The following is a 57311-nucleotide window of genomic DNA, read 5'->3' on the forward strand; positions in this document are numbered from 1 at the left end:
CGCCCACCACCCGGGCGCCCACCACCCCGGCCCCCGACGCATCGGCGTCCAGGAGCCCGGCGCCCGGCGGCCCGGTGCCCAGCGGCCAGTCGCCCAGCAGGCCGGTGCCCGCTCCTCCGGTGTCACCGAGCCCCTGAGCGGCCACCGGGTCGTGGGCCACCATCACCACCGTCCGCCCCTAGCCGTCTCCGGGCTCCTCCCGGCGGGGGCGCCGCCGGGTCGGGGGCTGCCGCGGGACGACCTTCGCCGCGACCATGGTCGCCTCCGGCACCTCGACGAGCTCGCCGTCGCGGCGGCGCACCGCGAGCGACCCGCCGGACCATGATTCGAGGACGCCCACGACGTCGCTGTACTCTCCCGTTGGCAGACGGCGGCGCAGCGAGATCCGCTGGCCCACGTCCGCGCCACTGATGGCCACCACCAGGCGTGCGGCGAAGCGGCCGGACATGTAGGGACCCCCATGTCGAATCGACGGCGGCGGGGTGGCCATACTATTCACAGCGAGCTTGCGGTGAGCCGTGACGTGCGGCGGGGCCGGAAATCCGAGAGGAGTCACTGACGTGACCTACGTCATTGCACAGCCCTGCGTGGACCTGCTCGACAAGGCATGCATCGAGGAGTGCCCGGTCGACTGCATCTACGAGGGCAAGCGCATGCTCTACATCCACCCGGACGAGTGCGTCGACTGCGGTGCGTGCGAGCCGGTGTGCCCGGTCGAGGCGATCTACTACGAGGACGACACGCCTGACCAGTGGAAGGACTTCTACAAGGCCAACGTGGAGTTCTTCGACGACCTCGGCTCGCCCGGCGGCGCGTCCAAGGTCGGGAAGATCGACAAGGACCACCCGATCGTCGCCGCGCTGCCCCCGCAGAGCCAGGACGACTGATCTCAGGCGGGTCTGGAGCGCTCCGTGCGGGCGCGCTCCGGGGCCCGCCCGTGCCGGGAACCGGGCCGTGGTCGGGGACGACCGCGGCCCGGCGGGTTTCTCCAAGGAGGTATGGGCGTTGTTCACGCTGCCGGACTTTCCGTGGGATCGGCTCGCGCCGTACAAGGAGCGGGCGCTGGCGCACGCGGACGGCATCGTCGACCTCTCGGTCGGAACGCCCGTGGATCCGACGCCCGAGCCGATCCGGCAGGCCCTGGCCGCCGCGTCCGACGCGCCCGGCTACCCGCAGACCTACGGGACGCCGGAACTGCGCGAGGCGGTCGCGGGATGGCTGCGGCGCCGCGCCGGCGTGACGGGCGCCGACCCGGACGCGGTGCTCCCCGTCATCGGCACCAAGGAGCTCGTCGCCTGGCTGCCGACGCTGCTCGGCGCCGGCCCCGGCGACAAGGTCGTCTTCCCCGCGCTGGCCTACCCGACCTACGACGTGGGCGCCCGGCTCGCCGGGGCCGACCCCGTCGCGACGGACGGCCTGCTCTCCCTCGGCCCCGTCGCCCCGAAGATCGTGTGGGTGAACTCCCCGTCCAACCCGACCGGCAAGGTGCTGCCCGCCGAGCACCTGCGCAAGGTCGTGGCGTGGGCGCGCGGGCGCGGCGCGGTCGTCGTCAGCGACGAGTGCTACCTGGAGTTCGGCTGGGACGAGCGGAACCCGCCGATCTCGATCCTGCACCCGGACGTCTGCGAGGGCTCCCACGAGGGGCTGCTCGCGCTGAACTCGCTGTCCAAGCGCTCCAACATGGCGGGCTACCGCGCCGGGTTCGTCACCGGAGACCTCGCGCTGGTGAGGCGGCTGCTGGAGGTCCGCAAGCACGCCGGGATGATCGTCCCGGCTCCGGTGCAGGCCGCGATGACCGTGGCCTACGGCGACGACGCCCACGTCGACGAGCAGCGGGCCCGGTACGCGCGGCGCCGCGCCGCCCTGCGCGAGGCGTTCGAGAGGCACGGCTTCCGCATCGAGCACTCCGAGGCGTCCCTGTACCTGTGGGCCACGCGCGACGAGCCCTGCTGGGACACCGTCGCCCACCTGGCGTCCCTCGGCGTCCTGGTCGGCCCCGGCGAGTTCTACGGGCCGGGCGGCGCCCGCCACGTCCGCATCGCCTTCACCGCCACCGACGCCCGCGTAGCCGCCGCCACCACCCGGCTCTGACCCGCTCCTGCGAGCTCGGGCCCGGCCGGTTCTGGTCGGGGTGTCGGCCGGGAAGTCCGGTGTTCTCGGACGAAACCGCATCTTCCTTTGATACGTCTGATCGCGGTATGGGCTTGACAGGCCACAGTCGGTAGGATCCGCAGGTCTGCCCCCCTGAAACGGACGAAACGATGGAGGTGCCGTGGGCAAAGCGGCGATAGTGATCCTGCTGGCACTGATCCTGATCGCCCTGGTCGTGGTCATCGTCGTCCTGCTGCGGCGCCGTTCGGGAACGCAGGCGCCCGCGCCCGCCCCGGCCGTCCCGCGCGACCCGTTCGCCGCCGAGGACCAGGTGGCCGGCGACCCGCGCGCCCTCAAGGCCGGCGACATGGTGGAGTACCTCGGCGCCCGCTACTTCGTCCGCGGCTCGCTGCGGCTGAAGGAGGGCGGCTTCACCTGGAGCGAGCACCTCCTGGACGCCGACACGATCGAGGGCACCAAGGTGTGGATCTCCGTCGAGGAGGATCCCGACCTCGAAGTCGTCTGGTGGACCGAGTACGAGATCGGCGACCTGCGGCCCGGGGAGAAGAGCGTCGTCGTGGACGGCGTCGAGTACCGGCGCGACGAGCACGGCACCGCCGACTACACCAGCGAGGGCACGACGGGCGTCGGCGTGCAGGGCCGCGTCGAGTACGTCGACTACGAGGGCCCGCGCGGCAGGTACCTGTCGTTCGAGCAGTACGGCGGCGGCCGTTGGGAGGCGGGTCTCGGCGAGCGCGTCCCGACGGGGTCGATGACGATCTACCCGGGCGGTAGCTGATCTTGCTGGCCACCCTCGAGACCCCCTACGAGGACGCACGGGCCGACGGGCTGTCGTTCGCGCTCGGCCTGCCGCCGATGGACGCCCTCGCCGTCCTGCCGGTGGAGCGCGCGGGCCTGACCGTGGAGCTGCGCCTGCTCGGCGCGTCCCACCAGGTCCTCGCCGGGCCGCTGAGCGAGACGGTGGCGTGCCTGCCCGGACGCGCCGAGCCGCTGCCGGGCCACGCGACGACGAGCGTGCCCGGCTGGGCCTACGACTTCGCCGCGACGACCGCGGCGCACAGCGACGAGACGGCGTTCGCCCGCGCCGTCGAGGCCGTGTGCGCCCGGCTCGCGGACCGCGGTGACGCGCTGACCGGGGCGTTCCCCGGTTCCCCGCACGCCGTCACCGTCCTTGCCTTGGAGGAAACGGCGGGGCAGGAGGGCGCGCTCGGATGGCGCACCTGGCACGCCTACCCGCAGACCCGGGAGATCGTGATGACGCGGAGCCGGCTGGTGAGACCCTCATGAACAGCAGATACCGGGTGGCGGGCGCAGTGGTCGCCGCCACCCTGACCGCCACGGCGCTCGGCGGCTGCGGGAAGTCGCAGTCGTCCTGGATCGCCGGCAAGTACACCAAGATCGGGGCGGACACCTACCGGTCGCCGAAGGCCCCCCGGACGGTCGCCTCGGAGATCGGCCGCAAGTTCAAGCCGATCGACCGGGTGGACGACATGGTCACCATGGGCGCCAACGGCGGGATCTTCATGCGGTACCCGAAGCTGGTCGTCGGCGTCCTGCCGAACGGCACGGGCAGCCGGATCACGGTCGACGGCGCGCGCCGCGGCTACAGCCGCCACTACTCGCACGTGAGCGGGCGCTGGAGCAGTCCGGGCAGCAACGGATGGACGAGCAGGGGCGCCGCGTCGTTCCGCGGCGGCGGACCCGGGTCGGGCAAATGACGCGGTCGGGGACGCGGTCGAACAGATGACGTGGTCGGGCAGATGAGGAGCGACACTTGAACGACGACATCCTTCACGAGATCGGGGCGACCTTCGCCTACGGCGCGGTCGGCATCGCCCTGATGGCGCTCGGCTATCTGGTCGTGGAGGTGACGACGCCCGGCAAGCTCGGCAGGCAGATCTGGACCGAGGGCAACCGGGGCGCCGCGCTCCTGCTGGCCGCCAAGCTGCTCGGCGTCGCCGCGATCGTCACCACCGCGATCGTGACCAGTGACAGCGACCTGACCGACGGCCTGGTCGACACCGCCGTGTTCGGCGGGATCGGCATCGTGCTGATGATCGTGGCGTTCTTCCTGCTGGACGTGCTCACCCCCGGCAAGCTCGGCGCGACGCTCGTGGACGCGGGCGGAGCGGGCGGCGCGATCCACCCGGCGGGCTGGGTCGTCGCCGCCGCCGACCTCGGGGTCGCCGCGATCGTGGCCGGGGCGGTCTCCTGACGTCCCGCGACCTGGACCAGGCCGTCCGGCCGTCCGGCGATCCCTCCCCGGAGCCGTCCCGTCCCGAGCGGGACGGCCCGGGGAGGCCGCGCGTCCCGGCGCGGGCGGCGCGCGCGCTGGTCCTCGCGGCCGTGTTCGCGTGCGCCGCGTGCGGCCTGGTGTACGAGCTGGCCCTGGTCGCGCTCGGCAGCTACCTCGTCGGGAACTCCGTCACGCAGGCGTCGATCGTCCTGTCGGTGATGGTGTTCGCGATGGGCGTCGGCTCCCTGGCCGCCAAGCCGCTGCAGGGCCGCGCCGTGGTGGCGTTCGCGGTCGTGGAGGGCCTGCTCGCCCTGATCGGCGGCGTGTCGGTGCTCCTGCTGTACGCGGCGTTCGCGTGGCTCGACCTGTACGTCCCGGCGCTGGTGGTGGTGGCGTTCGCGGTCGGGGCGCTGATCGGTGCGGAGATCCCGCTGCTGATGACGCTGCTCCAGCGGATCCGCAGGCAGGACGCCGGGTCTGCGGTGGCCGACCTGTTCGCGGCCGACTACGTGGGCGCGCTGGTCGGCGGCCTGGCCTTCCCGTTCCTGCTGCTGCCCACGTTCGGCCACATCAAGGGCGCGCTGCTCGTCGGCGTCGTGAACGCCGTCGCCGGGATGGCGGTCGTGATGTGGCTGTTCCGCCGCGAGGTCGGCCGCGTCGCCCGGATCGCGCTCGCCCTCGGCATGGTCGCCGTCCTCGCCGTCCTCGGCGGGACCTACACGCTCGCCGACGGGTTCGAGGTGTCGGCGCGGCAGGCGCTGTACGAGGCCCCGATCGCGGTGGCGGAGCGGACGCGGTACCAGGAGATCGTCATCACCCGGCGGGCCGGGCTCGGCCCCTCCGACCTGCGGCTGTTCCTGAACGGCGACCTCCAGTTCTCCTCGGTGGACGAGTACCGGTACCACGAGTCGCTCGTCCACCCGCTGATGTCGGGCCCGCACGGGCGGGTGCTGATCCTCGGCGGCGGGGACGGCCTGGCGCTGCGCGAGGTGCTGCGCTACCGGGACGTCCAGAGCGCGACGCTGGTCGAGCTGGACCCCGAGATGATCCGTCTGGCCCGGACGTACCGGCCGCTGGAGTCGCTCAACCGCCGCGCCTTCGAGGACCCGCGCGCCCGGATCGTCAACGCGGACGCGTTCTCCTGGCTTCGCGGCCTGGACGAGCAGTTCGACGCGGTCGTCGTGGACATGCCCGACCCTGACGACGTGTCCACCGCGAAACTGTACTCGGTCGAGTTCTACGGCATGGTGAAGCGGGCCCTGGCGCCGGGCGGTCGGATGGTCGTGCAGTCCGGGTCGCCCTACTTCGCGCCCAAGTCGTTCTGGAGCATCCAGAAGTCGGTCGCCGCCGCCGGCCTCGCGACCACCCCGTACCACGTGGACGTGCCGAGCTTCGGCGACTGGGGGTTCGTCCTGGCGGCCCCCGGGAAGCGGCCCCCCGCGCTGGGGCTGCCGCGCGACGTCCCGGACCTGCGCTTCCTCGACGGGCCGGTGCTCCAGGCGGCGGCGGTCTTCCCCAAGGACCGCCGGGGCCGCGACGTGGACGTCAACACCCTCGTCCACCCGCGCCTGGTCGAGTACGAGGGCCAGGAGTGGAAGAACTCCTAGCCGGGCCGCCTCCGGTGCCCCCGGCGCCCGGGAGGCGGCGGCGCGCGCGTTACGCTGACGTGCATCAGTAGGCACTTACCTGGAGCACGCGCGAGTGAGGGAGACCGGCCGATGGGACGCGACATCTACACCGAGGAGCACGAGGCCTTCCGCGACATGGTGCGCTCCTTCATCGCCAAGGAGGTCGCGCCCCACCACGAGCAGTGGGAGAAGGACGGGATCGTCTCGCGCGAGGTCTGGCTGGCGGCGGGGCGCGCGGGCCTGCTCGGCATCGACATGCCGGAGGAGTTCGGGGGCGGCGGCGACCCCGACTACCGCTACTACGTGATCCTCAACGAGGAGCTGGCGAAGGCCGGCGTGCACGGGCCCGGCTTCGCCGTCCACAACGACATCAACGGCGGGTACCTGCGGCAGCTGTGCGGCCCGGAGCAGCAGCGGCGCTGGTTCCCCGGCTACTGCTCCGGCGAGATCGTCACCGCGATCGCGATGACCGAGCCCGCCGCCGGGTCCGACCTGCAGGGCATCAAGACCACGGCGGTGAAGGACGGCGACCACTACGTCCTGAACGGGTCGAAGACGTTCATCTCCAACGGCATCCTCGCCGACCTGGTCATCGTCGTCGCCAAGACCGACCCGTCCGCCGGGGCCAAGGGCGTCAGCCTCCTCGCCGTCGAGCGCGGCATGGAGGGCTTCGAGCGCGGCCGCAACCTCGACAAGGTCGGCATGCACGCGCAGGACACCGCCGAGCTGTTCTTCGACAACGTCCGCGTCCCGAAGGAGAACCTCCTCGGCGAGGAGGGCATGGGCTTCGTCTACCTCATGCAGAACCTCGCCCGCGAGCGGCTGTCCATCGGCGCCACCGCGCAGGCCGCCGCCGAGACCGCCTTCGAGCAGACCCTGGAGTACTGCAAGACCCGCGAGGCGTTCGGCCGTCCCATCGGCAAGTTCCAGCACAACCGGTTCACGCTCGCCGAGATGAAGACCGAGCTGACCGTCACGCGCGCCTTCACCGACGAGTGCATCGTCAAGGAGAGCAGGGGGGAGCTGACCCCCGACGAGGCCGCGATGCTCAAGTGGTGGAACACCGAGCTGCTCAAGCGGGTCGTGGACCGCTGCGTCCAGCTGTACGGCGGCTACGGCTACATGACCGAGTACCCGATCGGCAAGGCCTACCAGGACGTCCGCATCCAGACCATCTTCGGCGGCACCACCGAGATCATGAAAGAGATCATCGGCCGCGGCCTCGGCGTCTGACCTCCAGCGCCGGCGGAACGCCCCACCTGGGACGTTCCGCCGGGTCGGCTGTTCGATGACGACGCCGTGGTCTCTGGCCGACCCGGCCAAGCCGTTAGCGCCTGCGGGCGGGGATCATCGGGCCGGGACGAGGCACAGGGTGATCGGGCCCTTCCCCTTGCGCTCGGGCAGCACGAGGACCTTGTTGCTGCTGGCACAGGCCGTCTCCCACTCGTAACGGTAGGTGACGAGGTAACCGTTCGCCCCCGGTGGCGTCGAGCAGGGATGCGTTCGCCATCCGCCGAGCCCGTCGAGGTCCAGACCGTTCGGGTGGACGCACTCATCGGGCTTGGCGTCGTACGCGGTGCCGCCGTAGGCCCGGATGTAGCCGATCCCCAGAAGCAGCGGGATCGCGAGTACCGAAGCAACGGTCAGGGCCACCACGCGTCGACGGCTCCTGACGAAGACGAGCCACCACCGTTTCCCGGGCTCGTCGCGGTCCGGCCGCCGGGTCGCGGTCACCTCCCGCCGAGGAGCCGGCGCCGGGCCGATCAGCTCCAGGGCCTCGGCGGCGGTGGGACGCGTCCCGGGGTCCTTGTCGAGCAGCCGGACGATCAACCGCGCGAGGCCCCCGGCGTGCCTCGGCGGCGGCGGCTCGTCCCGCAGCAGCGCCGTGACCGTCTCGGCCGGGGTGTCGCGGTGGAACGGCGACACGCCCTCCACGCACCGGTAGAGGGTCACGCCGAGGGAGAACAGGTCACCGGCCGTGCCGTTGTTCCTGCCGCGCAACCGCTCGGGCGCGAGGTAGGCCATCGAGCCGATGAGCGCGCCGGACGCCGTCATCGCCGTGTCCGTCTGGTGCACCGCGATGCCGAAGTCGGTGAGCAGGACCTCCCCGCTTCGGGCCAGCATCACGTTCGCCGGCTTGACGTCGCGGTGCACGACCCCGGCCCTGTGCGCCGCGTCCAGCGCTTCGAGCAGCGCCGCCGCGATCCCGGCGGCCTCGCCGGCGGGGACGCGCCGGTCCTTCTCGAGCCGGTCTTCGAGGGAGTGCCCGTCGATGAGGCGCATGACGATCCACGGCACGCCGCCCTCGATCACCACGTCGTGGACCGGGACGATGCCGGGATGGTCGCGCAGCCGGGCGGCGTTGCGCGCCTCCCGCTTCGCCCGGGTCAGGAACTCCTCGCGCTCCTCCTCGGACGCGGTCGGCTGCAGCCGTACCTCCTTGACGGCGACGTCCACGCCGAGCGTCTCGTCATGAGCCCGCCACACCCGTCCGAACCCACCCGAACCCAGTACCTCCACGAGCCGGTAACGCCCGCCGATCCGCTCCAGGTGCGCCTCCTGGGCCACGCGCCCCTCCGCTATTCGACACCGTCTCGAAGAAGCAGACTATCCCCCACAAGATCGCCCGGCGGCGGTTCGGCCAGGAGGTTCGGGGGCGGCGACCCCCAGTGCCGCCGCCAGTTCCAGAGCGCGGCGCGGGGTGGTGCACCGCTTGGCCAGGACGCCCGGGTCGAGCCGTCCGCCACGGGCCTGGAACAGCACGGGCGCGGCCGGATGCCTTCGCATCTCGTCCGTGGTCAGCACCCCCGCGACCCGGTGCGCCGCGTCGACCAGAGTGGGGATCGAAGCCCGCACATCCCCGGCCCACTCCTCGACCGCCCGAAGCCATTCCTGCGAAGCCGCGTCGGACGTGCCGGAGAACCGCGCGACCTTCTCGCCCAACTCCGACCAGGTGAAGTCGCCCCACGCCTTCTCCCTCAGCACCGGCAACTGCCATCGGCGCTTGGCGACCGACCAATGGTCGGCGTGCGCCTCCACCGAGTGGACCGTGAAGCCGGGGATGCACAGCGCGGTGAGGTTCCAGCCGTGGCAGGCGCCGGTGTCGAGCCCGAAGACCCTGCCGTCCCGGATCAACGGCTCCCGCCCGGTGACGTGGTGACCGAACACGACCGGCTTGCCGTCGGTGTAGCGGTCGTGCCAGTGGCCGTCCGGGAACAGCGCCGCCAGCCCCCGTTCCCCGCTGGTGGAGCCGCAGAGGACTTCCTCCCTCTGGTCGGCGAGCGGAACGCCGGGGATCAGCGCGGCATGGACGACCCGCACATGCTCGTCCTCGAAGAAGTACGGAAGCGTCCGCATCCAGTCGACCGCTCCCGCGTACGCGTCCCCCATCTGCAGCCGCGTGATCTCCTGCGCATAGGAGAAGACCCCGCGCACGTGCTTGCGCTCGTGGTTGCCCATGACCACGACCGAGTTCGGACGCTCGCGGAAGAACCCGACGACCTCACCGGGCGCGGGCCCCCGGTCGACCAGATCGCCCACACTGACCAGGAGGTCGTCCGGCTGAAGCTCGACCTTCTCCAGCAGCTCGACCAGCTCGTCGAAGCAGCCGTGAATGTCACCCACGATGACGGTACGTCCCACTCGCGGCAGCCTAGGCAGGCGCGCATTTCACCTGCAAAGCAATATCTAGCCCTGCGCCACGAGCTGCTGGACGCTCCAGCCGTTGCCGTCCGGGTCCTGGAAGTAGACGAACCGGCCCCAGGGGAACTCCTGCACCTCGCTGACCTCGACCCCCCGCCCCGCGAGCTCCGCCCGGGCGGCATCGGCGTCCGACACGACCAGTTGGAGCCCCTGGGCGGAGCCGGGCGCCGTGTCGACGAGCCCCTCGCCGATGGCGATCGAGCACGCCGACCCGGACGGCGTCAGCTGCACGAACCGGATCTCCTCGCTCACCCGATGATCATGGTCCAGAACGAACCCGGCCTTCTCGGTATAGAACGCCAACGCGCGGTCCACGTCCGAAACGGGCACCGCGACCAACTCCAGCTTGAAGTCCATGCCGCCTCAGTACCACCGCAGGCCCGTTCCTCACCACTGGGCGATCGACCCTTTCAGGCCGGACCCACGCGCCGGCCGTAGAGGTGGGCGGTCTGGTGAGGCTCCGCCAGGCATCGGCGGGGGGTACCGACCCCTTCGGCTCCTCCGGCAGCGGATCGGCGAGTGGAGGGGGCGGCGTGACCCGGTCCGGCTACGGGGTCCAGATCATCGTCTGCTGGTGCATCCGCCGGCCGCCGTACCTGAAGCCGGGGACGAGAGGAGTCGGGCCGTGCTCGACGAAACCCATGCGCTTAAAGAAGCGCACGGCCCGGGTGTTCTCGACCAGGGTCTGCAGGTGGCATCCGGGCGAGCCGGTCTCTCTGAGCCGGTCGAGCCAACGGTCCATCAGCGCGTCGGCGGCGCCCGTGCCCCGTGCCTCCGGCGCCAGGTTGATGTGCAGGTGCGCCGGCCGCCGGGCGTCGCGGAAGTCGCGCGCGGTGGGCTCCCGCCGGAGCACGACCGACGCCGCGTCAAGTGCCGCGCGCGCGAAGAAGCGGGCATTCCTGGGTTGGAGGACCAGCCGGTACTTCCGGATGGCCCGACCGACGCGCTCGCTCTCACTGGGGAACTTCGCACTGTCGAGGCATCCCGTCAGGTAACCGACCAGGGCTCCGTCGTGCACGGCGACGAAGAGCGAGTCCGGTGCCAGGTCCATGTACGGGTTCAGGTAGATGGCCGCCTGGGAGTCCTCGTGGCCCCACAGGGCGGCGCTCGGGGACGCTTCGCCCGCGCGCCGGAACAGCCCGCGCAGTTCCGCGCGGTCGGTCTCCGCATAGGAGCGCACCTTGATCATGATCACCCCGTTCCGGTGTCTGGCGGCCTGCTTCCGGCCCCGAGCCGTGTCGGCGGCCGATCGGGCGGCCTGCTGGTCGTCTCGGGCTACGCCCGCACGGGTCAGGTGCTCGCGCAGGCGATGCAGGTGCGGGCGGCGGGCCGCGCGGCCAGGCGCTCCGCCCCGACCGGGCCGCCGCAGCGTTCGCAGGCGCCGTAGGTGCCGTCGCGGAGCCGGCCCAGTGCGCCGTCGATGTCGGCCAGATGCGTGCGGGCCCGGCTCAAGGACGCGTCGATCCGGGCGCGTTCGTAAGCGATGGTGGCGCCCTCCGGGTCGTGCTCGTCGTCCACCCCCGTCTGCGCCGACGCCTCGACGACCCCCTCCCAGTCCCCGGTCAGCGACGCCATGAGCTTCAGCGTGCCGACGCGATCCGCGATCAACCGTTCCTCCGCCGTGGTCACTTCACCTACAACGCTCCCCGCGTGGCACCCGATTCCGCAGCGTCGCCCACACCGCAGGCAGACGCCGTGACCGGCCGACGGACGCGGCGGAGTCCACCAGCCCGTAGGGGCGTGGGGGCCGACCGCAGGCCGGACCCCCACCATCTTCGTCAGTCTTCCGGGCGTCCGATTTCGAGACGTGGCCAGTCGGCGAGGTCTCTCAGCAGTTGCCGGTCGTGGGTGGCGACGACGACGGTGGCGCCGGTGTCGCGGATCGCGTCGGTCAGCTCGTCGACCAGCGCCGACGACAGGTGGTTGGTCGGCTCGTCGAGCAGGATCAGGCCGGGTCGCCCGGCCAGCGCGAGGGCCAGGTCGAGGCGCCGCCGCTGGCCCTGCGACATCCGCGCGGTCGGCGTGCGCATCGCAGCGGAGTCCAGGAGTCCGAGCGCTCCGAGCGGGACGATGTCGGCGTCGCGCAGCGCCGCGCGGGCCACCAGCCGCCCCGCGTGCCGGGTGTACACCTCGCGGGCGGTGAGTTCGGGGTCGTGCTCGGTGGTCTCCTGCGTGATCAGGGCGACCCGGGCGCCGTTCGCCCTCCAGAGGCGTCCGCTCGTGGGGTGCAGAGAACCGGCCAGCACCGCGAGCAGCGTGGATTTTCCGGCCCCGTTGGGTCCGGTGACGAGCAGCCGGTCGCCGCCGTCAAGGGTGAGGTCGATCGGGCCGGCCAGTCGCCCGTCGACGGTGACGCCATGGGCCCGCAGCTGCGGTGTCCGCGATCGGATGCGCAGGTCGGGCCATCGCAGGGTCGGCGGCGGCTCCGGCACATCGATGCGGTGCGCCTGGAGTTGGTCCTGCCGCCGGTTCAGGGCCTGCACGACGCCCGGCGCGCGGGACTGGCGCTGGTGCTTGCCGGTGCCCTTGTCCGGACGCCAGCCGGTGGACAGCCGGTCGCGGGCCTTGGACACCGCGTCCTGCAGCCGCCGGTGCTCGGCCTGCTGCTGCTCGTAGTCCTGTTCCCAGTGTTCCCGCTCGCTGCGCCGTGCGTCCTGCCAGGCGTCATATCCGCCCGCGTACAGCCGCGGCCTGCCGTCGCGGCTGGGGTCGAGGTCGAGGAACCGGTCGGCGACGTCGCGCAGCAGCGCGCGGTCGTGGCTGACGACGGCGAGGCCGCCGTCGTGCTCGCGGAGCCGGCGGGTCAGGAAGTCCAGCCCGCCCGCGTCGAGGTGGTTGGTCGGCTCGTCCAGCAGCAGGACGTCGTGCCGGGCGGCGAGCAGGCACGCGAGCCGCACCCGGTACCGCTGTCCGACCGACAGCGTCGCCAACCGGCGGTCGCGGTCCGTGCACGCGCCGAGGGCGTCGAGGGCGACGTCGAGACGGCGTTCGGCGTCCCATGCGTCGAGCCGGGTGGCGGCCTCCAGCGCCGCGGCGTAGCGGTCGTCGGCGGCCGGATCACCGGCGGTCAGGGCCGCGGTCGCCTCGTGCAGCGCGGCGAGGGCCGCAAGCGGGGCGGCCAGCGCCGCGGACGTCAGGGTGCCGACGGTCTCACCGTCGCGCGCCGCCAGCTCCTGGCGAACCAGGCCGATCGTGCCGGCGCGTTGCACGGTGCCCTCATCGGGCGTGATCAGACCGGCGAGGACGTGCAGCAGCGTCGTCTTACCGCGGCCGTTCTCGCCGACGACGGCGATACGGGACCGGGCCGAGACGGTCACCGACACGTCGTGCAGGACCCGCCGCGACCCGCGGGTGACCGCGACGTCCTGGGCGCGGATGTGCGCGCTGCCGCCCGCCGGGACGGCCAGGGACATGCTCTCGGGAAAAGGGGTGAGGCTCAAAAGGTGCTCCGCAGCTCGCAATGGAGCCGGGCAGAATCACAAGACCGCCCGGCAGGACCGGGACGGCGAACGCGGATTCAGAGAAGGGAGAAGGCGCCGCCGTCAGCGGGCGCTGCGAACCTTCTGCGACCAGATACCTCGTGCCATGCCGCCCAAGCTACCCGCCCACGCCCCGCGGCTTCCACCGAATAAGCACCGCTGCGAGGGAATCGGCGCCGTGCAGCCACACAATGCGGGACGTAGACGGGCCCGGTCGGTCTCTCGTCGTCACCTTCTGCAGCCGCACTCCTGCCGAGGGAAGGCGGCGACAGCAGCGGTCAGATCCAGCGCCGGACGCGGCAACTGCTGCTCGATCAGGGCGCCCGCGAACTCGGGGGCGGACCGGTGGGGCGTCATGTCCACGCCGTCGAACAGGTCCGCCAGCAAGCTGAGCAGCGCGCCGACCCGGCCCGGGATCGGTGAGTCGCTTCCGGAGAAGGCGACTGCGAGAGAAGAGCCGATGTTGGCGGCCTTCCATGAGCCGTCTCGTTCTTCGGTGATGCCGAGCCAATGCTCGATCGTGCCCGTGAGGCGGAGCGCGCCGGCGAACGCCGAACCCGTCTCGCGCGTGCATTCGGCCAGCGCGGCGAGAGCCGCATCGTCCTGGCAGCGCCTCTGCCTGAGCTTGTTGGCGTCATCGGTCGGCATGGCGGCGTCCTCGTCCCACAGCACGACATGGGGGATGCCGAACAGCGAGAGCGTGCTCGACGCCCGGTGCAGTTCGAACTTCCCGAACGCGTCCAGTACGCCGACGTTGGGGCCGAGCCCCGTGAGACGGCCTTGTCTGGCGAGCCAGTCGAAGAACAGCACGTCGCTGGGCCCCTCGACCACGATCACCCGGTCGGCGAAGAAGGCGGCCGCGCGCCGGGCGTCCAGGTCGTACAGGACGCGCTGCCGTTCTTCCTCCGGCGAGGTGAGCCGGGGCCGCCTGAAACAGGAGCGCGAACCCAGTGCGTAGGCCGAGCGCGTGTGGATCCGTGCAAGGGCGGCCTCCACCTTCACGGGCGTGGGGGAGACGGCATCGATCTGATGCACCGGGCGCTGCACCCGGACGATCCCTTCCGGCGAGGCCTCCGCCGCCGCCAGCATCGTCGGGTCGTGCGTCGAGATCGTCACCGCGGCGTCGCCGGACCCGACCAGTTCGCGCAGGTCGTGCGCGAGCCGGGTCACCTGCGCCGGATGCAGGAAGGATTCAGGCTCCTCGAAGAGGATCCACCGGAACGCGTTCTTCTCGCCGGTCGAGCGGATCTTCGCGGCCGCCTGGATCAGCGCGGCGATCAGGGCCCGCTGCACCCCGGACCCCTGGGTCTCCAGCGGGCGCGTGGTCCCGCCCTGCTGAACGTGCAGTTCGATGAGGTGCCGCAGGATCAGCTCGTTGGTCAGCTCGCCGACGTCCACCTTGACCGACAACCCCCAAGGGGACAGGGCGTCGTCGAGGTCGCTCTCCAGCGTGGTGATGGGGCCCTGCGCCAGCGCGTCCCCCAGCGCGCTCAGTCCCCTTCGGGCACTCAGCAGTGCACCGTCGAAGAACCGGTCGGAGAACGCCAGGAGCAGGATGTCCCGTAAGGGCGAGGAGGGACCTGACGTAGAGGTCTGCTCGCTCATCTGCGCCAGGGTCGGCACGTAGACGCACTGGCCGAGCTTGTCCGCCGAGCTCCAGCCGGTCGGTTCGGGGTCACCCCCGCCTGGCGGCATCAGGTAGAACATCCCCGCCTTGCCACCCGCGCCGTCGGTGAGATAGCGGCGGATTTGCAGGACCTGCGCCTCCTCGGGCTCCTGGAAGATCTCCTTGGCCTCGTCCGCGCCGACCTCGAAGTCGATCTCGACCCAGGATTCGCCGTCGATCCCGTCGTCCCATGGACGATCACGGTCGCCGTCCCATTCCAGGGCGCCGTAGAAGAGCCGGACGGCGTCCAGGAGCGTGGTCTTCCCCGCGTTGTTCGGGCCGATGAGGGCGGTGAAGGCCCGGAGATGGATTTCCACGTCCACGGCACCACGAACGTTGTGCACGGCGACGCGTTGGGGGCGCATGGAAGGGGCTCCTCCAGATCGGCGTGGTCAGCGCGGCAGGAACGGGCTCGGGGGCCCGGAGTGGGACACGTACAGGCGGTCGCGGGCGCGGGTGCAGGCGACGTAGAGGACGCACCGCTCCCGCTGAAGGCTCTCCCGGTGGGACGCTTTGTCGACCTCCGGCGGCACGAGCGCCTTGGGGTGCGGGACGAGCCCTTCCTCGACGCCGACGACTGCGACACACTGGAATTCGAGTCCTTTCAGGCTGTGCATCGACCCGACCCGCACGTGCCGGCCATGGCCGGTGGGATTTTCCGTCTGGATGCCCAACGCCTCGAACCGGGACCGGACGTCGTTCGCCCTGGCATTGACACGGGCCGCCACCGCGATCGCGCCCGGCTCCACGCCGTCCGCCAGCCACGACCGGACCTGGGTGACGACGGCCTCGCACTCCTCGTTCCAGCTCTTGAACCTCCGCACGATCGGCCGGCGTCCGTGCATCGGGGACTCGTAGCCGTCCAGGCTGTCCGGCCAGCCGTCCAGCTCGTCGGCGGGGGCCAGGCCGAGCACCCGCACCGCCCAGTCCAGGATCTCCTGGGTGGTGCGGTAGCTGACCGTGAGCCGCTGCGTCCGCCCGACGATGTTGACGCCGGTGTCCCGCATCGACACGCGGTGCTGCTTGATCCGCTGGTGCGGGTCGCCGACGAGGAACAAATCGTCCGGGCCGGTCGGGACCGCCGCGCGCAGCAGCCGCCACTGCGCCGGATGGAGGTCTTGCGCCTCGTCCACAATGATGTGGCGGTAGGGCGTTTCTCCGGTCTCCCGCAGGATTCTGGCGGCCTCGTCGGCGGTCTGGAGGTACGAGCGCTGGTCCTCGGCACGAAGCCGTTCGATCAGCGTCTTGATCGCCGCCCACACCGCCGGCCGTTTGGACGTGGGGAGTGACACGCCTCTCCCCGTGCGCTTCGCGTTCTCGTAGTCGGGGTAGTCGGTGATGTCCTGGGCGAGCAGGACCCCCTCCCACTCGTCCACGAGGAACTCGCCGGAATAGTCAGGATGCAACCGCAGGCCGTCCGCGAAGTCGCGGAGAGGCCGGTCGTCCATCGTCTCGCCGGAGCGGCCGAGGCGCTCGCGCAGGATTCGCGCCGCGAGCTGATCGGTGGTGAGGATCTCGATGCGCCCGCGTTCGCCCGGATCCTCGATGAGCTGGTCGAGCTGGCGGCCCAGCTCGGACGCCAGGGGGCGGCCGTATGTGGTCATCAGGATCGGGAGGCCGTCGCCGTACCGCCGGGCGAGATGCGCCGCCCGGTGCAGCGCCGTGACGGTCTTCCCGGTCCCCGCACCCCCGGTGATCATGACCGAGCCGGGGTAGGTGTCGCGGTAGGCGATGCGGCGCTGCGCCGGGTGCAGGAAGATGCGCCACAGCGCGAACGGCGGCCGCAGGATCTTGGCCAGCTCCTCCGGGCCGTCGACCAGCGTGACCTGGGCGGGGGTCCGCTCGATCGCGGCGGGCAGGTCCTCCGGCTCGACCGATTCCGGACGCTCGGCGTCGACGAGGTTCTTGGCGATCTCCTCCCAGGCCTCTTCGGGGCTCATCCCGGACGCGAGGGCCACGAGCGCGTCGTACTGGAGTTCCGGAAGGAGGTGCTGGAGCGCGTCCAGGTGCGCCTCGCGTACGAGTAACCGGACGATCGGCAGCACCTGGTCGTCGATGCCGAGCCAGCGGAGCTGGGAGTCCTTCACATGGTCGAACAGCCGGGGGCTCCGTATGGCTCCGGCCGCCATCTCCAGTGTCTCCGACATGGTCCGGAGCTGCTTCTCGTCGCGAACCTCCAGCACGCCGAGCACCTGGTTGACGGTGAACCGGCGGCTCGTCGCATAGGCGATCGCGTCGTCGTGGGGGAGCACCCGCAGCAGGCAGTAGATGTCGCCGGACTCGGGCGCGAGGACGACACCGCGCCAGAACCGGTCGATCCGGATCGTCCGGATGCGGGGGTCGGCGCCGCCGTGCAGCTTCTCCAGGTGCAGGCCGGCGTGCGTGTGGTGGGCGAACTTGTCGATCGCCTCCTGGACGGCCCGCCTGACGGGCTTCTCCAGGTTCGCGAACTCGGCGAGGAACTCCTTCGCGATAGCCAACTGCGGCACGGACGCTCCTCCGACGGACCATGCGGGATCTTCATGCTAGGCCCCACCGGGCGTCCGCGCAGGGCTGTATGTTTGTCGCTCTCGAAGCCGCACGATGAGTTGGGGGCCCCGTCCGTGGCGAAGCTGACATTGCCGCAGCTGGAAGCGCATCTGTTCGGGGCGGCCGACATCCTGCGCGGCAAGATGGACGCTTCGGAGTTCAAGGAGTACATCTTCGGGATGCTGTTCCTGAAGCGGTGCTCCGACCAGTTCGACACCATCCGGGAACGGATCGTCGAGGAGCAGCTCGCCGCCGGCCGGACGCGCATGCAGGCCGAAGAACTGGCAGACAACCCGCTCTTCTACAGCGGCGGCGACTTCTTCGTCCCGAAGACGGCCCGCTGGAAGCACATCGTTGACGAGTCGGGTAAGAAAGCTGTCGCCGATCTGCTGAACAAGGCTCTCGCGGCACTCGAAGAAGCCAACGGCGAGGCATTGCAGGGTGTGGTCGGGCACATCGACTTCAGCCGCAAGGTCGGCAAAACCACGCTGTCGAACCAGAGCCTCCAAAAGCTGGTCCGACACTTCAACCGGCACGGGTACCGGCTGCGCAATGACGACTTCGAGTTTCCCGACCTGCTCGGCGCGGCCTACGAGTACCTCATCGGCGAGTTCGCCGACTCGGCGGGCAAGAAGGGCGGCGAGTTCTACACGCCGCGCGGGGTCGTTCGCATGATGGCGCGGCTCGTCGACCCGCACGAGGGCATGAGGATCTATGACCCCTGCGCGGGCTCCGGGGGAATGCTCATCATGGCGAAGGAGTACGTCGCCGAGAACGGGGAGGACGCCAGCGACCTGTCGCTCTACGGGCAGGAGGCCAATGGCGGCACCTGGGCGATCTCCAAGATGAACATGATCCTGCACGGGATCGTCAACGCCGAGCTGGAGAACGACGACACCCTCGCCAATCCCATGCACGAGGAGAACGGACGGCTCCTCACCTACGACCGCGTCCTCACCAACCCGCCGTTCTCTCAGAACTATGAGAGAGCCGGAATGAAGCATGAGGATCGGTTCGAGTACGGCTGGGCGCCGGAGACCGGTAAGAAAGCGGACTGGATGTTCGCCCAGCATGTTCTTGCCGTGCTCCGCCGCGACGGTGTCGGAGCGACGGTCATGCCGCACGGCGTGCTCTTCCGGGGCGGCGAGGAAGGGAAGATCCGGAAGGCGGTCATCGAAGCCGACCGCCTCGAAGCCGTCATCGGTCTCGCGCCGAATCTTTTTTATGGAACCGGCATCCCGGCCTGCATCCTGATCCTGCGCGGCACCGCGCCCCGGCCCGCGTCGCATCAGGGCAAGGTGCTGTTCATCAATGCGGACCGCGAATACACGTCCGGCCGCGCGCAGAACTATCTCGACCCCGAGCACGCCCAGAAGATCGTCGCCGCCCATCGAGCATTTCTTGCTGACGAGACCATGGAGATTCCAGGTTTCGCCCGTGTGGTCTCGCTCGATGAGCTGGCGGAGAACGACTTCAACCTCAACATCCGCCGCTACGTCGACAACACCCCGCCTCCCGAGCCGCAGGACGTCCGCGCCCACCTTCACGGCGGGGTTCCAAGGACGGAGGGGGAGGCGCACGAAGCGGCCTTCCGCGCCTTCGGCGTGGACGTCCACACCCTGTTCACGCCCCGGGATGACGACTACTACGACTTCCCGGCTGAAGGCTGGCAGTCGGTGGTGGACCGGATCCCGGAGCTGACCGCGCCCGCCGAGGAGCGCCTCCGCGAAGCGTTCGACGAATGGTGGGACAGCCACGCCAAGCGCCTCCGCGAGCTGCCCGGCACCCGCCGCGTCATGGACACCCGCGCCGAGCTGCTCGAAAGCTTCGTCGCCGAACTCACGCCCATAGGTGTACTCGACCGCTTCCAGCTCGCCGGCGCGGTCGCCTCCTGGTGGGGCGGAGTCCAGGCCGACATCCGCACTCTGGCATATAACCAGTTCAGCGGCGTGGTGCAGGGCTGGCTGACGAGCATCCAGACCGCCTTCGACGACGAGGGCTCCGCTGCCGTCCTCAATGCTCAGCGTCGTGCCGCCGCGAAACGCAAGGCCAAGGATCACCCGTTGGTTCCGTTCGTCCTCGCCGACTACCTCACGGAACTTGAGGAGGCCGAGAACCTTCGGGCCGAACTCGATGCCAAGGTCAAGGCCGCCACCGCCACCCCGGACGAGGACGCGGAAGACGCGGAGCCGGTCGACCCGGTCGTCCTCAAGCGCCTCAAGGCTCAGCTCACCGCCGCCAAGGCGAAGGTGAAGAAGCTCGAAGCCGCCTTCGTCGACAAGCTCGCGGCAGGCGTCCGCCAGATCCAGAACGCCGAGACTGAGCCGGACCTCGTCATGCACATTCTCAAGGCGGACCTCAGCCGCCGCCTGGACGCCCGCATGGCCACCCGCCGCAGAGCTCTGGCCGGCCGCTACAAGACCTGGGCGGAGAAATACGCCGTCACCCTTCCCGAACTAGAAGCCCAACGCGCCGCCGCATCCGCTCGCGTCAACGAGATCCTGCGGGAGCTCGGCTATGAGTGACCTCCCCTCTGGCTGGACGTTTCGCCGCCTCACTGAGTTGGTCGACTTTCCAGAAGGGCAGGTTGATCCAACAAGACAGCCCTACGCAGATTGGACGCTAGTCGCGCCCGACCATGTGGAGTCTGGGTACGGGAGGCTGGTTGAAAAACAGTCTGCTGCGGAGCAGGGAGCCGTGAGCGGCAAGTACGTGGTCAAGCCTGGTGACGTCATTTATAGCAAGATTCGACCCGCTTTGCGTAAAGCCGTACTTGTAGACTTCCCAGGTCTATGCTCCGCGGACATGTACCCGCTCAGGGTGCGCAAAGATCTGGATACGCGGTTTCTGTTGGCAATTCTTCTCGGTGAGCGGTTCTCTCGATTTGCTGAAGCCGTCTCTGGGAGAAGTGGCATCCCGAAGGTCAACAGGCGTGAGCTTGCGGAGCATAAGTTGCCCGTCCCTCCGCTCTGGGAGCAGCGGCGGATCGCGGAGATCCTCGAAGCGCTCGATGGAGAGGTCAAGGTCACACGGCAGTTGGCAAGTAAGGCGAGGGCTACTCGGAGGGCACTTCTTGAGGCTGAACTGAAGATCATTGAAAATAATGCAGAGGATTTCCCGCTGCGAGAACTCAGCCTGGAGGGCGGGGAGTACGGCAGTAACTCTCCTTCAGTTCCATATACTGAGGGGCTTCCGCGCTATGTGCGCATTACTGATATCGACGAGTATGGGCGCCTTCGGGATGACTCGATAGTAGGCCACCCGGTAGTTGGATCTGCGCCTTATATGCTCCGAGATGGAGATCTACTAATAGCTCGCACGGGTTTTACTACAGGAAAGACACTGCTGTTTCAGCAGAAGTATGGCAGGTGTGTCTTTGCAGGATATCTTGTGCGCTTTCGTCTTGACCCTTCCTTGGTAGATCCACGATACGTATTCTTGTGGACGTGCGGTAATGCTTTTTCAAGGTGGGTAAATCGCACCTTCCGTGAAGTTGGGCAGCGGAATATAAGTGCGATGGAGTATGGTGTACATCGTCTTCCCGTGCCATCGCTTGAGGTGCAACGCCGCTTGGTTGATCGCATAGAAGCTCTTGATGGGTTGACTGAGAATTATCAAGGTAGATGGCATCGGCTGCTGGAAGTCAAGAACGGTCTGGCGGAGGATTTGTTGACGGGGCGGGTTCGGGTCTGAGTTTTCACGCGGGCATTTTTGCCCAGACAACTTTGCCTTCGCCGGTGGCGGAGGGGCGGGTGCCGGTTTGCTTCGCGTAGGCGGAGATGATGGCCAGGCCGCGGCCGTTTTCGGCCATGGGAGTCGGCGTGTTGGGGGTTGGGAGTTCGGGGGACGGGTCCCAGCACTCCAGGAGTGGTGTCCCCTCGTAGAGGGCACAGCGGAGGCGGAGTTGCCGGCCGCGCGCAGCCTTGACGGCGTTGGTGACCATCTCGCTCATGACAAGGGTCGAGTCGTTGATCACTTCGCGGTCGAAGCCCCAGTTCGTCAGTGCGTAGCGGACGAGTTCGCGGGCCAGGACCACGGTTGAGGGTGCGGCGAGCAGGGTGAGGCGTATCTCGGGGACCCCGGGCGCCGGTGTGACCAGTTCAAGATCATTCATTGAGGGCCATCCTCCATTTGCGGATTGTGCCCTCACTCTGAGTGTGCGCGTTTTAACCTGAAGTGATTTCGGGGTGGCGCGATACACCTACGGGGGAACGATGAGTGTTCGAGAGTCGATCGACCCGGCGTCCTCACTGTGGGCCTGGCTGGCCTTTGACCTGTGGTTTCACCGCACGCAGCGTGGTCTGTCGCTCGCGCAGACCGGCATGATCGTCCATGTGACTCGGGCGACGGTATCCAACTGGGAAGCCGGTCGCCTCCGGCCGCGCGATACATACATGAGGCGTCTCGACCAGGCATGGGACACCGGTGGGCATTTCGAGCGGCTGCACATGTTCGCCTGCAACGGGCATGATCCGGACTGGTTCAAGCAGTACATCCAGTACGAGGAAGCCGCGGACGTCCTCAAGATGTACCACGGCAAGACCGTGCCAGCGCTGGCGCAGACCAAGACGTATGCAGAGGCGCTACTGAAGGCCGCTGGCCGCGCCGACGAGGCCGAGACAGAAGCCAAGTCCCGCATGAAGCGCCAGGATGTGCTGCGGCGTAAGCAGCCGCCCTACCTCTGGATTCTCATCGATCAAGAGGTGCTCGAGAACGTCGTGGGTGGTCGGGAGGTGATGGCGGAGCAGTTGTGCTACCTCCTTGAACTCGCGGCGGCGGAGCGTGTCTGCGTTCGCGTCGTCCCGCGCGCCTCGGGTTGGCATCCAGGGCATGACGGCCACTTTCAGGTGATGACCATAAATGGGCGGGGTGTTTCCTACGCCGTCGCCCAGGTCGCCGGCCGGTTGATCGAAGCTGGTGACGAGTCCACCCTTCTGGAAGTACGTTTTGATCAGATCGGGGCGCTTGCCCTGCCTCGGTCTGATTCGCGAATCCTGATGGAACAGACGTTAAGGACGTACGAGTGATCAACTGGCGCAAGAGCTCCCGCAGTGGCGGCGGCAACGACGATGCGTGCGTGGAGTTGGCCGAGATGGGGGGCCGGGTGTGGGTGCGGGACTCCAAGGATCCGGACGGGGAGCGGTTGGCGTTCGGGCGGGAGGCGTTCAGCGGGTTGCTGGAGCGGGTGAAGCGCGGGGAGCTTGGCCGGTAGTGGTAAATGTCCACATAGCTGGGAATTTCGTGGCCGGTGAAGGGCGTGTGGCGGAATGATTGGGATCACGGTGACCATGCGCTGACGTGAACGGGGGACGCTGGTGTCCGGGCCCGAATATCTCCAGGTCGAAGCTCCGCTGCTGAGGCAGCTCCGCGATATGGGCTGGGATCATCTGGCCGGCGCGCCGCCGGAGGTGTTCGCGCCGACGGATCCGGCGGTCTCCGGGCGCGGCTCGTTCGGCGAGGTGCTGCTCGAAGCCCGATTGCGGAAGGCGATCCGCGAGATCAACCCCGGTCCGGACGGGGACCCGTGGCTGGACGAGGCCCGCGTCTCCCAGGCGGTGGCCGAGCTGGCGCGGATCGGCGCGGCCGGCCTCCTGGAGGCCAACGAACACGCGACCGAGTTGCTCCTCTCCGGTGTGACCGTGCCCGGCCTGGACGGCTGGGACGGCGGCCGGGACCAGCGCGTCCACTTCATCGACTGGCGGAACTGGCAGCACAACGACTTCGCGGTCGTCTCACAGTTCCGGGTGGACGTCCCCGGCACGCAGGGACGCAACTTCATCGTCCCCGACGAAGTGCTGTTCGTGAACGGCATCCCCCTGGTCGTCGTGGAGTGCAAGAAGCCGAGCCGGGGCGACGCGATCTCCGAGGCCGTGACGCAGATCCGCAAGTACGCCGAGCAGAACAGCACGCGGACGCCCGAGGGCAATCGCAAGCTGTTCCACACCGTCCAGCTGACGGTGGCGACCTGCGGTGAGCGGGCGCGGCTCGGGACGTTCACCGGCGAGACCGAGCACTACATGCCGTGGCGGGACCCGTATCCCCGGACGGACGCGCAGATCGCGTCGGGGCTCGGGTGCGACGAGCGGTCCGTGACCGAGCAGAACCGGCTGGCCGCCGTGGTGCTGAATCCTGAACGGCTGCTGGAGATCGTCCACGACTACGTCACGTTCATGACGCTCGACGACGGCCGCCGGATCAAGGCGGCCCCGCGCTACCAGCAGTACCGCGCCGTCGAACTCGCCCTCCGTCGCCTCCTGGAGGGCGAGACGAAACCGGAGAACGGTGAGCAGGACCGGCGCGGCGGCGTCATCTGGCACACCCAGGGCTCGGGCAAGAGCCTCACGATGACGTTCCTCGTCCGGCGGATGCGGTCGATCGACGAACTCGCCGATGCCAAGGTCGTCCTGATCACCGACCGGACGCAGTTGCAGCAGCAGCTCTCCAAGACGCTGAGGCTGACCGGCGAGGAGGTCCAGGAGGCCACGAGCGTCAAGAAGGCCAAGCGGCTCCTTGGGGAGCACGGGCCGGGCATCGTCGCCGTGATGATCCAGAAGCAGCAGGATGTGGCCGCCCGGAAGTCCGACGGGGAGCTGAGCGAGGCGGCGCCCTCGCTCGGCGAGCTGAACACCGACGAGTCGGTCATCGTGCTGATCGACGAGGCGCACCGGTCGCACGGCTCGCGCCTGCACATGAACCTCCTCGAAGCGCTGCCCAACTGCGCCCGGATCGGCTTCACCGGAACGCCGATCATCATGGGGAAGCGGAAGAAGACCAGCCAGATCTTCGGCCCCATCATCGACCGCTACCTGCTCGCCGACGCCGAGAAGGACGGCGCCGTCGTCCGCATCTTCTACGAGGGCAACACGGTGAAGGGCGCCGTCCGCGACGGCCGCGACCTGGACGAGGTCTTCGAGGACATGTTCGCCGAGCAGAGCGAGCAGGAGCGCGAGCTGCTCCAGCGTCGCTACGCCACCAAGGGCGACGTCCTCGAAGCGGAGGAGCTGATCGAGGCCAAGGCCCGGCACATGCTGCGCCACTACGTCGCCGGGGTGCTGCCCAACAAGTTCAAGGCGCAGATCGTCGCCAACAGCCGGGAGGCGACGATCCGCTACCGCGAGGCCCTGATCAAGGCCCGGGACCGGCTGGTCGCCGAGGCTGAGACGGTCCCGTCCCACCTGCTCGACAGTTCACTGGACGAGCTGACCCCGCGCCAGGTCGTCCTGGTGCAGGCCCACAAGAAGCTCGCCCTGCTCCGCGCCATGGACTTCGTTCCGGTCATCTCCCCGGGCACGGACGACGACGAGGCCCGCTTCGCCGAGTGGACCGACAAGCGCAGCCAGGAAGACCGCATCGAGGCGTTCAAGAAGCCCTTCCCGGAAGACCCCGGCCAGGGCGACAAGCCGATCGGCTTCCTGATCGTGAAGTCGATGCTGCTCACCGGCTTCGACGCGCCGATCGAGCAGGTCCTCTACATCGACCGCTCCCTGAAGGAGGCGGAGCTGCTCCAGGCCGTCGCCCGCGTCAACCGTCCGGCCGAGGGCAAGAAGTGCGGCTACGTCGTCGACTACTACGGTGTCGCCAACCACCTCGCCGAAGCGCTGAAGGCGTATGCGGCCGAGGATGTCGACGGCGTCCTGTACGACCTGCGGGAAGAGGCCGCCAAGCTCGACCCGATGCGCCGCCGGCTCCGCGCGATCTTCACGGAGAAGGGCGTCGTCCCGTCCGGCGGCACCCTGGAGGACTGCGTGCTGTCGCTAGAGGAGGGAGCGCGGTTCGACCGGTTCGAGGCCGAGCTCAAGCGGTTCCTCAGCACGATCGACGTCATCCTCCCCGAGCCGGTCGTCAGCCCGTACCTGCCCGACGCCACGCTCTACGCGGAGATCGCGATGCGGGCCCGGCGCCGCTACCGCGTCGACGGCGGTGGCTTCGACCCCGCCGTCTACGGCGCGAAGGTGCGCCAGCTCATCGACGAGCATCTGCGGTCGCTCGGCATCGAGGAGAAGCTGCCGCCGGTGTCGCTGACCGCCGACGACTTCGAGGAGAAGGTCGCGGCACTCTCGGACGCGCGGACCCGCGCCTCCGAGATGGAGCACGCCGTCCGCGACCACATCGAGGTCAACCGGGGCCGGGACCCGCGCCGCTACCGGATGCTCAGCGAACGCCTCGAAGAGATCCTGCGCGACTACGCCGACAACTGGGAGCAGCAGGCCGCTCTGCTGGCCGACCTCGTGGCGGACCTGCGCGCCGACCGTCCCGAGCAGGACGACGACCCGCTGAGCCCGCCCGAACGGGCCCTTTACGGGGTGCTGCTGGAGGAGACGGCCCGGGACGGTGTCGTCCAGCCCGAGACCGACCGGTGGCTGTGCGACATCGTTGCAGGGGTTTTCGAGCTGGCGGTGCGAATGACGCATCGCCGCGACTTCTGGCGCAAGCCCGTCGACCGCGAGGATTTCCGCCTGCGCGTCGCGCAGACCCTTGCCGCCAAGGACGTGGACATCGATCTCGTCTCGGGGCTGGCGGACCAGCTCGTCGATGTGATCTCGCACTGGCGGGCGGACATCCCGCGCCCCTGATGGTGCGCCGGTGTCGGGAACGTCGGCGTCCGATGGCAAGCTTGGGCCGTGGACGGTCCGGTGGCCGTCGAGATCGTCAAGGTCGGCGATCTCGACGTACAGGTGAGGGTGAGCGAGCGTCGCCGCCATGTCCGCCTGACGGTCGAGCGTGACGCGGCCGTCACTGCGGTCGTGCCGCCCGGGGTCGACCGGGCCGAGCTGGTGAAGATCGTCAAGAGCCGTCGGCGCTGGCTGTACGGCAAGCTCGCGGAGCGTCAGGCCCTGGGGGAGGGCAGGCCGGAGCGCGAGTACGTCTCCGGAGAGGGCTTTCCTTACCTCGGACGCAGCCACCGGCTTCTGATCGTGGACAGCGCTCCGTCTTCTGTCCGGCTGTTGCGTGGTCGTCTGGAGTTGCGCCGGGATGCTCTCGACGATGCGGCCGGCGCGCTCATCGGTTGGTATTCGCGGCGGGGGAAAGCGTGGCTACCCGCCCGTCTCCACCCCTGGGCCGAACGTATGCAGGCTCCTCGCGCCCCGCTGAAGGTTCTTCCCCTGGGCTACCGGTGGGGGTCGTGCTCCCCGGATGGGCGTCTCAACGTCCACTGGGCGACGATGCAGCTGCCCCCCGACCTGATCGACTACGTGCTGGCGCACGAGGTCGCCCACCTCCACGAACGCGATCACAGCGAGCGGTTCTGGCGGCGCCTGGAGCGGGCCATGCCCGACTACCCCGCCCGCCGGGCCCGGCTCAAACGCCTCGGGCCTGACCTCTGGCTTCCTTAGAGCGAGCCCTTACTTCTGCTAGTTCGAGATCCGCGACGTTCCGCGGGCTGGACGAGGGCGTCTGGGGCACACCGTTCAGGGGCGTTCGTAAAACAGTCGTCAGGCGTGGGCGTCGCCGATAGCGTCGCTTGGTCATGGAGCGCTTCGGTCAGTTTCTCAACGTGGTCGATGTGGAGGCGACCTGTTGGGACGGGCCGCCGCCGCCCGGACAGGCCAGCGAGATCATTGAGATCGGGCTGTGCGTCGTGGACGTGGAGTCGCGGACGCGCGTGGCCAAGCACCGGTTCCTGGTCCGTCCTGTCCGGTCTGTGGTCAGTGCGTTCTGTACCGAGCTGACCGGGCTGACACAGGCGGAAGTTGAGAGCGGCGTCGAGTTCCGGGAGGCGTGCGCCCTCCTGGAACAGGAACATCGGTCGCGGTCCCGCGCTTGGGCGAGCTGGGGCGACTACGACCGCAAGCAGTTCGAGCGTCAGTGTTCGGCCGGCCGGGTCTCCTATCCGTTCAGCTCGCGGCACACCAATGCCAAACAAGCCTTCACCGACTGCTTCGGCCTCCAGCGGAGGCTTGGCATGAGCGCGGCGCTGGACCACGCCGGCCTCGCCCTGGAGGGCCGTCACCACAGCGGAGCCGACGACGCCTGGAACATCGCCGCACTGATTCTCGAGATCATGTCCCGTGAGGGATGGCGGACCGGCGCGTTCTGATCGGCCCGCCGGGCTTGGCGGAGTTCGGCCACGCGGCGCCGAGTTGCGGTGGTGCGCTGCGGAACGGTGACAGGGGTCAGGTCAGCGCTGCGATGGCGGTGTCCGCGTCGGCTTCTGTCGTGTAGAGGTGGAAGGCCAGGCGTGCCGCGCCGCTGCGCACGGATGCCCGGATGCCCGCCGCCGCGAGCCGCTCGGCCGCGTCCGGGCGGGCGACGATGGCGATCGCGCTGTCGCCGGGCGGCGGACCGAGGCCGGTCCGGAATCGGTTGGCCATCCGTAGGTCGTGGTCGTGGATCTGGCCGATGCCGACCTCCAGTAGCAGTTCCAGCGTGGGGGCGGCAATCCGAGGGCGCGGACGTGTTCGCGGCGATCCGGGAGGAGCCCGGCAACGTCCAGGCCCGCAAGCTGCGGCCGATCAGGTTCTGCGCGAGATGACCATGATGTATTCGCAGGGGGCGTTCGTTCGGTTGGCGAAGCCGTGGTCCGCGTCGGCCTGGAAGAACAGGGAGTCGCCTGTGTTCAGGGTCTGGCTGATCCCGCCGATCGCGACGGTGAGGATACCTTCGAGCACCACGAGTTGTTTCTCCGTACCCGGCGGATAGGCGGGCAGCAGCCCGGTAGAGACCTGCGCGGGGAGGTGGTGGACGACCATCTCGGCTCCTCCCGCGCCCGGGGCCGCTGACACCATGTGCCGCTCGAAGCCGGTTTCCGGGTCACGGAAAACGGGGCGATCGTTCTTGCGCATGACAACGGCCACACCGGACGCGGCGGCAGCCGGCGCACCGATCAGTTCCGAGAGCGACGCGTCGAGCGCGTGGGCGATCCTGGACGCGACGCCGATCGTCGGGCTCTTCTCACCGCGTTCGACCTTCGACAGCATCGCCCGGCTGACCGACGACCGTGTGGACAGCTGCTCCAGGGTCAGGCCCGCCTCCTCGCGGCGTCGCCGCACGTTACCGCCGAACGCGCCGGCCAGGTCGTCACCATGCTGTGGCTCGGCTGCGTTCGCGTCTTGCTCGACCACCGTGCTCCTCGATCGATGGGTACCTGACTGTCCACAGTGTAGAGTTCTTCTAAAGAAGATGTGTGCTCTTCTATCGGAGACACGCGATGTGTGCCCAACACGACGGAGGTTCCATGCGTTTGATCTCGAGTGGCCAGCACCATGCCAGGTTCGAATTCGGCGATCTGCAGGTGATCTCGTTGCGAGACGGGTACATCGACATGCCGCCGACACGGCTCCGCGACGAGGATGGGCACACGCTCGATGAGCTGCCGGCCGCCGTCCCGCTGGCCGGCGACAACTTGCGGCTGTCGGTCAACGCCTTCTTCGTCACTGACGGCACGCGATCGGTTCTCATCGACACCGGCGCGTCCAACGTCTGGCACGACCCCACCATGGGATTGATCTACCACGCGCTCGACGAAGCGGGAATCGACCGCGCGCAGGTCACCGATGTAGCCATCACCCACAAGCACGAAGACCACGTGAGCGGCCTGATCGCGCCAGACGGTTCACAGGCGTTCACCAGACTCCAGCGCGTGTGGATCGGCGCGGGCGACACCTCGGTGTTCACCGGGCGGCTCGAGCCGATCCGCGACCGGGTCGTACCCGTGTCGGAGAAGGTCGCGATCAACGACTGGACCACCGCGATCCCGACACCGGGCCACACACCCGGTCACACCGTCTACGACGTCAGGAGCGGCACCGGCCACCTTCTCGCCTGGGGCGACACCGTTCACGTTCCCACCCTCCAATTCGATCAGCCGAACGTGTCCTGGGAGCTCGACGGCGACCAGTCCCAGGCCCGCGCCGCGCGAGCGGCCCTCCTCGAACAACTGACCCAACCACACCACTTCGTGGCCGGCGCCCACCTCGACTCACCCGGCATCGCCCGCGTAACCCCCTCCGGCGACGGTTACGCACTGGAATACCTCGCACCACCGATCGGCTGACCGAGCCCGTCTGCTCCAGGCCGCGCTCGCGATGGCGGCCAAGCCGACACCCAGCCGGGCCACCTACCAGCGCAAACAACGGCCACCACATAGCACTTTCAAGGCCACCTGACAGCCCTTCCAGATGGCCACCGGCAGTCGGGGACGACGACGCGCGAGCCGGGTGGCAGCGAGGCCGCGACCGGGGCCAGTACCTGCGAGGCGGAGGCGCCCACGGCCACGTCCTCGGACGCGGCGCCGCCCAGCCTTCCCCCGATCCCAATGTGACAGCTGTTCACCTTTTGTCGGTTCGAGATCTACGATGTGCCGCATGCCGGGCGAGGGCGGGGTGCGGAGTCGGTCGCGGCGGCGGGGGTTTCTGGTAGCGGCAGTGCTGGTCCTCGCCCTTGGCGCGCTGGTCGCTTCGCAGGTCGGGAGCTTGCTCGGCGTTCAGGCCGCGCCCGCTGCGGTGCCCCTGGAGAACGGGGCGGCCGCCGAGGCCGGGTCGGTCGCCGCGCCGCCGCGGCTCTCGTCCGTCTCGTTGCCGACGAGCGGGACGGACGTCGAGCGGCGGCGGGAGCGGCTTGCCGCTGAGGCCGTGGCTTCGGCGCTTGGCGGGCGGGGGCTGCCGAAGCCGCGCATCGGCTCGGGGGATGCGCGGGGTGGAGGTGTTCTGCGGGTCGCGCGGGTCGCGCGGGTGGCGTCGGTGGCGTCGCCGGGCGCCTCGGCGGGACGGGCGCACCAGGCATTCCGGCTCCGCCAGAGGGGGAGTGGACTACTCCTTGAGGCGGCGACGGCCGAGGGCGCTGCCAACGGGCTCTATGCGGTCGCCGACCGCATCCGGTCCGGTGCCGAAGTGCTTCCCGAAAAGGACGACGGCCGGGTCGTCGCGCCCGTGTTGCCGTTGCGGTTGACCGACCACGGTTCGGTCGGGCTGACGGCGGACAAGGCGGCCTTCGCGGTGGGGGACGACTACGGGCTCAACACCGACGCCGTCGGACCGGCGTTGTCGGGGCGAGCCCCCTGGGTGGACGAGTCGGCAGTCGCGACCATCGCGGCGCAGTTCCGGCAGTTCGTGGACCATGCGCTCGCGAACGGCTACAACGGCGTCGTCGTGCCCGGTTTCCTGGAATATGTCACGTTCAGTGGGGTCGGCGACGGTCATGCCGTCTACGGGGCCGGTGATTCGCATATCGCGCGCGCTCTGGCGATGCGCGAGGCGTTCGGGCCGAGTTGGAAGTACGCCCACGAGATGGGCATGAAGGTCTACTTCCAGACGGACATGCTGGCGCTGTCACCGCCGCTGGAGAAGTACCTCGGTGACCTCGACACCTCCAGCCCCCGGCTCTGGTCGGTCTACCGGGCCGGGCTGCACGAACTGTTCACCGCCTTGCCCTACGTGGACGGCCTGGTCGTGCGCGTAGGGGAGGGCGGCGAGGACTACGGGCTCGCCGGGTGGGACTACCGCTCCGAGATCAAGGTGACCTCGGTCGAGCAGGTGCGGGCGATGCTCAGGGCCTTCCTGCGACAGGCGGACGCCGACGACCGCGACATCGTGTTCCGGACGTGGAGCGTCGGCGTCGGCGCGGTCGGCGACATGCACACCGATCCGGCGTCCTACCACCGGGTTCTCGACGGCATCGAGAACGAGCACCTGATCGTTTCGACCAAGTACACGCTGGGCGACTTCTACAGCCATCTGCCGCTCAACACGACGCTGCTGACCGGACGGCAGAAACGGATCGTCGAGTTCCAGTCGCGGCGGGAGTTCGAGGGGTTCGGGGCGCTGCCGAACGATCTCGGCGGCCTTCACCAGCAGGCCCTGCGGACGTTCCTCGCCACGAACCCGAACATCGTCGGCATCTGGAACTGGACGCAGGACGGCGGCCCGCTGCGGGCCGGGCCCATGACGCTCTACCTGCGCACCGGGTTCTGGCAGATGTGGGACGTCAACGTGTACCTGACCGCGCGCCTGGCCTGGGACCCGGAGTTGGATGTCGCCGCCGCCACCCATGACTGGATCAGGCAGACGTTCTCCGCCGATCCCGCCACCGTGTCCGCGATCGCCCAGGTCATGGCGCTGTCGCGAAGCGCGCTCGGCAAGGGCCTCTACATCGGCCCGTATGCCGGCACGTCGGTCAGGGCGCTCGGGCTGGAACCGCCGCCGATGATGTGGATCTTCGAGTGGGACATCGTCACCGGCGACAGCGCCGCGCTCGACACGATCTACCGGGTCGCGAGATCCGGGCTGGACGGGGCGATCGCCGAGGGCGACGAGGCGGTGGCCCTCGCGCGCAGGATGCAGGCTCTGGTCGACGGCACGGCCCCCGCGTCCTGGCACGACCCGGCGCTGAGGCGGCAGTTCGCGGACGCGCTGGCCTACCAGGTCGACCTGTTCGGCACGCTCGCCGCCTACCGGACGATGGTGCTGCGGCACGCGCAGTGGCTCGACAGCGGCTCGGGGTCCGCCAGGACGGCATGGCGCGCAGCGGAGAAGCGCTTCCGGACGGCCGCCGCCGCCCACGAGCGGCGCTACGGCCAGGACACCGCCCTTCCGGCCTACAACTTCACCGCGGCCGAGATCGGGATGAAGCACGCCGATCGGGACGAGGCCATGGCCTGGTTCGCGCGCAGCCTGCTGCTGGTCCTCATCCTCGTCTTGCTGCTCGGCGTGCCCAGATCGGCTGCGCTGCGGGCTCTGTGGGTCGGTATGACCCGGCCATGGCGAGTCGCGTCGGTCGAGCCGTCCGGGAACGTCGACCGGACGCTCGTCTGGGCACTGCCCGCTCTCGTGCTCGTGCTGAGCCGGGCCGTCCACACCTGGTTCGCGGCACCCGCCCATCTCGTGCTGGTGCTCGGTGCCTGGCTGGTCTTCGCGTTGACGCTGCGGTGGCTGACGCGGGGCCGCGACCGGTTCGCGATCGGCGCCGCGATCGGCGGGGTCGCGCTGGTGCGCAGTGTGATCCTGCTGGTCGCGCTGGCAGGGCGGGGTCCCGGCCGGTACTGGTACGACTTCTGGACGGAACCCGGGTTGCGCTTCCTCTACATCACGGTCGCGTTCGGCGCGTTCTGCTGGACGTTCGCGGTCGCCTACCTCGTCCTGCGCGGCGGCTATGGCCTGTCGAAGCGCCATGCGACGGGCGCAACGCTGGTCGGAACGGGCGTCCCGCTGGCGGCTCTCGGCTCCCTCGTCGCCGCGATCGGGCTGGAACGCGCCCTGACGATCTGGAACGACCAGATGGCGCTGCTGCCCTGGGGGCTCTCCCGCATCCTCGGCATCACGACCTATCTCGGCATCCCGTCCGCGATTCCGATGGTCGCCGCCGGAGCCGGTGGGGCCTTGGCGGCGGCCGGGGCGCTGCTCTCCTTCCGCGCGCCGGAGGCGAGGCCGGATCCGGTCTCGCCGTTCCACTGACCGACCGGGCGGTATGTAATGCGCACCATGCGCCTCCGCCCCCTGGCCGTTCTCTCCGCTCTCGCCATCTCCGTGCTCGTCCCGGCGGGTGCGGCCCGCGCTGATCGAGTTCCCGACGACCAGCCGCTCCCCGGATACACCATCGACAATCCGCCGCTCGCGCCCGTCCAGGTGGACGGAGAACCGTCGCGGGTGCTCCAGGGCGTCCACCGCCATGCGGCCTACGACATCGAGGTGCCGCCGCAGTGGAACGGCAGGCTGGCGCTCTGGGCCCACGGCTATGCAGGCCAGGGTCACGTCCTGACGGTGGAGCCGCCGCAGTACGGCCTGCGGCAACGCCTTCTCGACCAGGGCTACGCGTGGGCCTCGTCGTCCTACTACGACAACGGCTACGACGTCCGCGCAGGCGTGCTGAGCACACGTGACGTGGCCGATCTGTTCGCCCGTGTAGTGGGCCGCCCCGAGCAGCGCGTCATCACCGGCGTTTCCATGGGCGGGCACATCATCGGACGCTCGCTGGAGCAATTCCCCGGGTATTACGACGGCGCGCTTCCCATGTGCGGGGTCCTCGGCGACAACGAGTTGTTCGACTACTTCCTCGACTACAACCTCGTCGCCCAGGCCCTGTCCGGCGTCCGCGAGTACCCGGTCACCGAGCAGTACGCGACGGTGACCGTCCCGAAGATCGAGGCGGCGCTCGGGCTGACCGCGCTGCGGCCGGGCGGGCCGGACACCACGAACGAGCGCGGAAAGCAGTTCCGCTCGATCGTCATCGACCGGACGGGCGGGACGCGTCCCGGCGCCGTGCCGTCGTTCGCGTTGTGGAAGGACTTCCCGTTCACTCTGGCCGAGCCGCCCGCCCCGGACGCCACCCTCGCCGAGGATCCGGGCCAGGTAGGGACCAACCTTCTCACCCGGTACGAGCCGAACAGGCCGGTGGACGTGAACAGGACGGTCCAGCGGGTGCGGGTCGCGAACCTGCCGGCGCGGCTGTCGAACCGGCTCTCCCAGGTGCCGCGCGTCAACGGGCGTCCGGACGTCCCGGTGCTGAGCCTGCACGGGCTGGGGGACCTGTTCGTCCCGTTCTCCATGGAGCAGATGTACGCGAGGGACGTCGCGCGGAACCACCGGTCGCGGCTGCTCGTCCAGCGGGCCGTCCGCACGACCCAGCACTGCGAGTTCTCGAACGCGGAAGCGGGCACGGCCTGGGACGATCTCGTCCGCTGGATCGGCGGGGGCGTTCGGCCCGCGGGTGATGTGACCACGCGGCCGTCAGTGGTGGCGCGTCCGGACTACGGCTGCCGGTTCAGCGACCCCGCCGCCTACGCGGCCGGGACGGGGACGCGGCGGCTGTTCCCCGCCTGCGCGTAGAGGGGTTCCGGCCACGCGCGCCCGTGGCCGGATCCCGGCGGATCGTCACAGGTCGGTGGCGATGATCTTCTCGATGTTCCGCTCGGCGAGGGCGGTGATGGTGACGAACGGGTTCACGCTGGTGTTGCCCGGGATGAGCGAGCCGTCGATGGCGTAGAGGCCCGGGTAGCCGCGCAGCCGGCCGTAGTTGTCGGTGGCCTTGTTCAGGACGGCGCCGCCGAGCGGGTGGTAGGTGAGGTGGTCGCCCCAGATCTTGTAGGTGCCGAAGAGGTCGGTCCGGTAGATCGTCCCCTCCTTGCTGTTGATCTTGTCGAAGATCGACTTGGCCATGTCGATGCTGGACTGCTTCCAGGCGGTCTGCCAGTTGAGATCGACCCGTCCGGCGGAGGCGTTCCAGGAGAACTCGGCCCGGTGCGGGGTGTTGGTGATCGACAGGTAGAACGAGGCGTACGTCTCGATCCCGGTCGGCAGCGGCGCGACCTCGGCGAACGCGCCGCCGGCGTCCCAGTTGTCGATGCCGCCCGTCGGCATGCCCGACTGGAGGCTGCCGGTCGGGTCCCACAGGTGGTTGGCGCGGCCGACCATGACGTTGCCGTTGTCGCCCCAGCCCTTCCCGACCTCGCCGCTCAGGTTGGGCAGCGCGCCGGTCGCCCGGAGCTTGACCAGCAGCTTGCTGGTGCCGACGCTGCCGGCGGCGAAGAACACCCGGCCGGCGGTCACCGTCTTGGTCGCCACGACGGCGCCGGTCGTGTCGATCTGCTCGATGGCGACCGTGTACCCGCCGCCGGACGCGGGCGACACCGAGGTCACCCGGTGCTGCGCCGAGATCGCGACCCGGCCCGTGGCCTTGGCCTGCGCCAGGTAGGTCTTCTGGAGCGACTTCTTGCCGTAGTTGTTGCCGTAGAGGATCTCGGCGTTGAGCGCCGACTTCGGCACGGCGCCGGCCGCCTCCTGCTTCATGTAGTTGAAGTCGTAGACGTTCGGGACGTAGACGAACTCGAACCCCGAGCGCTGGGCGTGCTTCCGGCCGACCCGCGCGTACTGGTAGCAGTCGGTGGTGTCGAACCAGGCCCGGTCGATCTCGTTGACGCCCAGCCCGGCGTTGGCGCGCGGATAGTAGACGTTGTACATCTCGTCGGCGTTCACCGAGGGCAGGACGGCGCTGAACCGCGACCGCTTCGGCGTGACCGCCATCCCGCCGTTGACCAGGGAGCCGCCGCCGACGCCGCGACCCTGGTAGACGAGGATGCCGCCGAAGTCCTCGGCGTCCAGGATCCCGGTGTACTTGGGGACGTCCTTGTCGATCGGGAAGCCGAGGAAGTTGCTGAGGGGCTGCTTGGTCCGCGTCCGGAGCCAGTAGGCGCGGTAGTCCGGCGACCTCATGCCCGAGAAGATCTTGCCGTCCGAGCCCGGGGTGTCCCAGGTCATGCCCATCTCGACCATGTGGACGTCGACGCCCGCCTGGGCGAGGCGCAGCGCGGCGACCGAGCCGCCGTACCCGGTGCCGATGACGAGGACGGGAACGCGGGCGCCGTTGGCGATCGGCGCCGGGACCGGGGCCGCCGCGGCGCCGGTCCGGCCGAGCATGCCCAGCCCGACGATAGAACCGGTTCCAACGATGAAACCACGACGTGACACGCTAAGGGACGGGGTGGAGTCCCGCATGTGACCTCCCTCACTCGTGAAGTTAGAACGTGTTCTATATGTAAATGTGAGTCACGTCACGAGCTACCTGGAAGTATCTCGTGTCCACATGTGGACTACCAAGTGCTTGCTTGGGACCTGGTACATTCCGCGCATGATCTCCGTGGTCGTCTGGGGTACCGGCAACATGGGACGGCTGGCCGTCCGCTCCGTCGAGGCGCATCCGGCGCTCCGGCTGACCGGCGTGATCGTCCACGATCCCGCCAAGGTCGGACGGGACGCGGGCGACCTCGCCGGCCTCGGCCGCGACCTGGGCGTCGCGGCGACCGCCGACGCCGGCGCCGTGCTCGCCGCCCGCCCGCAGGCCGTCGTGTACGCGGCGTCGGGCGACATCCGGCCGGACGAGGCGCTCGCCGACGTCCTCAGGGCGGTCCGCGCCGGGGCCGTCGTCGTCACCCCCGCCCTCTACGCCCTCTACGACCAGGGCGGCGCGCCGCCGGAAATGCGCGCGGAGGTGCAGGACGCGATCGCCGAGGGCGGCGGCTCCCTGTTCGCCTCCGGCGTCGACCCCGGGTGGGGCAACGACGTCCTGCCGCTGCTGGTCAGCGGCCTCGGCGGCACGATCGACGTCGTCCGCTGCCAGGAGATCTTCGACTACTCCACCTACGACCAGCCCGACTCCGTCCGGTACCTGGTCGGCATGGGCCAGCCGATGGACTACGAGCCGCCGATGCTCGCCGCGACCGTCCCGACCATGGTGTGGGGCGGCCAGGTCAGGCTGATGGCCCGGGCCCTCGGCGCCGAGCTGGACGAGATCCGCGAGACCGTTGACCGGCGCCCGCTCGACGCCACGATCACCACCGAGTCCATGGGCGAGTTCGAGAAGGGCACGCAGGGCGCGGTGCGTTTCGAGGTCCAGGGCATCGTGGCGGGCGAGCCCCGCATCGTCATCGAGCACGTCACGCGCATCCACCCGTCCTGCGCGCCTGACTGGCCCGTGCCCCCGGACGGCGACGGCGCCCACCGCGTGGTCATCGAGGGCGTCCCGCGCATCGAGGTCACGGTCGAGGCCACCGACGAGCACGGCAACCGCGCCGCCGGGGGGAACGCCACCGCCGCCGGGCGCCTGGTGAACGCCATCGACTGGCTCGTGGACGCCGAACCGGGGCTCTACGACGCGCTCGACGTTCCCGTCCGTCCCGCCGTGGGCAAACTCGGCAGGACGGCGTCATGAGAAGGGCAGGGCCGTGAACATCGAGATCCCCGAGGGCAAGGACCCGATCCAGTACGTGTGGGGCGAGATGGTGCCGGGCATCGGCCCCGCCGCCTCGAACCTCTCCCTCGCCGTCTACGCGCACACCACCCTCGGGCTCCGCGAGTTCGAGGCGGCCCGGCTGCGCGTCGCCCAGCTCAACGGCTGCCTGTTCTGCCTCGACTGGCGGACGGAACGCGACGGAGAGAAGGTCGAGGACGGGTTCGCCGACGCGGTGACCGAATGGCGCACCACCGGTGCCTTCGACGACCGCACCCGCCTGGCCGCCGAGTACGCCGAGCGCTACGTCCTCGACCACCACGGTCTGGACGAGGATTTCTGGACCCGGATGTCCGCCTGCTACACCCAGGCGGAGATCGTGGAGCTGAGCATGTGCATCGGCTCCTGGCTGGCCTTCGGGCGCCTCAACCGCGTCCTCGGCCTCGACGCCATGTGCGTCCTGCCGCATCCCTGAGGCTCGGCCGCCCCCGGAAGAGCCGGGCCCGGTGCCACCCCGCACCGGGCCCGGTCTCCGGGCGGAACCGCGAACCCCTTCGGACCCGACATCAGCGAATCACGCCCGTCCCCCGAAAGTCAACTATTCCGACTGGCTTAATAGGAAATAGGATGCGGGTGTCGGGAACGGCGCGGTGCCCGGAGGGCCCGGTCGAGGGGGTGCATCCGGCCGCCGTGCCGCGGTCGGCTGGAGTGCGATACCGGGTCTGGGAAGTGCCGGCCCCCTCGCGACTGCGAGAGGGCCGGCGAATGTGCTGCGCCTCACAGGATGAGGACAGGTCGGGGCCTAGCGGGCCGCCTCAGGTTGCCGGCGTCGCACCCGGCTCGGTGGCCTCGGGGGCCTCGGTGGCCTCAGGGTAGGTCCACCCCTCTTTGCCGTTGGGGTCCTCGTTCCACACGGGCCCGGGGGCCTCGGGGTGGGTCCACCCCTCTTTGCCGTTGGGGTCCTCGTTCCACACGGGCTTGGGGGTGCTTGCCGGTGTTCCGCTCATTTCTTGTTCCTTCCAGGGCATTTTATTTGTCGGTGTCGCGTTCGGGATACTAGAGCGTCCGGGGAGTGATTGTAAAATGCCCAGATATGTCAAATGAATGGCCTGCCCGTGGCGCGCGTTCAGCCGGAAACCGCGCCGTCCATTGCCGAGTGGTGCGGGGTCAGTCGTCCTCGTCGATGTGGGTCAGCTTGTCGGGGTTGGTGACGGCGTAGACGCCGCGGACGCGGTGGTCGTCGGGGTCCAGGTCGAGGACCATGACGGCGAACGGCGCGTCCTTGTCGAACAGCACCGCGGACGGGTCGCCGTTGACGGCGCGGTAGGAGATGTCCAGCTCCGCGGGCCTGCGCGCGGTCGTCCCGGCGATGACGCGCGCCACCCGGCCGGCCCCCTGGACGGGACGCAGCGCCGCCGTGCCCCTGGACTTGCCGCCGCCGTCCGTCCACAGCGTCACGTCCGGCGCGAGGATGTCCATCAGCGCGTCCAGGTCCCCGCCGAGAGCGGCCTGGAGGAACCGCTCCGTCGCCTGCCGCTGCACCTTCGGGTCCGCCTGGTAGCGGGGGCGGCGGGCGTGCACGTGCTCCCGGGCGCGGTGCGCGAGCTGCCGGATCGCCGCCGGGCTGCGGTCGAGGATCGGCGCTATCTCGGTGTGCGCGTACCCGAAGACCTCGTGCAGGACGAACACCGCCCGCTCCAGCGGCGTGAGCGTCTCCAGGACGACCAGCAGCGCCATCGAGACCGCCTCGGTGCGCTCGGTGGACTCGTCCACGTCGTCCCGGGTCACCAGCGGCTCGGGCAGCCACGGCCCCACGTACGTCTCACGGCGGCGGCTGATCGCGGCCTGCCGCGACAGCGCCGTGTTGACCGCGATCCGCACCAGGTAGGCGCGCGGGTTCTCGATCTCCCCGGGGGCCCCGGCGGCGCTGCGGGACGCCCACGCCAGCCACGTGTCCTGCAGGACGTCCTCGGTGTCGGCGACGCTCCCGAGCATGTTGTAGACCACCGAGAACAACAGCTCCCGGTGACCGGCGAACACCCGTGTCGCGGTGTCGTCGGCGGTGCCCTCGGACATGGCTCGACCTCCTGTGCGCTCCCCCCTCAGAGCGGGACCGGACCCCGGAGTGTGACATCGGCGGCCGAAGTGTGACCTGGACCTCATCGGCGGCCCGCCGCGTCACACTCCCGCCTCCCGATCCGCTCATGGGTCGCGGAACGAACAAGCCAGGGGAACCCGAAGGGCCCTCTGCGCACCCCGTACCCGGCGCTCGCCGGAGCGGGTCCACCGACCGGAGGTCTCCATGACCGAATCCCCTCCGTCCTTCCTCGCGACGGGACGCGGCAAGCTCACCCTGACCCTGCTGTGCGCCATCGCGTTCCTGGACTTCATCGACGCCTCGATCGTCAACGTGGCGCTGCCCGCGATCCGCGCCGACCTGGACTTCTCCGTCCAGGACCTGCAGTGGGTGCCGTCGGGCTACCTGCTCACCTACGGCGGGTTCATGCTGCTCGGCGGACGCCTCGCCGACCTGCTCGGACGCCGCCGGGTCGTCGTCGCGGGCACCGTGCTGTTCTCGCTGTCCTCGATCGCCGGCGGCCTCGCCACCACGTCCGGGACGCTCATCGCGGCGCGGCTCGCCCAGGGCGCGGGCGCCGCGCTGATGCTGCCGGGCACGCTGTCGATCCTGACGACCAGCTTCAAGGAGGGCGGCGACCGCGGCAAGGCGCTCGGCGTGTGGGGCGGCGTCGGCGGCGGCGCCTCGGCCGCCGGGGTCCTGTTCGGCGGGCTGCTCACCGACGGGCCCGGCTGGCGCTGGGTGATGCTCGTGAACGTCCCGGTCTGCGTGCTCGTCGTCGCCGGGCTCTTCCTGCTCGTCGAGGGCGACCGGCGCACCGCCCGGCTCGCGGGCTTCGACGCGCTCGGCACCGTCCTCGTCACCGGCGGGATGCTGCTGCTGGTGTTCACCCTGGTCAAGGCCCCGGAGGTCGGCTGGGACGCGGGGCGCACGATCGGCGGCCTCGCCGGAGCGGCCGCGCTCCTGACGGCGTTCCTGGTCAACGAGCAGCGCAGCCGGAACCCGCTGCTCCCGCTGTCGATCTTCCGGATCCGGGGGCTGGCCGCCGCGGACGTCACCCAGCTCGTCGCGGTCGCCGGGTTCCTGTCGATGTTCTTCTTCCTCAGCCTGTACATGGTGAACGTCCTCGGCTACTCGCCGCTGGAGACCGGCTCGGCCTACCTCCCGCTCTGCGCCGGCGTGGGCGTCGCCGCGGGAGCGTCCGCCCCGCTGATCGGACGCGCCGGGACGCGGCCGGTGATGATCACCGGGCTGTTGCTCGCGGCCGCCGGCATCTACCTGCTGTCGCGCATCCCGGTGGACGGCCACTACCTCACCGACCTGCTGCCCGGCCTGATGGTCACCTCGTTCGGGCTCGGCTTCACGTTCGTGGCCGTCACCACCGCGGCCAACGCCAACGTCCCGCCGGACAAGGCCGGGCTCGCGGCGGCGCTGCTCAACGCCTCCCAGCAGATCGGCGGCGCCCTCGGCCTGGCGATCTTCTCCGCGGTCGCCACCGCCCGCACGGGCGACCTGCTGGCCGACCGCAGGCCCGTGCCGGAGGCGCTCACCGGCGGGTTCTCCCGGGCGCTGCTGGCCAGCTCCCTCTTCCTGGTCGCCGCGGCCGTCGTCGCCCTCCGCGCCGCCAACAGCCGGGGCGAGGCGTCCGCGCCGGAGCCGGCGGAGAAGGCCGGTGCCGTGCCGGTCACGTAGGGGACATGTTCCCGGCGCCGGGGACACGGATGAAGAACGTCCCCAGCAGGACGACCAGTCCGGACATCGCCAGCACGAACTGGCCCGGCGCCAGGCCGAGCGGGGACGCGCCGGCCTCCCTCAGGAGGTCGGCCGCGACCCCCGACACCAGCGCCGCCAGCGCCAGCCCGAACCGCAGGACGGCGTGGAAGGCGGTGAGGGCCAGGTTCCGGTTGACGCCGCTGAGGGCCTCCTGGAGGTAGGTGATCCCGCCCACCAGGGCGCTGGTCGCCGACGCGCCGAACACCACCGCCCCGGCGAACGCCCACGGCGCCGAGCCCAGTGCCGCCATCACCGTGATCGTCACCCCCTGCGCGGCCGTCCCGACCCGGATCTGCGTCATCAGGTTCCGCACCGCGCGATGGACGATCAGCAGCCCGATCAGCGCGCCCACCCCGAACAGCACCACGAGCGTCCCGAACCCCACGGGCCCCGCGGCCAGGACGTTCCGCACGAACACCACGCCCAGCGAGAACAGCGCGCCCAGCCCGAGCGACACCACCGCCACCCCCGGCAGGACGCCGCGGACCACGGGCAGCCGCAGCGCCGCGAGGAAACCGCGGGACGACGCCTCCTGCTCGCTGCGCTCCGCCTCCCGGCGCTCGGCGGGCCCCGGACCGAGATCGGGAATCGAGCGGATGGCGAAGTAGCAGGCCAGGTACGTCAGGGCATCCAGCCAGAACACCAGCACGTAGCGCCAGCTGCCCTCCAGGCCGATGTGCTCCGAGACGTAGAGGATCAGCCCGAACCCCCCCGCGCCCACCGGGATCATCCCGTACGAGGTCGCCATCGTGATGCCGTTGGCGATCTCCAGCGTGCCGGTGTCGTGCCGGTTCTCCTCCTCCTCGATGAGGAACGGGATGGACGCGTCCCGGGCCGGCAGGAAGATCAGGCCCGCCACCTCGATCATGAAGGCCCAGAAGTACACCCACACCAGCCACGGCACGATCGGCAGCGCCAGCGCCATGCCCGTCTGGACCAGGGTCGACCACATCAGCACGCTCCGCCGCCGCCAGCGCGTCACCACCCGCGCCGCCACCGGCGCGCCCAGCGCGGACGGGAGCAGCCGCAGCACCAGGACACCGCCGACCGCCGTCGTGGAGTCGCTGAGCTCCAGCACGAAGTACATCAGCGCCAGGGTGCCCATCCAGTCGCCGAACGAGGACACGGTCTGGCCGACGATGAGCCGCCGGAAGTCGCGCTTGTTCAGCTGCTCCCTGAGTCCCATGCGGGCTCCATCCCCGGTGTGTCGTGCATCGGCGCGTCGAGGACGGAACCGTTCAGAAGGGCGGCGAGCCGGGCCGCGGCGGCGTCCCAGCTCCAGCGCTCGCACGTCCACCGCCGTCCGGCGGCCCCCATCGCGGCGGCTCGTGCGGGGGAGCCGAGCAGGCGGTGCAGGGCCAGGGCGATCTCGTCCGGTCCGGTGGCGTCGACCAGGACCCCCGTCCGGCCGTCGATCAGGGACTCGGGGCTGCCACCGGACCGGCCCACCACCACCGGCAGCCCCGCCGCGGACGCCTCCAGCACCGACAGGCCCAGCCCCTCGGTCTGCAGACCCGCCCGGTCGTCGCGGCACGGCAGCGAGAACACGTCGGCGGCGGCGTAGTAGCGCGGCAGCTCCGCCGCGGAGACGGGCCCGGTGACCGTGACCGTCCCGGGCGCCTCCCGGTCCGCCGCCTCGGTGAGCCTGCGCCGCATCGGACCGTCACCGACGATCACCAGCCGGGCGTCCGGGCGCCGTCGCACCACGTCCGCCCACGCGCGGATCAGCATGTCGTGGCCCTTGCGCCGCACGAGCCGCGCGACGCTGAGCACCACCGGCCCGTCGCCGAGGCCGTGCCGGCGGCGGACCGCCGTCCCGTCCAGCCCCGGCCGGAACCGCACGGTGTCCACGGCCCCGGCGAGCCGCGCCAGCCGCGTCCGATCGCCGACGGCGTCCTCCAGTTCCGGCAGTGTGGTCGCGCTGAGATGGGTGAGGACGTCGAACGACCGCGCCGCCGCCCTGAGCGCCGCCCGCGTCGGCGGCGCCCGGAACCACCCGAGCTCCTGCCCGTGCGCGGACCCGACCAGCCACGGCACCCCGGCCGCCCGCACCAGCGGCGCGTACATCCCGAACGGCGCCGCCGCCGTGATCCACCCCGCCTCGACCCGGTGCCGCACGACGAGCCGCCGCAGCCCCCGGAACAGCAGATACGCGTGCCGCCGGACGACGGGGAACCCGAGGCCGGCGTCGAACTCCGCGGCCCCGGCCCACGCGGGCGCCACCACGACCAGCCGGTCCGCGGGCAGCCGCCGCACCAACTCCCACGTGAACGTCTGCACCCCGCCGGACTCAGGCGGAAAGTGCCCGGTCAGCACCAACGTCCGCGGTATCTCCATGCGACCACGATTTCCCGCCCAGCCGCCCCCCAACCAAACCGGCCGACCCACTGGTCAGAATGCAATCGACGCCCACCAGCACGTCTTTATGTGAACTATCCGAAGTCTCCCGTCTTTCCTAAAAGGCGCATCCGACTGTCAGGGGTAAATGTCATGCTGCGGTAAACGCAGGGCAAGTAAGGGACATCCGCCTCCCCAAGTTCCAGCGCGAGTTCGTCTGGACGCGGGAGCAGGTCCTCGCCTTCTGGACTCGATAGCGCGCAACTACCCGATCGGCAGCCTGTTGCTGTGGCGCAGCGACCTTGCGCTCGCGAGCGAACGCAGCATCGCCGGCGTCGCGATCGACGTCCGCGAGGACAAGGCGGCAACTGCTGCCCCGGCACGGCCAAGAACATCGAGGTGGACGAACCGCCCCTGAGCGTCCGGCTCTGGACGTCCCAGCAGTACAGGCGCGACAGCGGCAGAACGAAGGCGTTCGCTCTGCTCCTGGCGGCGGCGGGACCGCGGGACCTGCGCACGGGGCAGCGGATCGACACCGGACGCGCCCTGGCGATGTCCAACGACTTGCAGTACCACCACTTCTTCCCGGGACGTTCTGACCGCGGTCCTCTCGACCGGCGGCGCCGCGTTCGGCGTGGCGCACAACGATCCCAGTGGACGCCTTGAGCCCAGCGCGTCCGAGGGCCGGGCGACGGAGGCGCTGCGCGATGCCGCCGACACGGTCGGCCTGCACTTCATGGACCACGTCATCGTCACCGATACCGCCTGGTCCCGCGTGCCCTGATCGCGCTGGCTGGTTCCCTGTCGGTTGCCGTGCGCCCAATCGCTCCGTTCGGCGGCGTTGGCCGTGAAATGGCGTCGAGGATGTGGCCTCCGAAGTCGTTTAGCCGCAGTATCGAAACAGCAATAAGGATCATTGATCAATGAAACGTGCAATCTCGAAGACTTCCCGCTTTCATGGACCGTGGGTGATCGCGGAGCCCCCGTGGTCATCGGGCACCGGTGGTTCTTGTAAGCGAGACAGGCGGCCGCTGCCGAACCGTCTGTGGAGGGCTGGGGCGAGCGTGGAGAATCCCACCAGGATCGAGGACAAGGAAGAGAAGGCCGACCGGCCCAGGCCGCCCAGGCTCCCGCCCGACAACCCCGGGAGCCCTGGCCAGCCGTCCCGGCTGGAGAGCCTCGCCCGCTCCCGCGCGCTTGCCCAGCAAGAGAACGGGGCACCGCAGGCTGAGGCCGAGGACAGTCGGGAGGAGAGCGGCCCTGGCCGACCCGAGGCGCAGGGCGGGGAGTCGGCCGTGGGCGGACCAGCGGCGGAGACAGATCGTTCAGAGACCGACGAGGAAGCATCGCGGGACGAGCGCAGCGAGGACACGCGTTCCGGGGACGCAAGGGCTGGGCAGACCGAGAGCGTCGGTGAGAAAGCCGAGATTCCCGAAGAGTCGGCGTCATCAGAACGGCGGTACACCTTGCCGACCGACAACCCCGGCTCACCGAACCAGCCGTCGCGGCTGGAAAGCCTCGCCCGCGCCCGCGAACCCGTCCAGCGGGAGAGCAGGCCACAGGGAACCGAAGCCGCGGACACAGGTAGCCCGCCGCCCCCAGGGCCCGCCATCGAGCCTGCTTCGCCGCTGCCGGAGAACGGCGGCCCGAAGGCCCAGCTTCCGCAGGAGCGGGGTTCGAGCGGCCAGCAGGACTATAAGTCGGGCACCGACGAACCAACGCCCGCCTCGGGATCGGAGAACGGGAACGCGCGCGACCTGGGGGAAGTGATCGCTCGGGAGTCCGCGAGTCAGCCGGAAGACCTGCCCGCCAACGACCTCCGCCCGGGCTTTACCAGCGAGTCGGACGGTTCGGCGGCCTCCAACATCTCGGACGACGTGGCGGACGACCTGGAGACAAGAATCTCCGGGGAAGAACCAGCCGCCGACAACGGGCGCAACGTCGACATCGACGAGGACGTCCTCGAGGGCGAACGCGGAATATCGGACCGGCTAAAACAGCTCGCCGCCAAGTTGGACCGAAGCGATGAACCAAAAGAGTTGGACGGCAGAGTCGATCGCCCAGATTTCCAGGATCCACGGGAGGATTCGCGCTATGTCCCCGACCGCTATGGCACGCCGCTGGATCGCACTGACGGTACCCGGATACCGTTGTTCGACGGTGAACTCGCCCGGGAGCAAGCAGAACAAGGGATACTCGGCGACTGCGGTGTAATCGCCACCCTGGGAGCGGTCGCCGAAAAATATCCAGAGGCCATCCGGAACTGTGTGAGCGAGACCGAGGACGGCAGCTATGAGGTCCGCCTGCATGAGGCTGAGTACTCGAAGTCCAAACATCGTTACGAGCCGACCGGACTGTCTATAAAGCTTGCGGTGACACCTGAGCTCCCGATCAGGGATAAGGATCCCAGTAAACCCGCGTTTGCTGCACTTACGTCAACGAATGTGGCTTGGGCGCCCGTTCTGGAGAAGGCAATAGCCGGGTTGGATCAGATGTGGAGCACTGAACGCCGGGAGAGGGTGAACCGTATCTGGAAAGCGCAGGGCAAGCCGGGAGACGCGCCGACCGGCTATGTGCGATTGAATCAGGGCAGCAACCCTGCCCAGCGCGCCGAACTCCTCACGCAGCTCACGGGCCTTCCTGCCAAGACGGTGAATTTTCCTACCGGCTATGATAGTCAAGGGCGAAGCGCGGACCGTCGGCTTCAGGACGAGATCGCCGACCATCTCTCCCGGGGCAGGCCCGTACTGGTCGGAATCCGTGAGCTGGACAAAGATGAACTGCTTTTGCCGAAGAGACTCGTTGCCGGCCACGCCTACGAGGTCACCAAGGTCGACGATCAGGGGAATTTCCACCTGCGCAATCCCTGGAACGACAAGCAACCTCTTCCGTTGACGGTCAAAGATTTCAAGGCCAACATTCGGCCGCCCTACACCACAATGGAGTGACGATGGCAATCGAAGAGATCGGCCTGAAGCAGGGTACGCAGACCTATATCGACAAGGAGATGAAGATCGGACTGGTCGGTGCGCGTAAAGGGAACAACGACCGGCCGCCAGAGGTTGCTCTCTATGTGAAAGACGATAGAGAGCGTGACTTGATCCTCCGCCCTGGAGACACCTTTCTAGTCGGGAATCAGACTTGGAGGCTTGAGCGAGTCGATGAAGCCGGGGTGGACAAGCTCGGCGCCGTCTTTGCCAGAATTGAATAAGGTCTTCAGGTGGCGCGTGCCTGTCAGCGGGTCGGCGCGAGCCGGTGGCCGGGCACGAACGCCCACCACCAGCAGGCGTAGATCCCGTACCGAATCTGCAGGCCAGGGATCCAGTACGTCAGGCCGGCGGCCGGGATCATCGGCTCAGCCCCCGCCGGACGGCTGAGCGGCCAGCGCCTCCCGCAGTTAACCGGCCAGTCGGCGGACACGAGGCCATGGCGGAACAGATCGACCACCTGATCTGCTTGGCGCAGTTGCCGCACGTTCAGATCCGGGTCATCCCATTCAGCCGAATCACGCCAGTTGCGCTGGTCGGACTACTCAGCTTCGAGAGGGAGGCCGACCTTCTGTACTTTGAGACAGGGAGCGTCGGGCAGTTGGTCGACCGTGAGGACGACGATCCCCAACGTATTGACAACTCGTTGGCGCGAGAGCAGTTACAGCGGCGGAACAGGCGGTGAGTGTGTAGAGCTTGCCGTCGTATCAGGACACGTCCTGCTCCGAGACTCCAAGGACCCGGACGGTCCTCGACTCGAGTTGATCGGATACTGGTCGCGGATCTGGTCATCCTGCCGCGTCCAGGGCGGGCTCCACGAAGCGGCGGCACGTCTCGTCCTCTAGGGGGTCCTGGAATCTCGACGTCACTGGACCATTCTCGCTCGGACCGCCGACGATTTCGGGACGATCGGGCCTTCCGCCGTGATCTGGCCGTCCCCGGTCGGAGGGCTACTGGACTATGACGGTGGTCTGGGTGGCTTCCTTGTCCTCCGTCCAGCCGTCGTGGCCGGCCTTGGACTGCCAGTGCTTGCCCGCGTAGCGGACTTCGGTCAGGCCGTAGGCCTGGGCGTGGGTCGCGGCCCAGCTCGCCACCGCCCAGCCTGAGCGGGGGTTGGTGACCTGGATCGCGTTCCACGATTTCGGGTCGGACGGGGAGCCCGCCTTGAGGGGGCCGGGGCCGCCGACCTTCAGGCGGCTGCCGAAGGCGCGGCGCATCTCCAGAAGGGCCTCGGGGCGGCGGGACGTCGTCTTCTTGCCGGGCGGGTACCAGCAGCGGGCCGTGGCGGGCTCGCGGCCCGTGAAGGCGGTGGCGAGGAGCTTGCCGTCGGGCTCGTGCTGGGCGTAGGCGCTGCCGTCGGCGCTGCGCTGGACCTTCTGCGCCGCGTCGTGCAGGTCGCGGTCGAGGTAGTCCTTGACCTTGACGAGGGCGTCGAAGAACTTGCTGGTGGCCTGGACGGGGTCGCGGAGCTTGTCCGGCGTGCCCCAGCCCTGGGACGGGCGCTGCTGGAACATGCCCACCGAGTCGCGGTCGCCGTTCGGCAGGTTGTGGATGTGCGACTCCTGGATCGCGGTCGCGTAGGCGATCACCACGGCGCGTTCGGGGAGCTGCTTGCGGAACGCGACGGCGGCGATGGTGGCGGCGTTCGCGCCCTGCTCCAGGTCGAGCGGCATCTTGCCCAGGCTCGTGCGCACCTCGCAGCCGGATCCGTGCAGGTACGGGCGCGCTCGCTGGAAGGCCGCGTAGACGCCCACGCCCACCAGCAGCACGACGACGCACAGGATCGCGGCCCAGCGGACGCCGCGCCGGCGGCGCCCGCCGCCCGCCCCCTCCTCGGGGCGCGCCTTCAACCTCGCCCAAACAGCCACGCGAAGACAGTACTGGGAGATGGCCCCCAGTAAGCTCAGGAGGCATGACCGAAACGTTCACCAGCCCGATCTCCGGCGGCATCGACGAGTTGTGGGAGCGGCGCGCCGAACTGACGCCGGACGACGCCGAGGCGCGCGCGGCGATCGTCGCCGCCGTCGACCAGCTCGACGCCGGGGAGGCCCGCGTCGCCCGGATCGACCCCGCGACCGACGAGGTGGTCGTCGACGAGCGGGCCAAGCGGGCGATCCTGCTGAGCTTCAAGGTCCTCGGCATGGCGCGGTCGCAGGTGGGCGACTTCCGGTACCACGACCGCATCCCGTTGAAGACGCGCCTGGACGGCGTGCGCGTCGTGCCCGGCGCCATCGCGCGGTGGGGCGCCCATCTGGCGCCGGGCGTGGTGCTGATGCCGTCGTTCACCAACATCGGCGCCTACGTCGACTCCGGGACGATGGTCGACACCTGGGCCACCGTGGGGTCGTGCGCGCAGGTCGGCAGGAACGTCCACCTGTCGGGCGGCGTCGGCATCGGCGGCGTGCTGGAGCCGCCGAACGCCAAGCCGGTGGTCATCGAGGACGAGGCGATGATCGGCAGCCGGTCCATGATCGTCGAGGGGGCGCGGGTGGGGCGCGGCGCCGTCGTCGGGTCGGGGACGAACCTGTCGGCGTCCATGCCGGTCATCGACGTCGAGACGGGCGAGGAGATCGGCCGCGGGCGCATCCCCGACTGGTGCGTCGCGGTGGGCGGCACCCGCTACAAGGAGTTCAAGGGCGGCACGTTCGGGCTTCCGGCGGTGCTGATCCTCAAGCGGCTGGAGGAGGGGCAGCGCCACGACAAGGCGTCCCTCAACGACATCCTCCGCGACCACGGCGTCAACACCTGAGCGGGAACTCGGCGAGCCTGAGGGGACGGCCGGTGAGGACGGCGGCCGAGGCGGCGTAGCCGGGGCCCGCGTCCAGGTCGGCGAGGCGGACGGGGGAGACGGCCGCCTCGCCCTCCCAGCCGACGACCTCGGGCGGCTCGTCGGGGCCGGAGACGTGGATGGCGGTCATCGGGGCGGCCAGCCCGTGGCCGGTGGCCTTCAGGAGGGCCTCCTTGCGGCTCCAGTAGGCGTGGAAGCCGCGTCTGCGGTCCGTCATGGTCCTCAGCACCTCCGACTCGGCGGCGGTGAGGACCATCCGGGAGAGGCCGTCGATGTCGCGGTCGCTCTCCTGCTCCACGTCCGCCCCGACCTCGGCGCCCTCGACCAGGACGAGCAGGACGCGGTCCCCCGAGTGGGAGAGCGAGAAGTCCAGGCCGCTGCCGGGCAGGCGCGGCTTGCCGTGCGTGTCGCCGCAGAGCGGGCAGTCGGTGGTGAAGCGCAGGTCGCGCGGTGGCCGCCCGGTGGCCTCGGCGAGGACCGTGCGCGCGAGGAACCGCCCGGTGACGAACCGGGCCTTGTCCTCGGCGCGAATGAACCGGGCGTAGCGGGCGCGCTCCCCCTCGTCCAGGAGGTCGCGCATCCGGGGGTCGTCGGCGGGACGCGCCCAATGGACGGCGCACTCCAGTACGGGCATCTCCACGAACGCGATGATAGATAACCTTCGACCATGGGGCTTGATCTCTGTTCGGACGTGGTGGACCTGACGGCGGCCGTCGTCGACATCGAGTCGGTGAGCGGCGGGGAGGAATCCCTGGCCGGGGCCGTCGAGGAGGCGCTGCGGGCGCTGCCGCACCTGGCGGTGGAGCGCGTCGGCAACAACGTCGTCGCGCGCACCGACCTCGGACGGGCCGAACGGGTCGTCCTGGCGGGGCACCTCGACACCGTCCCGCTGAACGGCAACCTCCCGTCCCGCGTGGAGGGCGACCGGCTCTACGGCTGCGGCACCACCGACATGAAGAGCGGCGTCGCGGTCGCGCTGCGGCTCGCCGCGACCGTCGAGGCGCCCGGCCGGGACGTCACCTACGTCTTCTACGACTGCGAGGAGGTCGAGGCCGCGCGCAACGGGCTGCGGCATCTCGCGGAGTACCGGCCCGAGCTGCTCGCGGGCGACTTCGCCGTGCTGATGGAGCCGACCGGCGGGATGGTCGAGGGCGGCTGCCAGGGCACGATGCGCGTCCAGGTCACCGCGACGGGGGAGCGGGCGCACAGCGCGCGCGCCTGGATGGGGTCCAACGCGATCCACTCGGCCGGGGCGATCCTGGACGTCCTGCGCGCCTACGAGCCGTCCCGTCCGGTCGTGGACGGCCTGGAGTACCACGAGGGCCTGAACGCGGTGTTCATCTCGGGCGGCGTCGCAGGGAACGTCATCCCGGACGAGTGCGTCGTCACCGTGAACTATCGGTTCGCGCCCGACAAGTCCCTCGCCGACGCGGAGGCGCACCTCAGGGAAACATTCGCCAGCTTCCAGGTGACGGTGACCGACGGTGCCCCGGCCGCCCGCCCGGGGCTGAACCACCCGGCCGCCGCCGCGTTCGCCGCGGCCAGCGGCGCCGAGGTACGCGCCAAGCTCGGCTGGACGGACGTCGCCCGCTTCGCCGAGCTCGGTGTCCCGGCCGTCAACTACGGCCCCGGCGAGCCGACCCTCGCGCACACGCGGGACGAGTACGTCGAGATCCCCCTCATCGCCGAGTGCGAGCAACGTATGCGCATGTGGCTGGAGGGTCCCACTACCGTGGCTTCATGACATCGGAAGTGAATTCCCGCTCGCGCCGGCAGGGGCCGGCCATGCTGCGGGGGCGGGCCGTCCCCCCGACGACGACCGACCAGCGGCTCCTGGACGGCCGCGGTTCGGTCGACTGGGTGCACGCCGACCCGTGGCGGGTGCTGCGGATCCAGGCGGAGTTCGTCGAGGGCTTCGGCCTCCTCGCCGAGCTGCCGAAGGCCGTCAGCGTCTTCGGCAGCGCCCGCACCAAGCCGGACTCCCCGGAGTACGAGCTCGCCGTCGACATCGGCGCCCGCCTGGACGAGGCCGGCTACGCCGTCATCACCGGCGGCGGCCCGGGAATCATGGAGGCGGCCAACAAGGGCTGCGACGAGAACGGCGGCCTGTCGGTCGGCCTCGGCATCGAGCTGCCGTTCGAGCAGAAGCTGAACGACCATCTCGACATCGGCCTGGAGTTCCGCTACTTCTTCGTCCGCAAGACGATGTTCGTGAAGTACTCGCAGGCCTTCGTCGTCCTGCCGGGCGGGTTCGGGACGCTGGACGAGCTGTTCGAGGCGATCACCCTCGTCCAGACCAAGAAGATCACCCGCTTCCCGATCGTGCTGGTCGGCACGCGGTTCTGGGGCGGCCTGCTCGACTGGGTCAAGGAGTCGATGCTGACCTCCGGCAAGATCTCGCCGCAGGACATCGACCTGATCCACCTCACCGACGACCCGGAGGAGGTCGTCAAGATCATCGTTGAGGGCCACACCCGGGCGGAGCAGGAGATCATCGAGTCCCGCGCCGCGGCCGAGGCCGCCGACACCGCCGGAGAGTAGCGCGCGCCGTGGACCTGCATGATCGGCCCGATCATGCAGGTTTAGGCGTTCTCGTGCGCGGATCGGGCTACCTGGGCGCCAGGTCCGTCCACTCGGCCGCGATCGTGGCGCCGCCGGGAACCGTGACCTGTGCGCCGTCGGCCGAGACGAAGTAGTCGGTGCCGGTGATCCGCGACGTCTTCGGGTCGATGACCAGGTGCGCCTTCCCGCCCCCGCCGAAGGAGATCGACAAGCCCTGCCCGCCCTTGACCGGGCCGAGGTTGCTGACGTTCGGGTAGGAGGCGACCGCGCGGAAGGCGGCGGCGCGGACCTGCGGCGGTGTCGGCAACTGCGAGAGCAGGGACAGCAGCCCTTCGAAGACGAACCGCTCCTGCGCGGCGCCGTCGGGACGTCCGGCGCTCGTCGTGACGTCGCTCTTCTTCACGGCGGCGGCGATCCACGCCTTCAGCCCGCCGGGCGTGGTCGGCAGCTCCTGCAACTGCGCGAGCGTGACCTCGGGCCCGCCCAGCCGGAACGGAGCGGGCCGGGTGAGCACGACCACCTTGCCCTGGGTCTTCTCTCCCTTCCACCAGACCCGGCCGTCCCGCCGGGTCCAACTCTCCATGGTGGTGCGCGCACCACCGTCGCGGTTGGTGGAAACGGTCCTGACGTACCAGTACGTACCGGAACCCGCGGGCGCCTTCAGCGCGGTGGTGGCGGCCACGAGCAGGACCTGCCGACCGGAGGGGGCGGCCGCGGCGGACGCGGCCGGGCCCTCCTTCGCCCCCTCGGCCCCACCGGCGCCGACGGTCCCGACCACCACCGCGGCGGCCGCGGCGGCGAGGGCGAGCCCCGCCGAGGCCAGGAGCACGGGCCGCCGCCGCCCTGCGGAACGGCGCGGGGCCTGCTCGGCCGGTCGCGTGTTCTGGTCGATCTCGCTCATCACGAACTCCCGGAGTCGTTGGTGACGGTCGCCCGGAAAGTCCCGCTCCACCGGTGCCGGCAGCTGGGCGCGGGGACCGACGTTCTCCTCATCCGCTGACGATCACGGCCGCCTGAGTCACGATCAGAAGTGCCACCTGCCCCACGACCAGTAGCGGGCGGATCCACGCGGTCATCGTCCCGCCGGGCCGGACCAGCAGCGCGAGGACACCGGCGACGCCGCTGCCCCAGAAGGACCACCAGGCGATGGGCAGGAGGGTGTCCGAGGCTGGATCGCACTGCTCCCCATAGGTGAGGCATCTGGCGTACTCCGGGGTTGCGAGCACGTAGAGCCAGGCGAGCACGGTCACGGGAAGGAGCAGGGCGAGTACGACCCCCGCGCCGACGCGCCAGCCGGAGCGCGTCCGAGAGGCGGCAGCGGTGCTTTCCACGATCATGCCTCCAGTGAACAGGCCGCCGACCGCTTGATCGATCCGTACACCTACTCACGTTCCTGCGGTGCGGTACTCAACGGGACCGGCGCACCGGGCCCGGGAGCACCCTCATGGACGGTCGGGTCTCCCAGGTGGGGAGGGTCCGAGCGCCCGTGCTGCCGGGCCCCATCTCTTTCGGGCATACCGGCATTGCCGGCAGTTCTCGATCTCATGCCCTCGCTCTGGGACGCCCCCGGCCACCGAGCCGCTCGAACCGAGGCGGCGGGCGTGCTCGTGCGCTGGGCGCCGAACCTCGCCAGAGGTCGGCTCAACCTGGCGGCGGAACGAGGTCGGCGTGGCGGACGGTGTACCCGCCCCGGGTGACGGGGGCGAAGGGCGCCGGTGCCTGGCAGGTGCCGCTCCTGCCCTCGATCACGTTCCCGTCCCCGTCCTCGTCGGCATTGCCGGCCAGCCAGGACAGGCCGACGCGGTCCCGGGTATGACCAGGGCCGTCCTTTCCCGCGTCCAGAACGCTGAAGCCGAGCCGCTTCCCGAGCCAGGCCCGTACCGGTTCGTCCGCACGGACCACCTTCGCGGTGAGGGCCGCGTAACCCGGACTGGTGATCATGCAGTCCACCGCCGCCTCGAAGCGCACCGTGGTGTTCTGACCCGCGAGGTAGTGCGAGACCCTCACCGAACCCGCGGCGTCGGACGGCAGGCCGTGCGGGGCGCCCGGAAAGGGACGGGTGTACGGCGTCGCGCGCACGTCGAACTCGAAGTGACGGACGTCCTTGTCCGGCGCGAACGTCAGTCGGAAGTCGGCGGCGCCCCGAACGCTCGCGATCGGGGTTCCGGCCGCGGGCCCGGCCCCCGGCCGGCCCTGAGGGGCGGCGGCCTGAGCTGCCGTGGCGCCCCCGGCCACCACGATGGTGGCGGCCGTGATGAGGATCGCCTTCGTCCTGATGCTGCGCAAGGCCGTCTACCTTCCTGAAGTCCAAGCCGGTGCGGACTGCCGGCCCCTCCGATGCTCCAGTCTCGGCATTGCGCTCGGCCTCCCCCGTGCGGGTCGGGCGGCTCCCCCTTGGGGACCAGTCAGGTCCGCGGCGTTCGCACATCGCCCGCGCGGGGACGTTCGATTCTCGAACGACCGACGGCGGCGGGAACGCGCCTGCCGGGGACTGCGTCCTCGGCAGGACCGCGGCCCTCCACGCGGGGGCGCTGGTCGATGATGGTCACTTCTTGTCGCGGGCGTCGCGGATCATGTCGCGGACGCGGTCGCTCACCGCGGCCAGCGGCCCGGCGAGCATGTTCTTGGTCGCCGACTCCACGCCGGGGTGCGGGTGCGTGGGCGCGGTGGCCTCGGCGGCGCGGACGGCGGCGGCGAAGCCCTTGAGCTGGGCGGGGCTGAACTCGTCCTTGAGCCGGTCGAACTCGTAGCGCTCCTCGGCGCGGGCGTGGGTCAGCACGTCCACGCGCAGCTTGTCGAGCGACTTGAGGAAGCGCGGGTCGCCGGTGTCCATGCCGTCGAGCTCGGCGAGCAGCTCCTTGGCCTCGCGCTCCTCGGCCAGCCGGTCGTCCACGATGCCGTCGCCGCCGGGCAGGCGCCGGGCCACGGGATGGACGATCTCCTCCTCGGCGGTCTCGTGGATCGCCAGCAGCTTGACCAGCTGCCGGAAGGCGTCCTCGCGCGCGGCGCCCTCGGACTTCATGACCTCGTCGAACAGGTCCCTGATGCGGCCGTGCTGCGCGCGCAGCAGGTCGACGACGTCCTCGGTGGTCTCGGCGTTGGCGGGTGTGGTCTGCATGGGCCTTCCTCGCTTCCTGGCCGGCCGCGGCCTCGCGCCGGGCGGGCGTGCACGTGCGGTGGGCGGGCGATGCGGCGGCCCGTACCCGGGGCCGCCGACTCCATGCGGGTGGCTCCCGCTTTTCGGGCCGAGGTTCGGTCAACGCGGGACCAATCCTGAAACCGGGCGTGCCGAACAGGTGCAGGACGGATCGCCTCGGGTAGGCGCACCGGGCGTCAGTCCGATCAGCCCCGCACAAGGAAGGGACGAGCCTGGTGGCCTTCAACCCGCTCGAACACCGCGGCATCCCGCTGGACGACCAGTTGCGCAACTGGGCCCAGCTGGACGTGGCGCCCGTCGACCCCGACAAGTCCGATCCCTACACCAAGTGCCGCATCATCGCGATGAACGGCATCGAGGTGGAGGCGATCATGTTCAGCCACCACTTCAACCGCATCTGCCCCGACCTGGAGGTCAAGCAGCAGCTGGCCCAGGTCCGCAACATCGAGCAGCAGCAGCAGAAGGTGGTCAACTGGCTGCTGCCCGGCCAGGCGTCGGTGCTGGAGACCACCATCAGCTACGAGCAGGTCGCGGTCGACCTGACCGGCTGGGTCGCCCGCCAGGAGCCCGACCCCTACCTCAAGCAGGCCTACCAGTTCGGGCTGCTGGAGGACTTCGACCACCTGTACCGGTACTCCAACCTGTACGAGATGATCGAGCACCGCAAGGCCGAGAAGATCGTCGACCAGCTCACCGAGGTGATGCCGGGCCGCCCCGGGCCGATGCAGCACCGCCACCCGTTCGACAACGTCCGCGAGCCCTACGACCGCGAGACGGTCGCGCCGATCTCCAAGCTGCACGCGCTGACGATCATGGCGGCCGAGCAGCAGACGATGAACTTCTACATGAACGTCGGCCCGATGTACATGGAGCCGATCGCCCGCCAGCTCTACCAGGACATCGGCCTGATCGAGGAGGAGCACGTCACCCACTACGAGTCGCTGGTCGACCCCGGGGAGACCTGGTGGGAGCGGCTCGTCAACCACGAGTACAACGAGTGCTACCTGTACTACTCGTTCATGCAGACCGAGTCCGACCCGCGCGTCAAGGGCATCTGGGAGCTGCACCTGAACATGGAGCTGGAGCACCTGCGGATCGCCTGCGACCTGATGCGCCGCCACGACGGCCGCGACCCCGAGAGCATCCTGGCTCCCGCGCTGCCCGAGCCGGTCACCTTCGAGCCGAACAAGCAGTACGTGCGCGAACTGCTCGCCACGCAGATCGACTACACCACCCTCGGCACCGGCTACGTCCAGGAGGCCCACCGCCGCTTCGAGGAGTACCAGGACAAGATCAACGCCGAGCCGCCGCCCCAGGAGCGCGTCATCGACGAGCACCGCGCCAAGTTCGGCGACGAGTACCGCCTGGAGACCGACGGCCCCCACCCCGTCGAGCGCCTGCGCGACAAGCCCGCCACCTGACCGCCGGCCCCGCCTGCAGGGCGCCGGGTCGGGCGCGGCGTCCCGCGGCGACCTGGCGGCCCTGTTTCTCGACCATTGGGCGGGCCCTCTGGGTCCGGAAGACGTGGCACGGTCCACCGCCGGATGGCCGTAATCGGTCACATGACCCGGTTCATGATGTGCTGGGGTTGGGGGAAGGCGCCGTAAGCGATTGCTGACCGGCGCGCGGCTTTCGATGGCGGTGGGAGGCTGCGATGGGTGTGCGCTACAGCCTGTACGACTACGCGATTCAGCAGGACCCCTATCCGGTTTACGCGCAGTTAAGGGAGGACGCTCCGGTCTACCGTAATGACGAGGAGGATTTCTGGGTCCTGTCGCGGCACGAGGACGTGACCGCGGCGTTCCGGGACTTCCGGCGCTTCTCCAGCGCGAACGGGATCCTGCTGGAGCCGTCGGTGTGGGGGCCGGAGGCGCGGACGCACGCGTCGTTCCTCGCGATGGACCCGCCCGAGCACACCCGGATGCGCGGGCTCCTGGCGATGGCGTTCACCCCGCGCCGCGTCGCGGGACTGGAGCAGCGGGTCCGCGGCATCGCGCGCGGCCACCTGGACCGGGCGCTGGACGGCGCGGGGCCGGGCGGCGCGGAGATCGACCTCGTGGCCGACTACGCCGCGCTGCTGCCGATGGACGTCATCTCCGAGCTGGTCGGCGTCCCGGAGGCCGACCGCGGCGAGCTGCGGCGGCTGGCCGACGCGATCGTGCACCACCAGCAGGGCGTCCAGGACGTGACCGAGGCGGGCCGTGCGGCGATCCCCGCCCTGGTGGGCTACTTCCGGAGCCTGATCGCCGAGCGCCGGGCGCGGCGCCGCGACGACCTGGCGTCGGCGCTGCTGGACGCCGCCGAGGGCGACGACCACCTGACCGAGGCCGAGCTCATGGGGGTGCTGTTCATCCTGATCGCGGCCGGGAACGAGACGGCCACGAATCTGATCTCCAATGCCTGGCACTGCGCCTGGCGGCACCTGGACCGGCCGTCCGACGCGTTCGGGCGGGTCGGCGACTGGATCGAGGAGACGCTGCGCCTGGAGGCCCCGGCGCAGGCCGACGGGCGGACGGTGACCGGGGAGTTCGCCCTGCACGGGGTGAGCGTCCCCGCCGGGGCCCGCATGCTGCTGGTGATCGGCGCGGCCAACCGCGACCCGCGCGCGTTCGCCGATCCCGA

The 57311-nt window shown here is 69.9% G+C and carries 55 protein-coding genes and 1 pseudogene (2 of these 56 only partly in view); 32 read left to right on the forward strand and 24 right to left on the reverse strand.

Annotated elements, in window-relative coordinates:
- A protein-coding gene (locus tag CHC11_RS11080; protein ID WP_245919052.1) for a polysaccharide deacetylase family protein crosses the window boundary here: on the forward strand, window positions 1–137 show its end. Its footprint begins 853 nt before the window's first position; 137 of the gene's 990 nt are visible here — the last part of the coding sequence; its start codon lies off the left edge, out of view; its stop codon occupies window positions 135–137.
- Between the two features lie 41 nt (window positions 138–178).
- On the opposite strand, the gene CHC11_RS11085 is transcribed toward CHC11_RS11080, so the two are convergent.
- Window positions 179–448: a putative acetyltransferase gene (locus tag CHC11_RS11085; protein ID WP_089311546.1), complete on the reverse strand. Its 270-nt coding sequence runs from the start codon at window positions 446–448 to the stop codon at window positions 179–181.
- Window positions 449–560: 112 nt separating this feature from the next.
- Here CHC11_RS11085 and fdxA point away from each other — a divergent pair, with 112 nt between their 5' ends.
- The 8 genes from fdxA (at window position 561) to CHC11_RS11125 (ending at window position 7209) form a co-directional block, all read left to right on the forward strand.
- Complete coding sequence (fdxA, locus tag CHC11_RS11090) at window positions 561–887, forward strand: ferredoxin (protein ID WP_067890974.1); 327 nt, start codon at window positions 561–563, stop codon at window positions 885–887.
- 118 nt (window positions 888–1005) lie between these two features.
- Window positions 1006–2091, forward strand: coding sequence for a succinyldiaminopimelate transaminase (dapC, locus tag CHC11_RS11095; RefSeq protein ID WP_089311661.1), 1086 nt, complete (start codon window positions 1006–1008; stop codon window positions 2089–2091).
- A 181-nt stretch (window positions 2092–2272) separates the two neighbouring features.
- A complete protein-coding gene (locus CHC11_RS11100; protein ID WP_089311547.1) occupies window positions 2273–2890 on the forward strand; it encodes a DUF4178 domain-containing protein in 618 nt (205 codons plus the stop codon).
- Between the two features lie 2 nt (window positions 2891–2892).
- The gene (locus CHC11_RS11105) at window positions 2893–3399 is read left to right on the forward strand and encodes a DUF2617 family protein (protein WP_089311548.1); all 507 of its coding nucleotides are present in this window, start codon (window positions 2893–2895) and stop codon (window positions 3397–3399) included.
- Window positions 3396–3830 (forward strand): DUF4247 domain-containing protein, encoded by a 435-nt coding sequence (locus CHC11_RS11110; protein ID WP_089311549.1) that lies wholly within the window; start codon window positions 3396–3398, stop codon window positions 3828–3830. The genes CHC11_RS11105 and CHC11_RS11110 overlap by 4 nt, the downstream gene beginning before the upstream one ends.
- 56 nt (window positions 3831–3886) lie before the next feature.
- Window positions 3887–4327, forward strand: a complete 441-nt coding sequence (locus CHC11_RS11115) for a DUF350 domain-containing protein (protein WP_089311550.1) — start codon at window positions 3887–3889, stop codon at window positions 4325–4327.
- A gap of 131 nt (window positions 4328–4458) precedes the next feature.
- Entirely contained in the window at window positions 4459–5955 is a 1497-nt protein-coding gene (locus tag CHC11_RS11120) for a polyamine aminopropyltransferase (RefSeq protein WP_425427299.1), read from the forward strand.
- Window positions 5956–6066: 111 nt separating this feature from the next.
- A complete protein-coding gene (locus CHC11_RS11125; RefSeq protein ID WP_089311552.1) occupies window positions 6067–7209 on the forward strand; it encodes an acyl-CoA dehydrogenase family protein in 1143 nt (380 codons plus the stop codon).
- A gap of 114 nt (window positions 7210–7323) precedes the next feature.
- Here the strand turns inward: CHC11_RS11125 and CHC11_RS11130 are convergent, their stop codons facing one another.
- From CHC11_RS11130 to CHC11_RS11165, 8 genes are all read right to left on the reverse strand, one after another.
- Window positions 7324–8544, reverse strand: a complete 1221-nt coding sequence (locus CHC11_RS11130) for a serine/threonine-protein kinase (protein WP_179278787.1) — start codon at window positions 8542–8544, stop codon at window positions 7324–7326.
- Between the two features lie 39 nt (window positions 8545–8583).
- On the reverse strand, window positions 8584–9600 hold the full coding sequence (locus CHC11_RS11135; RefSeq protein WP_245919055.1) for a metallophosphoesterase family protein: 1017 nt from the start codon (window positions 9598–9600) through the stop codon (window positions 8584–8586).
- 63 nt (window positions 9601–9663) lie between these two features.
- Window positions 9664–10035 carry a glyoxalase superfamily protein gene (locus CHC11_RS11140; RefSeq protein ID WP_089311555.1) on the reverse strand — a complete coding sequence of 124 codons (372 nt, stop codon included), beginning with the start codon at window positions 10033–10035 and terminating at the stop codon, window positions 9664–9666.
- Window positions 10036–10225: 190 nt separating this feature from the next.
- Complete coding sequence (locus CHC11_RS11145; RefSeq protein WP_089311662.1) at window positions 10226–10867, reverse strand: GNAT family N-acetyltransferase; 642 nt, start codon at window positions 10865–10867, stop codon at window positions 10226–10228.
- Window positions 10868–10968: 101 nt separating this feature from the next.
- Window positions 10969–11307, reverse strand: a complete 339-nt coding sequence (locus tag CHC11_RS11150; RefSeq protein ID WP_245919057.1) for a TraR/DksA family transcriptional regulator — start codon at window positions 11305–11307, stop codon at window positions 10969–10971.
- 149 nt (window positions 11308–11456) lie between these two features.
- Entirely contained in the window at window positions 11457–13091 is a 1635-nt protein-coding gene (locus CHC11_RS11155) for an ABC-F family ATP-binding cassette domain-containing protein (RefSeq protein ID WP_218826022.1), read from the reverse strand.
- A gap of 294 nt (window positions 13092–13385) precedes the next feature.
- Entirely contained in the window at window positions 13386–15188 is a 1803-nt protein-coding gene (locus CHC11_RS11160) for an ATP-dependent nuclease (RefSeq protein WP_089311557.1), read from the reverse strand.
- 27 nt (window positions 15189–15215) lie between these two features.
- Entirely contained in the window at window positions 15216–17312 is a 2097-nt protein-coding gene (locus CHC11_RS11165; protein WP_089311558.1) for a UvrD-helicase domain-containing protein, read from the reverse strand.
- A 114-nt stretch (window positions 17313–17426) separates the two neighbouring features.
- Between CHC11_RS11165 and CHC11_RS11170 the strand changes: the two genes are divergently transcribed.
- Window positions 17427–19877: a type I restriction-modification system subunit M gene (locus CHC11_RS11170; protein ID WP_245919059.1), complete on the forward strand. Its 2451-nt coding sequence runs from the start codon at window positions 17427–17429 to the stop codon at window positions 19875–19877.
- Window positions 19870–21045: a restriction endonuclease subunit S gene (locus CHC11_RS11175; protein WP_089311560.1), complete on the forward strand. Its 1176-nt coding sequence runs from the start codon at window positions 19870–19872 to the stop codon at window positions 21043–21045. Before CHC11_RS11170 ends, CHC11_RS11175 begins: the two co-directional genes overlap by 8 nt.
- Window positions 21046–21049: 4 nt before the next feature.
- Here the strand turns inward: CHC11_RS11175 and CHC11_RS11180 are convergent, their stop codons facing one another.
- The gene (locus tag CHC11_RS11180; RefSeq protein ID WP_089311561.1) at window positions 21050–21466 is read right to left on the reverse strand and encodes an ATP-binding protein; all 417 of its coding nucleotides are present in this window, start codon (window positions 21464–21466) and stop codon (window positions 21050–21052) included.
- Window positions 21467–21566: 100 nt separating this feature from the next.
- Here CHC11_RS11180 and CHC11_RS11185 point away from each other — a divergent pair, with 100 nt between their 5' ends.
- The 5 genes from CHC11_RS11185 to CHC11_RS11205 all read left to right on the forward strand — a co-directional run bounded on the left by CHC11_RS11185 (window position 21567) and on the right by CHC11_RS11205 (window position 27391).
- On the forward strand, window positions 21567–22379 hold the full coding sequence (locus tag CHC11_RS11185; protein WP_143227021.1) for a helix-turn-helix domain-containing protein: 813 nt from the start codon (window positions 21567–21569) through the stop codon (window positions 22377–22379).
- Window positions 22376–22564, forward strand: coding sequence for a DUF397 domain-containing protein (locus CHC11_RS11190; protein WP_089311563.1), 189 nt, complete (start codon window positions 22376–22378; stop codon window positions 22562–22564). The genes CHC11_RS11185 and CHC11_RS11190 overlap by 4 nt, the downstream gene beginning before the upstream one ends.
- 103 nt (window positions 22565–22667) lie before the next feature.
- Window positions 22668–25925, forward strand: a complete 3258-nt coding sequence (locus tag CHC11_RS11195) for a type I restriction endonuclease subunit R (RefSeq protein WP_143227022.1) — start codon at window positions 22668–22670, stop codon at window positions 25923–25925.
- A gap of 48 nt (window positions 25926–25973) precedes the next feature.
- A complete protein-coding gene (locus CHC11_RS11200; protein WP_218826008.1) occupies window positions 25974–26687 on the forward strand; it encodes a M48 family metallopeptidase in 714 nt (237 codons plus the stop codon).
- A 134-nt stretch (window positions 26688–26821) separates the two neighbouring features.
- Window positions 26822–27391, forward strand: a complete 570-nt coding sequence (locus tag CHC11_RS11205) for a 3'-5' exonuclease (RefSeq protein ID WP_089311665.1) — start codon at window positions 26822–26824, stop codon at window positions 27389–27391.
- Window positions 27392–27467: 76 nt separating this feature from the next.
- On the opposite strand, the gene CHC11_RS11210 is transcribed toward CHC11_RS11205, so the two are convergent.
- Complete coding sequence (locus tag CHC11_RS11210; protein ID WP_089311565.1) at window positions 27468–27665, reverse strand: hypothetical protein; 198 nt, start codon at window positions 27663–27665, stop codon at window positions 27468–27470.
- A gap of 141 nt (window positions 27666–27806) precedes the next feature.
- Window positions 27807–28415, reverse strand: a complete 609-nt coding sequence (locus CHC11_RS11215; RefSeq protein ID WP_089311566.1) for a helix-turn-helix domain-containing protein — start codon at window positions 28413–28415, stop codon at window positions 27807–27809.
- A gap of 113 nt (window positions 28416–28528) precedes the next feature.
- On the opposite strand from CHC11_RS11215, the gene CHC11_RS11220 reads away from it, so the two are divergent.
- The 3 genes from CHC11_RS11220 to CHC11_RS11230 all read left to right on the forward strand — a co-directional run bounded on the left by CHC11_RS11220 (window position 28529) and on the right by CHC11_RS11230 (window position 34112).
- On the forward strand, window positions 28529–29347 hold the full coding sequence (locus CHC11_RS11220) for an MBL fold metallo-hydrolase (protein ID WP_089311567.1): 819 nt from the start codon (window positions 28529–28531) through the stop codon (window positions 29345–29347).
- A gap of 418 nt (window positions 29348–29765) precedes the next feature.
- Entirely contained in the window at window positions 29766–32741 is a 2976-nt protein-coding gene (locus CHC11_RS11225; RefSeq protein WP_218826009.1) for a hypothetical protein, read from the forward strand.
- 27 nt (window positions 32742–32768) lie between these two features.
- Window positions 32769–34112, forward strand: coding sequence for an alpha/beta hydrolase (locus CHC11_RS11230; protein ID WP_218826010.1), 1344 nt, complete (start codon window positions 32769–32771; stop codon window positions 34110–34112).
- A gap of 45 nt (window positions 34113–34157) precedes the next feature.
- Here the strand turns inward: CHC11_RS11230 and CHC11_RS11235 are convergent, their stop codons facing one another.
- Complete coding sequence (locus CHC11_RS11235; RefSeq protein ID WP_245919061.1) at window positions 34158–35699, reverse strand: GMC oxidoreductase; 1542 nt, start codon at window positions 35697–35699, stop codon at window positions 34158–34160.
- A gap of 211 nt (window positions 35700–35910) precedes the next feature.
- Here CHC11_RS11235 and CHC11_RS11240 point away from each other — a divergent pair, with 211 nt between their 5' ends.
- Window positions 35911–36990: an NAD(P)H-dependent amine dehydrogenase family protein gene (locus CHC11_RS11240; RefSeq protein WP_089311571.1), complete on the forward strand. Its 1080-nt coding sequence runs from the start codon at window positions 35911–35913 to the stop codon at window positions 36988–36990.
- 13 nt (window positions 36991–37003) lie between these two features.
- Complete coding sequence (locus CHC11_RS11245) at window positions 37004–37483, forward strand: carboxymuconolactone decarboxylase family protein (RefSeq protein ID WP_089311572.1); 480 nt, start codon at window positions 37004–37006, stop codon at window positions 37481–37483.
- A gap of 340 nt (window positions 37484–37823) precedes the next feature.
- On the opposite strand, the gene CHC11_RS40200 is transcribed toward CHC11_RS11245, so the two are convergent.
- Window positions 37824–38015, reverse strand: a complete 192-nt coding sequence (locus tag CHC11_RS40200) for a hypothetical protein (protein ID WP_143227025.1) — start codon at window positions 38013–38015, stop codon at window positions 37824–37826.
- Between the two features lie 160 nt (window positions 38016–38175).
- Entirely contained in the window at window positions 38176–39084 is a 909-nt protein-coding gene (gene sigJ, locus CHC11_RS11250; protein ID WP_089311573.1) for an RNA polymerase sigma factor SigJ, read from the reverse strand.
- 226 nt (window positions 39085–39310) lie between these two features.
- Here sigJ and CHC11_RS11255 point away from each other — a divergent pair, with 226 nt between their 5' ends.
- The gene (locus CHC11_RS11255; protein ID WP_089311574.1) at window positions 39311–40777 is read left to right on the forward strand and encodes an MFS transporter; all 1467 of its coding nucleotides are present in this window, start codon (window positions 39311–39313) and stop codon (window positions 40775–40777) included.
- Here the strand turns inward: CHC11_RS11255 and CHC11_RS11260 are convergent.
- Window positions 40770–42044, reverse strand: coding sequence for an MFS transporter (locus CHC11_RS11260; protein WP_089311575.1), 1275 nt, complete (start codon window positions 42042–42044; stop codon window positions 40770–40772). The two genes, CHC11_RS11255 and CHC11_RS11260, sit on opposite strands and share 8 nt — an antisense overlap.
- Window positions 42023–43195 (reverse strand): glycosyltransferase family 4 protein, encoded by a 1173-nt coding sequence (locus CHC11_RS11265; protein ID WP_218826011.1) that lies wholly within the window; start codon window positions 43193–43195, stop codon window positions 42023–42025. The genes CHC11_RS11260 and CHC11_RS11265 overlap by 22 nt, the downstream gene beginning before the upstream one ends.
- Before the next feature lie 577 nt (window positions 43196–43772).
- Between CHC11_RS11265 and CHC11_RS11270 the strand changes: the two are divergent.
- The 3 genes and pseudogenes from CHC11_RS11270 to CHC11_RS11285 all read left to right on the forward strand — a co-directional run.
- Window positions 43773–43979, forward strand: a pseudogene (locus tag CHC11_RS11270) (JAB domain-containing protein); the annotation flags it as partial.
- Window positions 43980–44490: 511 nt separating this feature from the next.
- Window positions 44491–46143, forward strand: a complete 1653-nt coding sequence (locus CHC11_RS40205) for a calpain family cysteine peptidase (RefSeq protein WP_143227026.1) — start codon at window positions 44491–44493, stop codon at window positions 46141–46143.
- 2 nt (window positions 46144–46145) lie between these two features.
- The gene (locus CHC11_RS11285) at window positions 46146–46406 is read left to right on the forward strand and encodes a DUF6406 domain-containing protein (protein WP_089311579.1); all 261 of its coding nucleotides are present in this window, start codon (window positions 46146–46148) and stop codon (window positions 46404–46406) included.
- Between the two features lie 23 nt (window positions 46407–46429).
- Here CHC11_RS11285 and CHC11_RS11290 read toward each other — a convergent pair whose 3' ends face one another.
- Window positions 46430–46669: a hypothetical protein gene (locus CHC11_RS11290; protein WP_143227027.1), complete on the reverse strand. Its 240-nt coding sequence runs from the start codon at window positions 46667–46669 to the stop codon at window positions 46430–46432.
- On the opposite strand from CHC11_RS11290, the gene CHC11_RS43820 reads away from it, so the two are divergent.
- Window positions 46622–46867 (forward strand): Scr1 family TA system antitoxin-like transcriptional regulator, encoded by a 246-nt coding sequence (locus tag CHC11_RS43820; protein WP_425427300.1) that lies wholly within the window; start codon window positions 46622–46624, stop codon window positions 46865–46867. The genes CHC11_RS11290 and CHC11_RS43820 overlap by 48 nt on opposite strands.
- Window positions 46794–47027 (forward strand): DUF397 domain-containing protein, encoded by a 234-nt coding sequence (locus CHC11_RS11295; protein WP_089311581.1) that lies wholly within the window; start codon window positions 46794–46796, stop codon window positions 47025–47027. The genes CHC11_RS43820 and CHC11_RS11295 overlap by 74 nt, the downstream gene beginning before the upstream one ends.
- A 105-nt stretch (window positions 47028–47132) precedes the next feature.
- On the opposite strand, the gene CHC11_RS11300 is transcribed toward CHC11_RS11295, so the two are convergent.
- Complete coding sequence (locus tag CHC11_RS11300) at window positions 47133–48050, reverse strand: hypothetical protein (protein ID WP_245919063.1); 918 nt, start codon at window positions 48048–48050, stop codon at window positions 47133–47135.
- A gap of 44 nt (window positions 48051–48094) precedes the next feature.
- On the opposite strand from CHC11_RS11300, the gene CHC11_RS11305 reads away from it, so the two are divergent.
- Entirely contained in the window at window positions 48095–48931 is an 837-nt protein-coding gene (locus CHC11_RS11305) for a 2,3,4,5-tetrahydropyridine-2,6-dicarboxylate N-succinyltransferase (RefSeq protein ID WP_089311582.1), read from the forward strand.
- On the opposite strand, the gene CHC11_RS11310 is transcribed toward CHC11_RS11305, so the two are convergent.
- Window positions 48921–49604 carry a 4'-phosphopantetheinyl transferase family protein gene (locus CHC11_RS11310; RefSeq protein WP_245919098.1) on the reverse strand — a complete coding sequence of 228 codons (684 nt, stop codon included), beginning with the start codon at window positions 49602–49604 and terminating at the stop codon, window positions 48921–48923. The genes CHC11_RS11305 and CHC11_RS11310 overlap by 11 nt on opposite strands.
- 33 nt (window positions 49605–49637) lie before the next feature.
- Between CHC11_RS11310 and dapE the strand changes: the two genes are divergently transcribed.
- Together dapE and CHC11_RS11320 are read left to right on the forward strand one after the other, a co-directional pair.
- Window positions 49638–50714: a succinyl-diaminopimelate desuccinylase gene (gene dapE / locus CHC11_RS11315; protein WP_089311583.1), complete on the forward strand. Its 1077-nt coding sequence runs from the start codon at window positions 49638–49640 to the stop codon at window positions 50712–50714.
- Window positions 50711–51511: an LOG family protein gene (locus tag CHC11_RS11320; RefSeq protein ID WP_089311584.1), complete on the forward strand. Its 801-nt coding sequence runs from the start codon at window positions 50711–50713 to the stop codon at window positions 51509–51511. Before dapE ends, CHC11_RS11320 begins: the two co-directional genes overlap by 4 nt.
- A gap of 67 nt (window positions 51512–51578) precedes the next feature.
- Here CHC11_RS11320 and CHC11_RS41230 read toward each other — a convergent pair whose 3' ends face one another.
- From CHC11_RS41230 to CHC11_RS11340, 4 genes are all read right to left on the reverse strand, one after another.
- Window positions 51579–52484: a CU044_5270 family protein gene (locus CHC11_RS41230; protein ID WP_089311585.1), complete on the reverse strand. Its 906-nt coding sequence runs from the start codon at window positions 52482–52484 to the stop codon at window positions 51579–51581.
- 37 nt (window positions 52485–52521) lie between these two features.
- A complete protein-coding gene (locus CHC11_RS11330) occupies window positions 52522–52869 on the reverse strand; it encodes a hypothetical protein (protein ID WP_089311586.1) in 348 nt (115 codons plus the stop codon).
- 304 nt (window positions 52870–53173) lie between these two features.
- Window positions 53174–53818: a hypothetical protein gene (locus tag CHC11_RS11335; RefSeq protein ID WP_089311587.1), complete on the reverse strand. Its 645-nt coding sequence runs from the start codon at window positions 53816–53818 to the stop codon at window positions 53174–53176.
- Between the two features lie 259 nt (window positions 53819–54077).
- Window positions 54078–54650 (reverse strand): hemerythrin domain-containing protein, encoded by a 573-nt coding sequence (locus CHC11_RS11340; RefSeq protein ID WP_089311588.1) that lies wholly within the window; start codon window positions 54648–54650, stop codon window positions 54078–54080.
- A 254-nt stretch (window positions 54651–54904) separates the two neighbouring features.
- On the opposite strand from CHC11_RS11340, the gene CHC11_RS11345 reads away from it, so the two are divergent.
- The gene (locus CHC11_RS11345) at window positions 54905–56110 is read left to right on the forward strand and encodes a hypothetical protein (RefSeq protein ID WP_089311589.1); all 1206 of its coding nucleotides are present in this window, start codon (window positions 54905–54907) and stop codon (window positions 56108–56110) included.
- 233 nt (window positions 56111–56343) lie between these two features.
- Window positions 56344–57311: the 5' portion of a cytochrome P450 gene (locus tag CHC11_RS11350; RefSeq protein WP_089311590.1), read on the forward strand. Its footprint extends 229 nt past the window's final position; the window shows 968 of its 1197 coding nt (coding positions 1–968); its start codon is at window positions 56344–56346; its stop codon lies beyond the right edge, outside the window.

This window comes from Actinomadura mexicana, from assembly GCF_900188105.1.
Taxonomy (GTDB): Bacteria; Actinomycetota; Actinomycetes; order Streptosporangiales; family Streptosporangiaceae; genus Spirillospora; species Spirillospora mexicana.

Coding starts and splice junctions, on each gene's coding strand:
- dapE (WP_089311583.1), top strand. CDS start 49,638: ATGGGGCTTGATCTCTGTTCGGACGTGGTGGACCTGACGGCGGCCGTC.
- CHC11_RS11140 (WP_089311555.1), bottom strand. CDS start 10,035: ATGGACTTCAAGCTGGAGTTGGTCGCGGTGCCCGTTTCGGACGTGGAC.
- CHC11_RS11340 (WP_089311588.1), bottom strand. CDS start 54,650: ATGCAGACCACACCCGCCAACGCCGAGACCACCGAGGACGTCGTCGAC.
- CHC11_RS11330 (WP_089311586.1), bottom strand. CDS start 52,869: ATGATCGTGGAAAGCACCGCTGCCGCCTCTCGGACGCGCTCCGGCTGG.
- CHC11_RS11175 (WP_089311560.1), top strand. CDS start 19,870: ATGAGTGACCTCCCCTCTGGCTGGACGTTTCGCCGCCTCACTGAGTTG.
- CHC11_RS11235 (WP_245919061.1), bottom strand. CDS start 35,699: ATGCTCGGCCGGACCGGCGCCGCGGCGGCCCCGGTCCCGGCGCCGATC.
- CHC11_RS11145 (WP_089311662.1), bottom strand. CDS start 10,867: ATGATCAAGGTGCGCTCCTATGCGGAGACCGACCGCGCGGAACTGCGC.
- CHC11_RS11230 (WP_218826010.1), top strand. CDS start 32,769: ATGCGCCTCCGCCCCCTGGCCGTTCTCTCCGCTCTCGCCATCTCCGTG.
- CHC11_RS11155 (WP_218826022.1), bottom strand. CDS start 13,091: ATGTCCCTGGCCGTCCCGGCGGGCGGCAGCGCGCACATCCGCGCCCAG.
- CHC11_RS11285 (WP_089311579.1), top strand. CDS start 46,146: ATGGCAATCGAAGAGATCGGCCTGAAGCAGGGTACGCAGACCTATATC.
- sigJ (WP_089311573.1), bottom strand. CDS start 39,084: ATGTCCGAGGGCACCGCCGACGACACCGCGACACGGGTGTTCGCCGGT.
- CHC11_RS11220 (WP_089311567.1), top strand. CDS start 28,529: ATGCGTTTGATCTCGAGTGGCCAGCACCATGCCAGGTTCGAATTCGGC.
- CHC11_RS11310 (WP_245919098.1), bottom strand. CDS start 49,604: ATGCCCGTACTGGAGTGCGCCGTCCATTGGGCGCGTCCCGCCGACGAC.
- CHC11_RS11110 (WP_089311549.1), top strand. CDS start 3,396: ATGAACAGCAGATACCGGGTGGCGGGCGCAGTGGTCGCCGCCACCCTG.
- CHC11_RS11210 (WP_089311565.1), bottom strand. CDS start 27,665: ATGGCCAACCGATTCCGGACCGGCCTCGGTCCGCCGCCCGGCGACAGC.
- CHC11_RS11240 (WP_089311571.1), top strand. CDS start 35,911: ATGATCTCCGTGGTCGTCTGGGGTACCGGCAACATGGGACGGCTGGCC.
- CHC11_RS40200 (WP_143227025.1), bottom strand. CDS start 38,015: ATGAGCGGAACACCGGCAAGCACCCCCAAGCCCGTGTGGAACGAGGAC.
- CHC11_RS11305 (WP_089311582.1), top strand. CDS start 48,095: ATGACCGAAACGTTCACCAGCCCGATCTCCGGCGGCATCGACGAGTTG.
- CHC11_RS11160 (WP_089311557.1), bottom strand. CDS start 15,188: ATGCGCCCCCAACGCGTCGCCGTGCACAACGTTCGTGGTGCCGTGGAC.
- CHC11_RS11260 (WP_089311575.1), bottom strand. CDS start 42,044: ATGGGACTCAGGGAGCAGCTGAACAAGCGCGACTTCCGGCGGCTCATC.
- CHC11_RS11085 (WP_089311546.1), bottom strand. CDS start 448: ATGTCCGGCCGCTTCGCCGCACGCCTGGTGGTGGCCATCAGTGGCGCG.
- CHC11_RS43820 (WP_425427300.1), top strand. CDS start 46,622: ATGGCGGAACAGATCGACCACCTGATCTGCTTGGCGCAGTTGCCGCAC.
- CHC11_RS11255 (WP_089311574.1), top strand. CDS start 39,311: ATGACCGAATCCCCTCCGTCCTTCCTCGCGACGGGACGCGGCAAGCTC.
- CHC11_RS11265 (WP_218826011.1), bottom strand. CDS start 43,195: ATGGAGATACCGCGGACGTTGGTGCTGACCGGGCACTTTCCGCCTGAG.
- CHC11_RS11320 (WP_089311584.1), top strand. CDS start 50,711: ATGACATCGGAAGTGAATTCCCGCTCGCGCCGGCAGGGGCCGGCCATG.
- CHC11_RS11205 (WP_089311665.1), top strand. CDS start 26,822: ATGGAGCGCTTCGGTCAGTTTCTCAACGTGGTCGATGTGGAGGCGACC.
- CHC11_RS11185 (WP_143227021.1), top strand. CDS start 21,567: ATGAGTGTTCGAGAGTCGATCGACCCGGCGTCCTCACTGTGGGCCTGG.
- CHC11_RS11125 (WP_089311552.1), top strand. CDS start 6,067: ATGGGACGCGACATCTACACCGAGGAGCACGAGGCCTTCCGCGACATG.
- CHC11_RS11180 (WP_089311561.1), bottom strand. CDS start 21,466: ATGAATGATCTTGAACTGGTCACACCGGCGCCCGGGGTCCCCGAGATA.